The sequence below is a fragment of the Staphylococcus epidermidis genome (genome assembly GCF_006742205.1).
Classification (GTDB): domain Bacteria; phylum Bacillota; class Bacilli; order Staphylococcales; family Staphylococcaceae; genus Staphylococcus; species Staphylococcus epidermidis.
Genome location: NZ_AP019721.1, coordinates 1,730,147 through 1,787,817 on the forward strand (window position 1 = coordinate 1,730,147; position 57,671 = coordinate 1,787,817).

Consider the following 57,671-nt stretch of genomic DNA (forward strand, 5'->3'; position numbering starts at 1 on the left):
ACCAACGCTTGATTCTGAAATTAAATATAAAAAACGATCGGTTTTAGATGAAACATTTGTGATAAATATGACACCATTTTTCAAAAACGCCGAACCTATGGAAAATGCTAGCACAATAAAACTTTCTAATAAAGATTATTCCATCAATGTACCCATGGACTTATTACCTTATTTGTTCTTTCAATTTTCTAGTAATGGCAAACGTTTATATAGTGATAATGCTGTTGATAGTTTCATATATATTCCTGAAGAAGGATACTCTCATCAATTTAAGTATGTCACACATATAGAGGTGATTTAATATGAGAAAGGTTCAATGTATTATTTGCGATACTAAAGTTTTTATTGATGAACATACAGTCGAGGCTAAACGCTTAAAAAATAATCCTATACGCACTTTCATGTGCGATGATTGTAAAAGTAGACTCGATACACCTAAACAAAGCAAACGAGATTAAAATGATATATTGGAAATTTCAAACTATCTCACATAAATAAAGAGTGTGGGACTTAAAGTTCCAAGATAAATAAAAAAGACAATTTCTATTGAAATTATATAGAAATTGTCTTTTTTATTATTTTTTTGATTATTTTCAGCTCGTTGAGCTGTTACTTTTCTTATATTAAGTGCCATTAGCACAAATCCTAGTTCTCTTTTGACTTTATTTATCCCTCGAACGGACATTCGAGTAAAACCCAAAATAGCCTTCATAAATCCAAAAACAGGCTCCACATCAATTTTTCTTGACTGTAGATGCTTTTTGTTTTTGGTTCTGAAAACTTTTTAATAATTTGGACTTTAAAATATTCCCAATTATAATTTTTCATTATTTTTTTATTTGCTTTTGAATCGATTAATTGTTATATAAGAAGGCTTTTGATTTTATGATAGACACATCATTCGAATATTATCATTAAGTATTTTTTCTATCTACGTCCTGAAAACACAGATTGGGTATAGGCATATAAAACTACTTTTAACATTATTTTTGGATGGTATGATATTGCATCACGATGATGTCTGAATTCAGTCTCTAGAATTGTTTCTACAATATCATTTACATGTCGTGAAATATCATTTGTGGGGATAAGAACTGAAGTTTCCATTGGTAGAGTAAGTTGAGTCATGTTATAATCTTTATACATAAGGCACCTCGTTAATTTAGTTTAGTGATGTTTATTAAATTATACGAAAGGGCCTTATTTTTTTAAAGTATTTTAATGTAAAATTACATATGAATACAAAGTATTTTGGCGAGACTCTTGAGGGAACAGGACAAGCTGAAGACTACAGGCTGAAGCTGTCCTCTAAGAAAGCGAGCCAACAATACGAAGTATTGTAAATAAAGAAGCCAGTAAATGAATTTATGAAAACTCATTTACTGGCTATTTTGCTAGGAATTATGTCTCAGGCTCTTTCCTACGATTAGTCAAGTACTTATAATTAAAATAAGCATTACTTAACTAAACCGTTCATTTTAATTTTTTTGAATAAGGTGTTAAACTATATTTGATTGTACGTTTGGCTAATGTGGTGACATTTGATAATCGTACAATTTATGATTCATTACAAGATAATGAATTGTTTTTAATAATCGATTTATACAAGCAATGATGGCAGTCTTATGAGGTTTCTCATTAGGCTGCTTTCTTAGTTTGTAGTAATAATCGACGACATGATTGTCATAATGATGCTGCCCTCTTATTATATTCATAATCACCCAAAATAAAAGTTTTCTCGCTTTTTTATTACCACGCTTGTTGATGGTATCTCTACAGTGTGTATGACCTGATTGATATCGTTTGATATCAATGCCAACAAAAGCATTGAGTTGTTTATTTGATTTAAATCGCTTAATATCACCAATCTCCCCAATAATCATAGCTGTGCTTAGCTTACCAATACCAGGTATCGAATGAATATTTTCAAAATAATCGAGTTGTTGTGCTAATTGAATCATGGCATCATCTAATTGTTTGAGATGATGAATAGATTGTTTTAATTGTTGAATAAGTAAGCGTAATTTTTCGACTAGAAAGGAATGTCTATCGACATTAGGATAGCTTTCTTGAGCAATCACCCTTAATTGAAGTGCATATTTTGTAGCTTTATCCATTGACATTCCCTTATCTGTAGAATTGAATATATGTGTAATCAGTACCTCCTTGTCGATATCAAGAACCATGTCTGAATGAGTAAAGATTTCTGCGATGTTGAGTGCAATGATTGAATATCGACTACTAAACAATCTTTCTAAACCAGGGAATGTTTGATGGAGTAATTCAAGGATCTGAAATTTAAGTCGATTTTGTTCATTCTCGATTTCTAGATGAAAACGGACGCGTTCTCTTAATTCAAAGAATATTAACTCATGTATAGGTAAGCTGTCTGTTTGTTTAAGCGTCGGTCCTAAACAAGCAAGCTTATGAGCATCTGCCTGATCAGTTTTCCATGATCTTAGAGCGCTCGTTTTAAATTTGGCTTCTAACGGATTCATTTGAATATAGTTAATTTGATTTACACAACAAAATCGTTCCATACCTCTTGAATAGATACCTGTAGATTCAAAAATGAGTTGTGGGTGGTCTAAGTCATTCAAATACTTGAGTAAATAATTGTAACCATTTTTATTATTCTGGATGAAAAACTCTTTTTGGAATTTTCCATTTTTATAATGTGCAACTACACTACTTCTTTTACTAATATCAACACCTAAGTAATCGATAAAAAAACCTCCTTTGAATAATTGAGAAGCTAAAAACTTTACTTAACCTTTCTCATTTCATTTTCCTATACACGGTTTCAAGAACCCAACATACTACAAACGAATTTCAAAAGGCGAGAGTAAAGCTGACTTGTTTTTTATACGGATTTAAAATCCAAGAGTCTGGACAGTCTACTTCTCTCTATAACTATAAAAAATAGCTATGAAAAAATCTATCGTCATAGATTTCTTCATAGCTAATCTTAGTATGTTTGTAATATATTTAAATTATTGTTCGTCTTGCATTAATTGTTTAACTCTTTTTGCTTCTTTTTCACGGGCAGATTTATTAAGTATTTTCTTTCTTAAGCGAATACTTTCAGGAGTTACTTCCACCAATTCATCATCATTGATAAATTGTAACGCTTCTTCTAATGTTAAAATTCTAGGACGATTCATCGTTTGTGTTTGATCTTTAGTAGCTGAACGTACGTTTGTTTGATGCTTTGCTTTAGTAATATTTACTGTTAAATCGTTCTCACGGTTATGTTCACCAACAATCATACCTTCATATACTTCAGTACCTGGTTCCATAAAGTTAACACCACGATCTTCTAAGTTAATAATCGCATAAGATGTTGCTTGACCTTGGTCCATAGAAATCAATGCACCGTTACGTCTACCACCGATTTGAGCTTTAACGCGAGGTCTAAATTCTTCAAATGTATGGTTAATAATTCCATAACCTCGTGTCATAGACATAAATTCAGTAGTATAACCAATCATACCGCGTGCAGGTACCATAAAGATTAAACGCGTCAAACCATTGTCGGTCGTCATCATATCTAACATTTCACCTTTTCGTGCACCTAATGACTCAATCACTGCCCCGGCATTTTCAGAAGGCACTTCACATTGTACACGCTCAAATGGTTCACTTAACACACCATCGATTTCTCTTAAAATAACTTGAGGTTTAGAAACCTGTAATTCAAAGCCTTCACGTCTCATGTTTTCAATAAGAATAGACAAGTGTAGTTCACCACGACCAGCAACAACCCATGAATCTGGTTGATCAGTAGGTGTAACTTTTAAAGAAACATCTGTTTCAAGTTGTTGATCTAATCTTTCTTGAATTTGTCGAGCTGTTACATAATCACCTTCACGTCCAGCAAACGGAGAGTTATTTACTTTAAAAGTCATTTCTAGGGTTGGTTCATCAATACGTAACACCGGTAATGGGTCACGATGATCATGTGGTGTAACTGTTTCACCAACGTTAATATCTTCCATACCTGAAACAGCTATTAAGTCTCCTGCTTGTGCTTCTTCAATTTCTTCACGTTTAAGACCAAAGTAACCAAATATTTTCGTCACACGAAAGTTCTTAACTGTACCATCTAATTTAATTAGTGATACATTATCACCTACACGCATTTTACCTCTGAACACACGTCCAACGCCTATACGACCTACATAATCATTATAATCTAGTAAAGCAATTTGGAATTGTAATGGTTCATCTGAATTATCTACTGGTGCCGGTACATAGTCAATAATCGTCTCGTATAGGGATTGCATATTTTCGTCTTGCTTTTCAGAGTCTAAACTTGCTGTTCCATTCACAGCTGAAGCATAAACAACTGGGAAGTCTAATTGCTCATCATTCGCTTCCAATTCAATGAATAAGTCTAATACTTCATCTACAACTCCCTCAGGTCTAGCAGCTGGTTTATCAATTTTATTCACAACTACAACCGGTTTTAAGTTTTGTTCTAAAGCTTTTTTAAGAACAAAACGAGTTTGAGGCATTGTACCTTCATATGCGTCAACCACTAGTACGACACCGTCAACCATTTTCATGATACGTTCAACTTCACCACCAAAATCGGCGTGGCCAGGTGTGTCTAATATATTGATACGCGTTCCTTTATAATCTATCGCTGTATTCTTAGCAAGAATCGTAATACCACGTTCTCTTTCTAAATCATTAGAGTCCATTGCACGCTCGTCGACATGTTCGTTTTCACGAAATATACCTGATTGTTTAAGCAACTGGTCTACTAATGTTGTTTTACCATGGTCGACATGCGCAATAATCGCTATATTACGAACATCTTCTCTTAAATTAGTCATTTTATAAATTCCTTTCTTGTGTATACTCCCACTTTTAATTGCAACTGTTTTATTATATCATATATTATTGAAAAGATAAGTAAAAGGTGGGGTATGGGATGCAACAAAAAAAATCTAAAGGTATTTTCTGGATCTTCTCAATATTGGCTGTCATTTTTTTAACTTTATTTAGTTTCGCATTAGGTGCTACTAATGTTCCAATGATGATTTTAACATTTATACTTCTCATTGCAACATTTGGTGTTGGGTTCAGTGTGAAAAGGAAATATCGTAAAAACAATTGGCTTTAAAAATTTATTTATCATTGTATTGATTTTATTAGAAGCACACAAAGACAGTTATTAAACGTAATTGTATTACTGATAAGAACTTGTACTTTTAAATCAAATATTATAAAAGTCTTGGACACTATCTAATTTTGATTCACTAGATTTTAAATCTAACACTTTTCATAACAGTGAGTTATTTATGATGAACATAATAAGTCGAAGTAGCTTAGACAGAATTTAACATGAATTCGTCGTTCCACTCGGGTAAAGATTCTTTACCTACATAATTCGTAAAATGAACTGAGTGAAATTCTCTCTGATGTGACTTTTAATTCATTATGAAATAACCCTCATATCAGTACATTTTCAATTCAGTAATTGACCATATACACATTATGAAAGCCTAGGACAACAGCTGTGCCTAGGCTTTCATATTTTTTTATAAAGAGATAACTAACTCAAAAATACTTATATCAAACTTTTAGTGATTCTAAACTCCTTATAAGACGTTCTTCAAATTAAGGTTTGAAGAACAAAGAAATTTGAAATCTTTAACTCTATTGATTCCATCTTTCTATCTCTTTCCAAACCTTTTTTCATGAAGTGTAATAAGCGTATCTCTTTGCTGATTTAAATGATGATTTAATATTTCACGATGAAGGCTAGGATTTGCTATTAATATTGAATTCGGTTGATTGAAGTCTAATTTATCGCCTAATAAGTTGGTTCCTATCCCACCTACTTCGTTCAAAATCAACAATCCACCTGCAAAATCCCACGGTTGTAGTCTAGGTGTTAGGTAAGCCGCCAATTGACCCTTCGCTACACTTATAATTTCTAATGCTGCACTACCATATGCTCGTGCACTTCTTGCCTCATTCACTATTGAACTAAAAATATCACTGAGTATTGGTTTCGTCAGCCAATTGGGATTAATACCTATAATACTTCTTTTAAGTTCAGTATTTTGAATCATTTCAAGTTTATGTGTATTTTCAAATGCACCCTGTCCAACCTTTGCATGATATAAAACATCTTTCATGACATCATAAACAAAACCTGCATAAGGCTTCCCATCATGATAAATACCAATAGAGATGGCAAAATTTTCTTTTTGGTGAACAAAATTAAGTGTTCCATCAATTGGATCAATAACCCAAATAACCCCCTTTAAATACTCGAGATTATGACCATGTCCCTCTTCGCCAATAACCTGATGATCTGGATAATTATGAAGAATCGTTTCATATAGATAATTCTCTGTCGCCTTATCCACATTTGTAACTAAATCATTTGGGTTCGATTTAGTTTTAATGTCTAACTCTTCTTGCATCATCAACCTTACTTTATTTCCTGCTTCTAGTATCAACCCTTTTGCAAAATCATATAAAGCCATCGTATCATCTCCTATTACTACATATTATACATGAAGAACTATGTAAATTTATATGAATTCACACTATTTTACCTTTAAAAAGACTTCGTAAAACAAGAGAATAACCATCCTTATTTTAGATAAACTTTAAAAGTTTATGCTACAATATCCATAATCATATTAAAAGGAGGCATATTATGACCCAATATACTTTTTCACCTAAAGATTTTAAAGCTTTTGAAGTCGAAGGTTTAGACCAAAGAATGGAAGCACTTAATGACTATGTCAGACCTCAACTTCATCAATTAGGATCTTATTTTGAAGAATATTTCACTACACAAACAGGTGAAACTTTTTATGCTCACGTAGCTAAACACGCACGTAGAAGTGTCAATCCACCTATCGATACGTGGGTAGCTTTTGCTCCTAATAAACGTGGTTATAAAATGTTACCACACTTTCAAATCGGATTGTTTAGAAATCAGCTTTTCATTATGTTCGGTATCATGCACGAAGGTAGAAATAAAGAAGAAAAAGTGAAAATATTTGATAAACATTTTGATAAACTGACATCTTTACCAAGTGATTATAGTGTTTCTCTAGATCATATGAAAACTGAAAAGCACTATATCAAGGATATGAGTAATGAAGAGTTGCATGCTGCTATCGATAGAGTTAAAAATGTTAAAAAAGGTGAATTTTTTGTTGCCAGAACATTATCACCAACCGATAAAAGATTAAAATCTGATAAGTCTTTTCTAAAATTTGTTGAGGAAACTTTTGATGAATTTTTAAAATTTTATCAATAAATATAAAATGCTTGAGTGATTTGAATTATGAAAAGTCATTCAAGCATTTTTGTCGTCTTAATATTTTTAGGTTGACCTAATATTTTATTTAGGTTAATATATTCTCATATATTAATGGGGGTGATTTTATTGAATTCCAATAATAACAATCATGAACAACAACGAAGTTTAGATGAAATCAATAACACCATAAACTTCAATCATAATGATAGTGCAAGTCAAAAATTTCTGGCTTTTTTAGGACCGGGATTGCTTGTTGCAGTTGGTTACATGGATCCTGGAAATTGGATTACATCCATGCAAGGAGGAGCACAATATGGCTATACCTTGTTATTCATAATCTTAATCTCTAGCTTATCTGCTATGCTGTTACAAAGTATGACTGTGAGATTAGGAATAGCAACTGGTATGGATTTAGCACAAATGACACGTCATTTTTTAAATAAGCCTGTAGCAATTATGTTCTGGATTATTGCAGAATTAGCAATTATCGCTACTGATATTGCAGAAGTTATAGGTAGCGCTATCGCATTAGATTTAATCTTCGGCATACCATTAATTGTAGGCGCATTAATCACTGTATTTGATGTATTTTTATTATTATTCATCATGAAATTTGGCTTTAGAAAGATTGAAGCTATCGTGGGAACGTTAATCTTTACCGTATTGGCCATTTTTGTATTTGAAGTTTATATTTCTTCTCCACAAATAACAGATATGCTTAATGGTTTTGTGCCTCATAAAGAAATTATTACAAACCAAGGGATACTTTATATTGCACTAGGTATCATAGGTGCTACTATTATGCCACATAACTTATATTTACATTCTTCTATTGTACAATCTCGAAAATATGATAGACACAGTATTCATGAAAAAGCACAAGCGATTAAGTATGCTACTATCGACTCTAATATACAGCTATCCATCGCTTTTGTAGTCAATTGCTTATTACTTACACTTGGTGCAGCGCTATTTTTTGGAACTAAAACTGAAGATTTGGGTGGTTTTTATGATCTTTATTTGGCTCTAAAAACAGAACCTGCTTTAGGTGCAACGCTTGGCGGTATTATGAGTACTTTATTTGCTGTTGCCCTTTTAGCTTCTGGTCAAAATTCAACTATAACGGGAACGTTAGCAGGCCAAATTGTGATGGAAGGATTTCTTAAATTATCCATTCCAAATTGGTTACGTCGTCTTATCACTCGGTCTTTAGCAGTGATACCTGTTATCATTTGTCTTATAGTATTTAAAGGAAATACTGAAAAAATTGAACAATTACTTGTCTTTTCTCAAGTGTTCTTGAGTATTGCTTTGCCATTTTCGTTAATACCGCTTCAATTAGCTACAAGTAATCAAAATCTTATGGGTCCTTTTAAGAATAAAACATGGATTAACATCATTTCTTGGTTACTCATAATTGTCTTAAGTGGACTTAACGTATATCTTATCATTCAAACATTCCAAGAATTATGATTAAATGAATAACAAAGAAAATGTATCCTCTATTTTGAAATGACGAATTAAAAAGTCATTTTCTATCACTATTTATTCATATAGTTAACTTCAAGTTGTATAGTCCCTTTCTTACTTTATAAAAAATACGCCTTATCAATTATTTTTACTGATAGGGCGTATTTTTATGGACTGCATTCAACATTTAATAGTCAAACATCAATCTAAACCTATTAATATATATATGGATCGTCCTTTTTTTGTTTGTTGATTTCTTGTTCAGGATCCCAAGCATCTTTCTGTTGTTGGTTTTGTTGATGATTCCAATCACTTTGGCTCTTTGAATGGTTTTGACGAAGTTGAGCCGTAGCATTTTCATTTACATCTGTTTTATCTTTTTTTGCAAAAAGTCTAATCGCAGCAATCATCCATAAAACCATTGCGATTAAATTAGTCGTAAATAAACCTACGATAGCCGCTGCTATGAGTAAACTAGCAGCAAGGTTTTTTCTACCTTCAATTACCATTGTACCAACAAAACCTAATAGCGTTGAAAAACCTAAAATGACTAATGACGCAATAAGAGAAACTAAAAACATTTCAGATGACATATCTTGATTATTACCTGAAAACTGCTTCATTAATTCATTATATTGTTGTTGATTTGATGTGTTATTAATAACAAATATCGATAGAATACCAAAAATTAAAAATAATAGGCTCAAGATATTTGCAATCCACGCTAATCTTTTTTCTACTTTTCTATTCAATTAATATGTGCCTCCTAACTCTTAAAACTATGGTTAATTTAATCATACTAAAAATTTATCTTTATCGCGAATAAGTGTATTTCATATATTGATTAAGAAGTAATAAGTTGCTATGATGTCAAGTTGATTTATCCAAAATCCAACTCACTTTCTTTGAAATAGCGATATAGTAATACCCTGTTTATTATGTATTACATTTAATCTAAAATTAAAAATCTTGATATCATCCTATATAAAATCTAGTTACAGATAATGAATTTTTTAAAAATGCCTAGGACAGCAATAAATATCCTAGGCATAATTATTAATTTTCTTTTTTTGAATCTTCCTGTTGATTTAAGTTATTATCTGTATCTTCTTGTTCATTATTAATCATTTGTCGACGTTCTTCATAATTCATACGTCGTTGGTTAACAGCACTTGGCTGGTTTTTTCTTCGTTCTTTCATACGTTTATTATATGCTTTTCTCTTTTCTTTTTTCTTAGCACGTATTTCTGCTTTTTCTCTTTTTCTTTGCGCTTTTAGTTCTTTAGGATCAATTTGTGGTTCAACAACTCCTACGTCATCAAATTGATTACCTTCCATATGTTCCTGTTGCGCATCTTCAAAATCCGTATTTTTAGATTTTTTATTGTACTTAGCTTGTCTTGACATGACTGTTGGTTCATCTTCAGTTTGTTGAGATGCATATTCACTTTCAACTGCTCTTTTTGGAAATTGAGAATATTTATCTTCATTATCTACATATTCGTCTGAATAAAGTTGATCGGAAGATGTATCTTCATCGGGTTGATTATCAGTTATACCATTATAGGAATCTTGTTGCTGAGCATTTCTATTGAATTGACGTCTTGTATTTCTATCTTCCTTTTTAGTATGCATAGGTTCATACACATCATCATTATATCCATGTTCATTTCTTGACTCTGGTTCATAAAAACCTCTCTCATCATAGTATGGTTGATCATATTCATTATAATAAGATGGCACTGTTTCTATTCTATCTCTTCTAGCAAACATCATCATTGCAATGATAAAGAATAAGATAGGAATGATTAGAGTTACAATCAACAATACAAGCGGAATTGTGACTATAGCAGCTATTAAAAAAAGTAAACCAGACAAAATTCTTATATTCATAGAAATTAACGCTAAAAACGAGATGAGCAAACAAACAATAAAATAAACAATAATTGCCCAAACTCCATTTTGTAACCAAATCACAAATTGAGTTGTACTTAAATCATTATTGGCTAAAATTTGTTGTACGAGTTCATTATTATTAAGTGTGTTTTCTAAATTGGCAATTGACGTATCATTACTAAAAGATACGAGCGCAATAAACATTGAAACAATAGTTAATATGAGTAAGAATACCCAACTAAACCAACCTAATATTTTTTCAGTTAGCCGATTTGCTGGACGCTTAATTTGTGTATATTGCTCTCCTAACATTCGTTACAACTCCTTAACTTACTTATCACATTATTATATTAAAAAATTCTAAAAATAACTACCATTTGCTATTTTAAAGACATTTTAAAATTTAAAAAGCTTTCATTATATTCACTGAGAGACGTTTGACCTAAATCTTTATAGACTTCTAACCGTTGCTGTTCTTGATTTGATGGATAAAATCTATAATCATTTCTTACCTTTTTAGGCAACTTACTTCGAGCTGCTTTATTAGGTGTTGCATATCCTACCCATTCCGTATTCTGGGCACTATTTTGCGCGTCTAGTAAGAAATTCATAAACTTATACGCACCTTCTTTATTTTGTGCAGTTTTAGGTATCACCATATTATCAAACCATAGGTTAGAGCCTTCTTTAGGTATCACGTAATTATAACGAGTATTTTCCTGTACAAGTGGTGCAGCAACGCCACTCCAAACTACTGCAACATGTCCTTCGTTTTGTTGAAGCATCATAGTAATTTCGTCGCCTACTATCCCTCTAACTTGAGGTGCTAAATTATGCAAATCTTTTTCTGCTTGATGAATATGGGTCGGATTTTTGTCATTAAGACTATACCCTAATTTATTTAATCCCATTCCAATTATCTCGCGTGCACCGTCTACTAATAAAATATCATTTTTGAATTGAGAATGATACAAATCGTCCCAACTATCGAACGTTTCATTAGGATATTTCTCTTTATCATATAAAATTCCTACGGTACCAAAGAAATATGGAATTGAATATCGATTGTTTGGGTCATATGACAAGTTCATATAATCATTGTCTAAATTTCTGATATTTGGAATTTTGTCATGATTTAAAGTCTCAAGCAGTTTAGCTTTTTTTAATTTTTGAACAGTATATTCACTTGGAAAAGCTACATCATAGTGTGTGCCTCCATTTCGAATTTTCGCTTCCATTGCTTCATTTGAATCAAAGGTTTCATATACGACTTGTATACCTGTTTCTTTTTTAAACTTCTTAATTAAGCTAGGATCAATATATTCTCCCCAATTGTAAACATATAACTTCTCATTTGAGTGGGTATTATCTTTTGATTTAAACCAATGACTAATCATTAAACATAAAATACCAATAACTATAGCAGAAATGATAAGTTGAAAAAATCGCTTCATTCATTAACACCTCGCTTCATCTTTTTCTGACGATTAACGATATGTTGAATAAAGTAATATCCAAATACTCCAAACATAATAGCAATAAATATTATTGTAGAAATGGCATTAATCTCCATACTTATACCTTTTCGAGCCATAGCATAAACTTCTACAGACAATACACTAAATCCGTTTCCAGTAACAAAGAAGCTTACCGTAAAATCATCTAGAGAATATGTTAATGCCATAAAGAATCCTCCTATAATCGAGGGCATAATATTAGGTATAATAATGCTAGTTAATAATTGTGATTCATTAGCACCTAAATCTCTTGCTGCATTTAACATGTTATCATTCATTTCATATAATTGGGGTAAGACGATGATAACAACAATTGGAATACAGAACGCTATATGAGATGCTAGCACTGTTGAAAATCCTAAACCTAAACCTGTGAAATGTCCTATTGCAGTGAACATAATTAAAAAAGAAGCACCAATGACTACGTCTGAAGATACCATTAATACATTATTCATCGTTAATAGCGTAACCTTAAACCGTTTGTTGCGTAAGTAATATAAAGCGATCGCACCAAATGTACCTATAACTGTAGCAATCGATGCAGATAAAAGTGCCACTGCAACTGTATTAAAAATCACCGACATCAACCGATCATTATGAAAAAGGGAGTGGTAATGTTCTAAAGTAAAATGTTCGAAGTGACTCATATTACCCGCAGAATTAAAAGAATAAATCATTAAAAAGAAAATGGGAATATAAAGCACACTTATTAATAGAGCTATATATAATTTTCCGTACCATTTCACACTAATCACCCCTTCCCATTAGATGATTTTGATTTTGTAATAATGAGTAAAAAGGCCATAAAAATAATGAGAAAAAGTGCTATAGTGGAACCTAATCCATAATTTTGTATAGTTAAGAACTGTTCTTCAATTGCTGTACCTACATTGATTACTTTGTTCCCGGCAATCAACCTAGTAATCATAAACAGTGAAAGAGCTGGTATAAATGTTACTTGCACACCTGTTTTAATACCTTCTCTTGTTAAAGGAACGATTACTTTACGAAACGTAGTAAATGTACTCGCGCCCAAATCATTAGAGGCTTGCAAAATATTGTTAGGAATTGCTTTCATGCTGTTAAATATAGGCAAAATCATAAATGGGATATAAATATAACTCGCCACCAATAAAAATGCACCACTTGTAAACAACAAATTTAATTTAGGTATTTGAAATATATGTAGAGCTTGGTTAATAACTCCATCATGCCCCAACAAACCAATAAATGCATAGGTCTTAAGAAGTAAATTAATCCAAGTAGGGATAATTAACAACATAAGCAGTATATTTTGAAATCTTGAATAAGAAATAAAGTACGCAGCTGGGTAACTTATTATTAAGGTAATCATAGTAATTAAAGCGGCATACCATATTGAATCAATAAACATTTTTAAATATCTTGTTGAAAATACCTGCTCATAATTTGTGAAACTAAAGTGACCATGAATATCTATAAAAGAAAAGTAAACAAGTAAAATGGCTGGAATGATAATAAATATAACCATCCATAATAAGTAAGGAACCAGTAACCATTTATTGATATTATGCATGATGATAGTCCTCATAACTTTCAATTCGCTTATCAAATTCTTCTTCAGTTTCACCTGGTACCATGATGTGTATTGCTTCTGGTTCAAAATACAGACCTACTTCACTACCTACATTAGCTTTTTTTGTTGATTGTATTACCCATTCATACCCTTTTCTATCTTTACAACAAATTTCATAATGTACACCTCTAAATAGCATAGAATCAACTTTGGCTTTAAATAGCCCATCATTTTGTGAAACAAGTGAAATGTCTTCGGGTCTAATTACAACTTCAACTTTTTTATTTTCTTTTATTCCCATATCTACACAATCAAAATTTTGACCATAAATATTAACGACAAAATCTTCAACCATTGTACCGTGAACTATGTTGGACTCTCCTATAAAATCAGCAACAAATCGGTTAACTGGTTCATCGTATATATCTATTGGTGTGCCAAATTGTTGAATTTTGCCATCTTTCATAACAAAAATATAATCACTTAATGCTAAGGCCTCTTCTTGATCATGAGTTACAAATATAAAGGTTATACCTAAACGGGATTGAAGTTCTCTCAATAAATATTGCATTTCAGTTCGTAATTTTAAATCTAATGCGGATAAAGACTCATCTAATAATAATATTTCAGGCTCATTAACAATTGCCCGTGCTATGGCTACACGTTGTTTTTGTCCACCACTCATACCTTGTATTTGCCTATGTTCATAACCACTTAATTTCACCAACTGAAGTGCTTCAGTAACCTTACGCTTAATTTCTGACTTACTTAATTTTTTTAATTTTAAACCATATGCAATATTGTCGAATACATTTAAATGTGGAAACAATGCATAGTCTTGGAATACAGTATTTACCTTACGCTTATTCGGTGGCATTTTACCAATAGGTTTATCTTTATATATAATATCTCCACTATCGGGATATTCAAATCCTGCTATGAGTTTTAAAATTGTTGTTTTTCCACAACCTGAGGGACCTAATAGTGTATAAAAATAGCCTGGTTCAATATCAATATTAATTTCATTTAGTATTTGTACATCTTCAAAGCCCTTACTGACATCTTTAAAAGAAAGCAATGGATTCATACAGTTTCCTCCTATAAATATGAAGCTGTGGCAACGATTAAAACCTTCACTTCTTTATCTGTTTCGTTATATAAGCGATGTTTATCTTTCGCTTTAAAATAAAGTACATCTTCTTTACAAGCTTTATATACTTGATTTCCTAATTGAAGTGATACTTCACCATTTAAACAATAGATAAAAGTATCTGATTCAGATGGTTTAAAGTTTTTATATGAGGCATTTGGTCGTAAAGTTAGGATTAATGGTTCCATGTCAAATTCATTAGAATTCGCTACAAGCCAGTTCAAGATATAACCTTTATCATACTCATCATAAATGGTCTGTTCCTTCTTCTTATAAAGTACCTTCTCATCTGACGGTTCTTTAAAAAAGTCACTTGCAGAAGTACCAAGTACTTCTATTAAATTTAAAAATGTTTCCATACTAGGTGAAGCATGATTACTTTCAATTTGTGATATATATCCTTTTGATAAATCAGTTCGCTCTGCTAATTCCTCTTGTGTCAAATTTTTTATTCTTCTTAAATTACGTAATTTGTATCCAATATCCATCTTTCTAACCACCTAAAAAAGCTATATCATGTTTACTTATATCAAACATTTTGTTTAATGCTTAATAAAAATAACAGAATATAGCTACGTAATCAATAGTTTTATATTAACTTATTATTGTGGATTTAATAGAAAAAGTTAGTCGAAATCTTTACTAAATAAAGTTTGATTTGGATTTTTTTTAATTTCTTGAACTACTTTGTAACTATTATAACCACTTTTATTTTCAAATTCTTTAAAAATCTGTTTTTCATCAGCTTTTCCAGGCACAATATGTTTAAAATTTTTATAAGCATTTAAAACTTCGTCACCTTTTACAGATGCCTCATAATAATTTTCGATTTTATTAAAGAAATGAATTACTTTCATCATTTCATCATTAGTCCAATCTAAATCTAATGGATATTGATATTCCATAGTGTCCTCTCCTTCATATACTTTTATTTTTCACATTTAGATATATTAAAAATAACACAGTATACCTTTATTGGCATAAAAAGATGGGATAAAATCCATTTTTGAATTCTATCCCACCATGAATAAATACCCCTAGCAGATTGCTATTATTTAGAGTAGCTAAACGCTAAGGGTATTTTGAAATGATTTAAGATACGTATGTCTTTGCCAGTCCGTGACTATACAAACGAAAAAGTAATATACGTACAAATCATAAATAAATCATATTAATTTATATACATTTATCATTATTAACTAGTAATTACATAGTATGAATTGGATAACCAATTGCTTTTTCAGCAGCTTCCATTGTCATTTCACCTAAAGTTGGGTGTGCATGTACAGTTAATGCGATATCTTCAGCATTCATACCTGACTCAATAGCTAAACCTAATTCAGAGATAATATCAGATGCGCCAGTACCTACAACTTGTGCTCCAATAAGCGTATCATCTTCTTTAAGTGTAATTAACTTAACAAAACCATTTGTATCATCTAATGATAAAGCTCGTCCATTAGCTGCATAAGGGAATTTAGAAGCTTTAATTGATAAACCTTCTTCTTTTGCTTGAGCTTCAGTATAACCAACTTGTGCTAATTCTGGTTCTGTAAAGCAAACTGCTGGCATACCAATATAGTCTACCTCTGCGGCTTGACCATCTATCGCTTCAGCAGCAACTTTACCTTCATAACTAGCTTTGTGAGCTAATGGTAATCCAGGTACAATATCTCCAATCGCAAAGATATTTTCAATAGAAGTACGACTTTGTTTGTCCACTTCTAGTAATCCACGATCAGCAAATTTCAGACCAAGTTCTTCTAATCCTAATTCATCAGTATTAGGGCGACGGCCAACTGTAACTAATACATAATCAGCTTCGATAGTTTGTTCCTCACCTTTTGCCTCATAAGTTACTTTGACACCATTTTCAGTTTCTTCTGCAGATTTTGCCATTGCTTCAGTAACGATTTCGATACCTTTTTCTTTCATACCTTTTTTAACAGGTTGTGTCATTTGCTTTTCAAATCCGCCTAAAATATCTTTTGCACCTTCAAGGATAGTAACTTCAGAGCCAAAGTTTGCAAAAGCAGTACCTAATTCAGAACCGATATATCCGCCACCAACTACAACTAGTTTGTTAGGTACTTCTTGTAGATTTAAAGCTCCTGTTGAATCGATAACACGTTTACCAAATTCAAAATTTGGAATTTCAATTGGTCTTGAACCTGTAGCTATAATCGCATGTTTGAAATTGTAAGTTTGAGCACTCTTTTCGTCCATGACACGTAAACTATTGTTATCAACGAAATAAGCTTCACCTCTAACAATCTCTACTTTGTTACCTTTTAAAAGTCCTTCAACACCGCCAGTTAATTTATTAACTACAGAAGTCTTGAATTCTTGAACTTTTTGATAGTTTAACGAAACGCTTTCAGCAATTACCCCTAAGTTTTCTGAATTTTGCGCTTCAACAAAGCGATGAGAAGCATGTAGTAATGCTTTTGAAGGTATACAACCAACGTTTAAGCATACACCACCTAAATTACCTTTCTCAACGATTGTTACCTTTTGTCCTAATTGAGCCGCGCGAATGGCTGCGACATATCCACCTGGACCTGCTCCTATTACAATAGTATCTGTTTCAATTGGGAAATCTCCAACTACCATGTTTTTACCCCTCCATTAATAATAATTCTGGATTATTTAATAAGCGTTTAATGTGATTCATAGCATTTTGTCCAGTAGCACCATCGATTTGTCTATGGTCAAAGCTTAATGATAAAGCTAACACTGGTGCAGCTACAATTTCTCCATCTTTAACGATAGGTTTTTGAGCGATACGGCCAATTCCTAAGATAGCTACTTCTGGGTGATTGATAACTGGAGTGAACCATTGTCCACCAGCGGAACCGATATTACTAATTGTGCATGTTGCACCTTTCATTTCTTCTGAAGTTAATTTACCATCACGTGCTTTTACAGCTAGTTCATTAATTTCATCAGAAATTTCGAATATTGATTTACGATCGGCATGTTTAACTACTGGTACTAATAATCCTTTATCCGTATCTGCAGCAATACCAATATTCCAGTAATGTTTGTGTACAACCTCTCCAGCTTCTTCATTGAAAGAAGTATTAAGTGCTGGATATTTTTTAAGTGCAGAAACTAATGCTTTAACAACATATGGTAAGAAAGTAAGTTTTGTACCTTGTTCAGCAGCAATTTCTTTAAATTTCTTACGGTGATCCCATAATTCTTGCACATCAATTTCATCCATTAATGTAACATGAGGTGCAGTGTGTTTAGAATTAACCATTGCTTTAGCAATTGCTTTGCGCATTGCAGGTATTTTTTCTGTAGTTTCAGGGAAGTCGCCTTCTGGTAATGCTTGTGTTGCAGAAGCATTAACGACATCACTAGAAGTTGATTCAGATGCTGCGCTAGTGTTTGAACCTTCTTCGGAACTACCACCATTTAAGTATGCATCGATGTCTTCTTTTGTGATTCGTCCATTTTTACCAGAACCATTTACAGCTTTAATATTGACACCATTTTCACGTGCATACTTACGCACTGACGGCATCGCTTTAACAGTTTTACTTTCATCTACTTCTGTCTTTTCTTGTGATTGAGTTGATGAAGCTTCTTCTTGCACTGGTGATTCTTGTTCTTTTTCTTCTTTCTTAGAATCCTCATCATCGCCATGACCTTTAAATTGCATTTCTTCTGCATCAGGTGCATCAATTTTAACGATGACATCTCCTACTACTGCCACTGTTCCTTCATCTACTAACACTTCTTCAACAGTACCACTTACTGGAGAAGGAATTTCTACTACAGATTTATCATTTTGAACTTCTGCTAATACATCATCTTCTTCAATTGTATCGCCGGCTTTAATAAACCATTTAACAATTTCACCTTCGTGGATACCTTCCCCGATATCGGGTAATCTAAATTCAAATGCCACGTTCTTGTCCTCCTAAGATTTACGTATTTAAATTATTGAAAATTTATACAAAAGTTGTAAGGTAAGGAAAACCTTACAACTAAATGTAAACTTTATTTGATTGATATTTTTACGTTTGCTTTTTTAATAATTAGAATTCTAAAGTTGCCTTAGCTTGCTCTATAATATCTTTTTTATTTGGTAACCAAACGTTTTCAGCTTGAGTAAATGGATAAATTGTATCTGATGCGGCTACTCGAGCTATTGGAGCTTCTAATGAAAGAATTGCTCGCTCTGCTAATTCTGCTGCCACTTGTGCACCCACACCAGCTTGACGTTGTGCTTCTTGTACAACTACAGCACGTCCAGTTTTCTCAACTGATGCTACTAAAGTATCTATATCAATTGGTTGTACAGTACGTAAGTCAATAACTTCAACTGAATAACCATCTTTTTCTAACTCTTCAGCAGCTTTTAGTGATTCTTGTACCATTGCCCCGTAAGATATTAGAGTAATATCATTACCTTCTTTTTTAACATTGGCTTTTCCAATGTCAATTTTGTATTCTTCTTCAGGAACCTCTTCACGGAAAGAACGATATAATTTCATATGTTCTAGATATACAACTGGATCATTACTTTGAATAGAAGAAATTAATAATCCTTTAGCATCATAAGGACCTGATGGAATAACTACTTTCAAACCAGGTGATTGAGCTAAGATACCTTCTAAATTATCAGCATGCAACTCTGGAGTGTGGACGCCACCACCAAAAGGTGTACGAATTGTAACAGGCGCTGGTTTAGTTCCACCTGAACGGAAACGAGTACGAGCAATTTGACCAGCTACTTCGTCAAATACTTCATAAACGAATCCTAAGAATTGAATTTCCATAACAGGACGGAAGCCAGTCACTGCTAAGCCTAGTGCAAGCCCACCAATTCCAGACTCTGCTAATGGTGTATCAAATACTCGATCTTCGCCAAATTCTTTTTGTAAACCTTCAGTAACACGGAATACACCACCGTTAACACCAACGTCTTCACCGAAAACTAAAACGTCTTCGTCTCTTTTGAGTTCACTTTTAAGCGCATCGTTAATCGCTTGAACCATTGTCATTTGTGCCATGGCTTACTTCGACTCCTTCTCTTTGTAAATTTCATATTGTTCTGCTAAATTTTGAGGCATTTCTTCATACATGATATCCATTAGAGAAGTAACAGTTTGTTTTTCTGTATTGTCATCCTCTTTAATAGCTGCTTTTATTTCAGATTTTGCACGTTCAACCACTTCATTTTCTTTGTCTTCATTCCAAAGACCTTTAGCTTCTAAATATTTTCTGAAACGTACTAATGGGTCTTTTTTCTCCCATTCAGCATCTTCATCTGAAGTTCTATAACGAGTAGGATCATCACCAGCCATAGTATGTGGTCCATAACGATAAGTTAAAGTTTCGATAACAGTAGGACCTTCTCCTGCTACTGCACGTTCACGTGCTTCTAATGTTGCTTGATAAACAGCTAAAGCATCCATACCATCAACTTGAATTCCAGGGATACCAACTGAAATAGCCTTTTGTGCTAATGTTTCTGCAGCTGTTTGTTTACTACGTGGTGTAGAGATGGCATAGTTATTGTTTTGAATTACAAAAATTGCAGGTGCTTTGTATGCAGATGCAAAGTTAATTCCTTCATAGAAGTCACCTTGTGATGAACCACCATCACCTGTATAAGTAATTGCGACTGCATTTTTGCCACGTTTTTTAAGTCCAAACGCTACACCGGCAGTTTGAATATATTGTGCACCGATAATAATTTGAGGGCTAAGTGCATTAACTCCCTCAGGGAATTGGTTACCTTTGAAGTGTCCTCTTGAGAATAAGAATGCGTCTGTAAGAGGTAAGCCATGCCAAATAATCTGAGGCACATCACGATAACCAGGTAAAATGAAGTCTTCACTTTCTAAAGCATACTGAGATGCTAATTGTGAAGCTTCTTGTCCTGCTGTTGGTGCATAGAAACCTAAACGTCCTTGTCTATTTAACGAAATAGAACGTTGATCAAGAATTCTAGTCCATACCATTCTTTCCATTAATTCCACTAATTGTTCGTCTGTTAAATCAGGTACTAAGTCTTCATTAACGACATTTCCGTCTTCATCCAAAATTTGAACCATTTCAAATTTCGATTGAGTCTCATTTAAAACTTTAACTGCATCGAATTGGGCTTGTAACTTAGGAGCCATTCAATTCACCATACCTTTCCCATGTAAATAGAAATTCATTTTATCCTCCTTAATTGTATCACAAATAAAAATCTCTGTTAAACGATTTCATAAAGTTCTGTTCCACATAAAAATAATACAGTTACATGACCTGTTGTATTAAAAATCACGTAACTGTATTAACCCATTATTTATTTTAATTGGTCTACATCTTGTTTTTCTCTTTTTACTTTCTCAATGGCTTTTGAGTAAGCATTAAATTTATTATTCATTTCTTTATATGCTTTAGAAAGATCTTTCGATTTTCCGTCTACTTCCGATTGTGTTGCATTATCTTCATTCAAATAAGAAAACAGTTCTTTTTCCTTATTAAGTGCTTTTTTGTAAGCCTTTGCATAAGCATCATGTGATTTATATTTTTCTTTAATAGCACTATCAAGTTGTTCAACTTCTTTTTTCTTTGCTTTGTTTTCTACATGTTCAAGATATTGCTTGGCTTGTTTAAATGCTTTTTCAGAATTATCTAGAGCCTTCTCTTCTTTTTCAAATTCTTTTTGTCTTTGTTTTACATTTTCAACTATATCTTCAGCTGCTTTTTTACGTGTGCTTTGATCTTTATCATTTACCTTTTTAAATAATTTTTGCTTTTTCTCTTCTAATTCGTTTATTTTTTTACTTACTTGATTAACGGTTTTCTCTTGGTCCATAGCTTTTTGTACTTGATCATCATATTTTTTAATTTCTTTTTTATCTATAGTACATCCAGCTAATAACACTGCTGACGTTAGGACAATTGCTACAGTCTTTTTAAAATTCATGAACTGTTACCTCCTCAAAGTTGTTCGCTTGTAATATTAAATAATAAATTATAATAAATCAATATAAAGCTATCATTCTATATTCTAGTGCAAACATTTAAAGCAATAAAATCTTTGAGTATCTATTAATGTACTTGTGTCTATCTTATCTGATATATTATTTAATAAGGAAGGTGTATGACATGATAACAATGAAAGATATTATAAGAGATGGTCATCCAACACTTCGTGAAAAAGCGAAAGAATTAAGCTTCCCACTTTCTAACAATGATAAAGAAACATTGCGCGCAATGCGTGAATTTCTAATCAATAGTCAGGATGAAGAAACCGCAAAACGTTATGGTTTACGTTCTGGCGTAGGTTTAGCTGCTCCACAAATTAATGAACCAAAACGTATGATTGCTGTCTACTTACCTGATGATGGAAACGGTAAATCGTATGATTATATGCTCGTAAATCCTAAAATAATGAGTTACAGTGTACAAGAAGCTTATTTACCAACTGGCGAAGGTTGTCTAAGTGTTGATGAAAACATCCCAGGTTTAGTGCATCGTCATCATAGAGTCACTATTAAAGCTCAAGATATTGATGGAAATGATGTTAAATTACGTCTCAAAGGCTATCCTGCAATTGTATTTCAACACGAAATTGATCATCTAAATGGCATTATGTTTTATGATTATATTGATGCCAATGAACCTCTAAAACCACATGAAGAGGCCGTAGAAGTCTAAATCATGAATTATATTAAAACACTTCATTAAGTTGTATTTTATACTTACTTAATGAAGTGTTTTTTTAAAAGTAATTCAAATGTCATTAGGATTAATTTAAAAACAACAAAGTACATGCAAAATAAAACTGCTTTATTTATTCAAAAACATCATGTAAAATATAACTTAACTGAAATCTTAGTAAATTGATACTAATTTCAAATCTTGAACGACATTATTGCCCTAGAGAACATACTGGGCAGTGAGATTAAACAAGTATAAAAATAACGTTTAGATTGAGCTGGTATGTTTCTAACAAATTAAATTTAGAACACAAAAATTATTGAAGAATAATACTCTAATGGATATGTAAAAAATCTTTAATAACCCGAGTATTCACAACTAGGGTCGTAAAAAATAACAATTATAATTTATAGGAGGACAATACAACAATGGCAGTATTTAAAGTATTTTATCAACATAATAAAGATGAAGTCATCGTTCGTGAAAATACTCAAACAATTTATGTTGAGGGACAAACTGAGGAACAAGTGAGACGTTATTTGAAAGACCGAAATTTTAATATTGAATTTATTACTAAATTAGAGGGCGCACACTTAGAATATGAAAAAGAACATTCAACACACTTTAATGTGGAGAACGCCGAATAATGAAACAACTACATTCAAATGAAGTAGGTGTATATGCACTTGGTGGTTTAGGTGAAGTTGGAAAAAATACCTATGCTGTTGAGTACAAAGATGAAATTGTAATCATTGATGCTGGAATCAAATTCCCTGACGATAATCTGTTAGGAATTGATTATGTAATTCCTGATTACACTTACTTAGAACAGAACCAAGATAAAATTGTCGGTCTGTTTATTACTCATGGACACGAAGACCATATAGGTGGTGTGCCCTTCCTATTAAAACAAATTAATGTACCTATTTACGGTGGTCCATTAGCATTAGGTCTCATTCGCAATAAACTAGAAGAACATCATTTGCTTAGAACGACTGAATTACATGAAATAGATGAAAGTAGCGTAATTAAGTCTAAACATTTTGAAATTTCTTTCTATCTAACCACACATAGTATTCCAGAAGCATATGGCGTTATAGTCGATACACCTGAAGGTAAAATTGTTCATACGGGAGACTTCAAATTTGACTTTACTCCTGTAGGTGAGCCTGCTAACATAGCTAAAATGGCTCAATTAGGTCATGAAGGTGTGTTGTGCTTACTATCAGACTCAACAAACGCACTAGTTCCAGATTTTACTTTAAGTGAACGTGAAGTTGGACAGAATGTCGATAAAATTTTCAGAAATTGTAAGGGGCGTATTATCTTTGCAACTTTTGCTTCTAATATTTATCGTGTTCAGCAAGCAGTTGAAGCAGCAATTAAATATAATCGTAAAATCGTTACATTTGGACGTTCAATGGAAAACAATATCAAAATTGGTATGGAACTAGGATATATCAAAGCGCCACCAGAAACGTTTATAGAACCTAATAAAATAAATAGTGTACCTAAACACGAGTTACTCATTCTTTGTACTGGTTCTCAAGGTGAACCTATGGCTGCATTATCAAGAATTGCAAATGGTACACATAAGCAAATAAAAATTATACCGGAAGACACTGTAGTATTTAGTTCTTCGCCTATTCCAGGTAACACTAAGAGTATCAATCGTACAATTAATGCGTTGTACAAAGCTGGTGCAGATGTGATTCATAGTAAAATTTCAAACATTCACACTTCTGGACACGGTTCTCAAGGTGATCAACAATTAATGTTACGTCTGATTCAACCTAAATACTTCCTGCCAATTCACGGTGAATATCGTATGCTTAAAGCTCATGGTGAGACTGGTGTTCAATGCGGTGTTGATGAAGATAATGTATTTATTTTCGATATCGGTGATGTACTTGCTTTAACACATGATTCTGCACGAAAAGCAGGAAGAATTCCTTCCGGCAATGTACTTGTTGATGGCAGTGGTATAGGTGATATTGGCAATGTTGTCATCAGAGATCGTAAATTACTTTCAGAAGAAGGGTTAGTTATTGTTGTTGTGAGCATTGACTTTAATACTAACAAATTACTATCTGGCCCTGATATTATTTCACGCGGTTTTGTTTATATGCGGGAATCTGGTCAATTAATTTATGATGCTCAACGTAAAATTAAAGGCGATGTCATTTCTAAACTTAACAGCAATAAAGATATTCAATGGCATCAAATTAAATCTTCAATTATCGAAACATTACATCCTTATCTTTATGAAAAAACAGCTCGAAAACCTATGATTTTACCTGTGATAATGAAAGTAAATGAAGATAAATAAACACTTAAATATATTTAATCAAGTTACAATGAATTTATACTACTTTAAATGTTTCCATTACTCTAATAGTATTATATATTTTTAGTAGTAATTAATTATTTTGAATTATTTATTTAATACGATTTGAGATTATATCTTTTATCTTTGAATTTCTTACAAAAAGGAGTTTAGAGCTAAAAGTTCTTAAACTAGTAAAAAGAGACAATTTCTATATTATTTCATATAGAAATTGTCTCTTTTATAATTTTCAAACTATAATAAGCTTGTTGATATACTATCTTACTTATATAAGTTCCTTTAATACAAATCATATTCCTTCTATAACTAGCCAATTGTTTTTGGTTTAGGTTCAGAAAGTTTCTTAAAGTAATATTTCTATATTCCAATCAAAAAATACAGATTATGTGTAGACATATAGAACTACTTTTAACAATATTTTACGATGATATAATAGATTGCATCACAATGATATTCAATTTCATTAAATTCAGTATCTATAATTGTTTCAATTTTATCATTCACATATCTAGACATATCATTTATGAAGATGAGTATTGAAGTTTCTATTAGTATAGTAAATTAAGTCATATTATAACCTTTATTCACAAGGCATGTCTTTCAATACTAAGTATTGTATAAATAGAGAAAAGCAGTAAGGTAATTTTCAATTAGAAAATATCTTACTGCTTTTTTAGGAATTAATGTCCCAGTTTTCTTTTTATAATTTTGAAATATTTTTATTCACTTATCAAGTTTTAGGAATAACATTTACATAGAAGTTCAAATAATTAAGTGTACTTTGTTATGTCTAAGCTTAAAATAATACAATTTTATTAATCTATTTAAATACTAAAAAAGATTCAACATTATAAACTAGTTTTCAATTACAATGTTTTAAAAATAAAAAGAAACAAATTTCACTTTTTAACAATTCGCTTATAATGTACACATACATCAATTTGAAATTGGATATGCAAACATTTACTTGCTTATATTTTTTTCAAAGCGACCTAAGTCATTATCATGACCAATCATAATTAAAATGTCTCCTATTTCAATATTGATGTTAGGGTCTGGAGAGACTATAAATTCTTTAGCTCTTTTAATTGCTATAATGTTAATACCATATTGAGCTCGAATATCTAATTCAATAATTGTTTGTCCTGCCATTTTTTCTGTAGATTTTAATTCAACGATTGAATGCTCATCAGCAAGTTCCAAGTAGTCAAGGACACTAGCACTAGCAACATTATGAGCAATACGTCTTCCCATATCTCTTTCAGGGTGCACAACAGTATCGGCACCTATTTTATTTAAAATCTTAGCATGATAATCATTTTGGGCTTTAGCAGTAACCTTTTTAACACCTAATTCTTTAAGAATTAACGTCGTTAGTGTACTAGATTGTATATTCTCACCAATAGCGACAATAACATGATCGAAATTACGTATTCCTAAACTCTTCATTACTGCCTCATCAGTTGTATCAGCAACAACTGCATGTGTTGCTATATCACTATATTCGTTAACACGATTTTCGTCTCTATCAATAGCCATAACATCCATGTCTAATGCGTTAAGTTCTCTAACAATACTACCACCAAAACGCCCTAGTCCAATTACGACATACTCTTTATCCATATTCGTCCTCCACTATATAAAAGAGGAATGATTACTAACATTCCTCAGAGTCTTATTATTTCTTTCCTTCCACATATGCTTTGTCGAAAACAAATAATCTTAATAATAATATTAACGATGGAATTAATAAAAGTAAACCTAAAACAAAAACAATAACTAATGATAATCCCATTTCCGGATTGACATGGGAGTCTGTAATTTTAATAAACGGATAAAGTAAATATGGAAGTTTACTCATTCCGTAGCCAAAGAATGCAAATAACATTTGCAATATAACCATGATAAAAGCTAGACCGTGTTTCTTTTTAAATATAGTCAGTAATCCAGCTATTATAAAAAATATAAAGCTGATTGCAAACATCCTCCAATAATTAAAAATAGCAGTTCTAAAGTGATCAGAATTTTGAATTCTAAGAGATAAGAAAACAAATAATGAAATCACAATCATAGGTGGCCCCCAAAAAATATGCCATTGTCGTGTCATATCATAAGCAGGTTGATCATTTGCTTTATGAGCATAATATGTTAAAAAACCTGATGAAATATAAAGAACTGAAACAATGGCTAAGAATACTACAGACCATGCAAATGGACTTAATAATAATTGTATCCAGTCTAAATCAATATGTGTGCCATGCTCATAGATATAACCACCTTCTGAAATTGTTAGAGCAGTTGCTAGAGAAGCTGGAATTAACAGCCCTGTTAAACCATATAATACAATCCAGGGCAGTTTAGTATCTTGACCATAATTTTCAAAAGCATAAAAACTACTTCGTATAGAAATAAGAATTAAAGCTATTGATCCGGGTACTAATAAAACTGTTCCTAAGTATTTAGCAGAATCAGGAAAAAAACCTATAAATCCTACAAAAAAGAAAACGAAAAAGACATTTGTAACTTCCCAAACTGGATTGAGGTATCTATGGATTAAATGATTAACCTTTTTCTCATTACCTGTCATTTTAGAATGCAATGCGAAAAATCCTGCACCAAAATCAATGGAGGCGATAATAATATAACAAAATAAAAATACCCATAATACTGTTATACCGATATAAGCGTAAATCATTTTGTTTCACCTCTCTCTTTAATCACTTTTTCTACATCTTTATAAGCAGGTTGATTTTTAAACATTCTAATTAGTACATAAGCCGAAGTAACTAGTAATAAAAGATATAGTAAACCGAATAGCGTCGTTACTAATGTGATTCCCCCCGCCTGGGTAGCAGCTTCTGATACGCGCATATATCCTCGTATAATCCACGGTTGACGACCCATTTCAGTTAAGAACCAACCAAATTCTATCGCTAACATTGATGCAGGACCAGTTAACAAGATAGCGTATAACATCATATTACTAGTTACATATTTACGTAACTTTTTAACAATTAAAAATAACATATATAGTCCTGAAATGATAAAACAGAATATTCCCATTGATACCATCAAATCGAAAAAGTAATGCACTATCATAGGAGGTAATTCATTTTTAGGAAATTCATTTAAACCTTTAACTTTTGTATTAAAGCTATTATCTGCTAAAAAACTAAGTAATCCGGGAATCTCTAGTGCTCCTGAAACTTCATGTGTTTTTTCATTTAATACACCGAAAAGAACTAAATTCGCATGAGATTGCGTATCATAATGCCATTCATATGCTGCAAGCTTATCTGGTTGAACTTTGTGTAAAAATTTAGCAGATAAATCTCCTGCAATCATCGAAAGAACGGTATTGATGAATCCAACAATCATGCTTAAATTAAGAGCTTTTGTATGGTATGTTCTATCTTCTGTATGATTATGACGTAATAATTTAAACGCTGCGATGGCTGCTAATATAAACGCCATCGTCATACCTGCAGTTGCAACTACATGTAAAGCACGAACCATAAACGATGAATTAAACATTGCTTCTAATGGCTGAACATTTACCATACGACCATTTTTAATTTCAAAACCAGCTGGGGTATTCATAAATGAATTGACTGATGTAATAAAGAATGCTGAGAATGAACCTCCTATAATAACGGGTATAGATATGAAAAAATGTGTCCATTTATTTTTAAATCTTTCCCAAGTGTATAAATAAATACTTAAAAAGATTGCTTCAAAAAAGAATGCAAAAGTTTCCATGAATAGTGGTAATGCGATAACATGACCGCCCATTTTCATAAATGTTGGCCAGACAAGTGAAAGTTGTAAACCAATAATAGTACCTGTAACGACTCCAACAGCAACGGTTATCGTGTAGCCTTTCGACCATCTTTTAGCCAATGTGATATAATTCGCATCATTTTTCTTTATGCCAATAAACTCTGCTATTGCAAACATAAGTGGCATACCAACACCAATTGTTGCAAATATGATATGCACTGCAAGTGTCATACCCGTCAACAATCGAGCTATTTCTACTGAATCCATCTATTAATCACCCTTCATTTTTTTAGTTATTGGAGTGACAAGTGATTAGAATTATAAGTCCTTAGTACTATTGAACTAAATTAAATTGCTTTAAATCACTGTGACGATTTTATGTCTTTTCACACAACGTTCACAAAGTTGAAATGACGTCTCATTTTTTATATAGTGTGGTAAGATAAATCATGAGAGGATGTAATGTATGACTGATACAGTGATTATTTATACACAAGATGACTGTCCACCTTGTGCTTTTATTAAAAATTATTTAGTAAATAAAAATATAAAATTTACAGAAAAAAATATCAAAAACCAAAAATATAAAAATGAAATGATGGATTACGATGCTTTTGCTACACCTTTTATTTTGCTTAAAGGGATGCCAATGTATCAAGTAGATATGGAAAAATTGAATGATGAATTGAATATTACACCTTAATTTCTATTTATTATTTTATGCGTGTCTAATTTCAAATTTTCAGACTAGCTAAACAAAATCCTCGTCTTTTAAAAATTTATTAAATAAATATAATATATTAACAAAAAATAAAAATATTCCAGAACATATTTTGTAGAAAAATAGCAATTCAACAAACGAATATAATTTAAACAATTATAAAAAGACAATTTCTATATTATTTCAATAGAAATTGTCTTTTTCTAGTCTAAGAACTTTATGTCCTAGACTCTTAAATTATTCTTTTTAAAGTCAATTATTTAGCTAATTGGTTAACTAAATCAACGACTTCCTCTTGCGTTGAGCATTCAACAGCTCTATTAGCGAGTTCAGCCATTTCATTTTTACTTAAACCATTGATTTGTCTTCTAGCTTTTAGGATAGAAGTCGCACTCATTGAGAACTCATCTAAACCTAAACCTAATAATAAAGGCACAGCTGTTTGATCTCCAGCCATTTCACCACACATACCAGTCCATTTACCTTCTTTATGAGAAGCTTCAATAACTTGTTTAACTAATCGTAAAATTGAAGGATTATATGGTTGATATAAGTATGAAACTCGTTCAGACATACGGTCAGCAGCTAATGTGTATTGAATTAAGTCATTCGTTCCTATACTAAAGAAATCTACTTCTTTAGCAAATACATCAGCAAGTGCCGCGGTAGCTGGAATTTCAACCATAATACCTAATTCAATATCATCTGAAACTTCGTAACCTTCGCGAAGAAGATTTTCTTTCTCTTCAAGAAGCATTGATTTAGCGTCACGGAATTCTTTAATTGTTGCTACCATTGGGAACATAATATTCAATTTCCCATAGACTGAAGCACGTAGTAATGCACGTAATTGTGGTCTAAAGATTTCCGGCTGTGCTAAACATAAACGTATCGCACGATAACCTAAGAATGGATTCATTTCTTTAGGCAAATCTAAGTATGGAAGCTCCTTATCTCCGCCAATATCTAAAGTACGTACAACTACACGTTTACCGTCCATAGTTTCAAGTACCTTTTTATAAGCCTCGAATTGTTCTTCCTCAGTAGGCATTTGATCTCTACCCATGTACAAGAATTCTGTACGGTATAAACCTATCCCTTGTGCACCGTTATCAATAACTCCTGATAAGTCATCTGGAGTACCAATATTAGCAGCTAGTTCAGCATGAACACCGTCAACTGTTACTGTATCAGCATCGCGCAATTTTTGAAGTTCTTTCTTATCTTCAAAGAAACGCTCACGTTTATTTTGATAAGCAATTAACTCATCTTCTGTAGGATCTATGATAACATCTCCGGACATACCATCTACAATAATCATATCACCTTGTTTAACTTCTTCAGTGATAGATTTAGTACCGACAACAGCTGCAATCTCTAATGAACGACTCATAATTGCAGAGTGGCTTGTTCTACCACCGATATTAGTTACAAAACCTTGAACAAATTCTTTATTTAACTGTGCTGTATCTGAAGGTGTGAGGTCATTACCTACAATGACAGCACTTTCATTGATTAAACTAGGATTAGGTAAATCTACACCTAGAATATGAGCCAATACACGTTTAGAAACATCTCTGATATCAGCTGCACGTTCTTTCATGTATTCATTATCCATTGACTCAAAAATAGAAATAAATTGTGTCGTTACTTCATCCAAACCAGTTGCAGCATTGACTTTGTCATTTCTAATTTTGTCTTGAATGGGTTGTATTAATTCTGGATCATCTAAAACAAGTAAATGTGCATCAAAAATCGCTGCTTTATCAGCACCTAATTGAGCTTCGGCATTATTTCTTATTTTAGTTAATTCGATTTTTGAAGCTTCGATAGCGTCATTAAACTTTTCAACTTCACTTTCTATGTCAGTAACTTTTTCGTTACTGTCATAGGATAAGTCTGGCTCTACAATTAAGTAAGCTTTTGCGATTGCCACACCATCTGATGCAGCAATCCCTTTAATTAATTTAGACATAATTATTCAGCTAAACCTTCTTTTGATAAGACATCAGTGATAGATTGAATTGCGTCAGTTTCATCGCTACCGTCAGCATAAATAGTTATTTCAGCATCTTTACCTACACCTAAGCTCATTACACCCATGATTGATTTTAAATTAACTTTCTTCCCGTTATATTCTAATTGAATATCTGAATCAAATTTTGATGCAGTTTGTACTAGCATTGTAGCAGGGCGAGCATGAATCCCTGTTTCGTCTGTGATTACATATGATTTTTGTTCCATATTAAACTCTCCTTTGTACAGTTAGAATCTTCAATATTATTACAATCTAACAAAATATTTACAACTTAACTTTACCAAAACCTATAGCTAAATTCAATTCGTTTAAAATCGTTTTCAACATATAAATTTTGCACCTCGAGACGATTATAACACTTCTATAAGTTATTGATAACTTTTTCACATTTATTAATATGATCTTTACCTAATTTGCTCATAAAATAATAGCTAATGGATGCAGATACAGCTTGCCCAACAAACGGGAACCATTTTGTTTGTTTGGCAGCTGCTCGTTTAGCTACATCTTTAATCACAACTTTAAGCAACGCCTCAGATACCTTACGTCCAATAAATTGACTTCCTTGAATTGCCGCTGCAGACATAATTCTTTCTTTCACTTGATCACTCAATGAATTAACTTGATCGTGATCTAAACCATAAATTTTATTTACATCCTCTATAATATCTCTCATTAATTTAAGATCTACTCCAAAATCAAGTCCTGGAATAGGGACAATACTAGCACCGGAGGAAAGTAGCGATTTCTTTTTAACTAGAGTTTCAGCTCTTTCTCTGCGTTGTCTAAGTTCTTCCTGTGTAGTTGGCAAATCACCTTTCTCTTTAATTTCCTCTATGTTCAATAATGAGTTCCCTACTTTATTTGTAATATTATTAGTTAGTTTACTTCTAATTCCCATATAATGACATCCTTTCAAATAAAACTTCAACAGTGATTTATACCCATATTTATAGAAAATTAATGTTTTATTGTTACAAATACTGCTTTTAAATATTTTGAAGGTTTGTAGTGAGGATGAGTTTTAAAATCTTTAGGTAACCCCATTACTTCATTTATTTCATATACAATATTATTTTGGGCTAATGTTTTCTTTATTACGTTTTTAAATGCCTTAAGAGAAAATGCACTTGAATTCGTACATAATAGTAATGTACCTCCTGGCGATAAAATGTTAAGGGCTCCTTCAATTAATAAATTATAATCTTTTTGAACAGAGAATGTTTTTTTCTTATTTCTCGCAAAGCTAGGTGGATCAATAACAATTGTATCGTATTGATGTCCATGTCGTCCTGCATAATTATAAAAATCAAACGTATCCATAACATAAATATATTGAGATTTAGGATTAATACCATTTAAACCAAAATTTTCTTCAGTTAGCCCTCTAGAGCGATTTGCTAAGTCTACACTTGTTGTTGAGTTTGCATTTTCAGCTGCTATTACTGAAAACGCTCCAGTGTAACTGAATAAGTTAAGTACGTGTCGTCTTTCTGAAAACTGATCTCTTAATTTTTTTCTAACTTCTTTTTGATCTAAAAATATACCAGTCATAAGACCATCGTTTAGGTCTACATTATAAAAGGTAAAATTTTCTTCTACAACGATAGGAAATTCAGGAGCATTACCTTCTACAAAGCCACCAGTGTAGGAAGTACCTTTAAAACGCATTTTCTCAAAAATTGAAGTGTATTCATATACCTCTTTGATTGCTTCTAAGATAGGAAATCTAAATTTATATATTCCTTTCGAATACCATTGAATTAAAAGATGTCCGTTATAATTATCAATTGTCAGGCCACCTACACCGTCACCTTCAGCATTAAATAATCTAAATGCATTTGTACCTTCTATGTTGAAATAGTATTGTCGCTCTTCTAATGCAGCTTCAAATAAACGTTTAAAAAACAAAGTGTTAATCTCTTCATTTTGATTATAACTCAATACCCATCCTAATCCTTTATGTTGTCTTCCAATATATCCAGTAGCTATATATTGTTGTTGCTCTGTCACCAGTGTTATCAAATCACCTTCTTTAAGATGATCATGTTCAAATAAATCTTCTTCATCTATTAATGGATAGTGGTTTAAATACTTTGTTTCTTTGCCTTTATTTAGCGTAGCAAGTTTCATAAATGAATACCTCTCTTAATTTTTATCACTGTTAGTTATGATAATTTTGTTTCGTAAATCAGTTAACACCATATAATTTCAACATCATTTTAACAAATAACTTTAGTGAATCACACAGAAAAAGAGTGGGACGAAATTCATTCTGAATTCACTATCCCACCCATGAAATGTATTGCTCACATAGAAACCTTTCTGTGATATTTCTTACTGGTCATTGAATATAAAGTTAGATAAATACAATTATTGATTTGAAAAGTTAAGTATTTTCACCAATGATTAGTTGTTATAAATCAAATTTAACCTATTTATTTTTCTCTCAACTGTAAAGAATAAGCAACAATCATTGCAATAAGCATTAATAATAAGATTGGCGTAATGAAAATTGATAATAATAATCCATGTACCATAATATTGATAAATTCTGTAAGAAATTTAAAGAATAAAATACTGCCCATAAAGAGTTGTAAATAATAATATTTATCCCTTAAATAATAAGTTAATGTAGTTGCAATATAAATAATAATAATGAAAAGTAGCAATAATAATGTTACCCACTCAACTACATATTGCGTTTGTGATAACTCCCATTCACCAGTTAAGAATAATGCGTTTCTATTATTAAATTCTAGAAAAGCAAAAAACAGAATAATTACACCACAAAACAATTGAACATACATAGGTTTAACCCATTTAGGTTTTTTCATCCAATTTGGAATATCGTCCTCTTGTATATCTACTATGCTGTTAATTTTTTGCTTAAATTTGTCCCTTTTGGCTCTAATTTTATCTAAATCAACACTTCTTCTAGTCTTACGTGCATACTCGGTTGTCTTATTTTGTAGTTGTTTTAAGTGAACTTTAGTTTGATTAGATACATTGCCTTTATTAGTTCTTGAAAGTTCAGGTTCCTCTTCGCCTAATTCTTCTTTAGTGAGTGGTAATGAACGTCTTAGGAATAAGAAATTCCATATAGCCATCTGACCTAATAACCACATAATAATGAAGAATGTATTTACACTTAAAATATCAATTGATTCAATTTCATTTGCGTCAATACGTCCATATAGCGAAATTTGGGTAATAAGATAACTCATTCCATAAGTTACAATAATCCACATATAATGGTTCTTTCGATTGTCTTGGTTCAACTCATCTTTATAAACTATGTAACCAATATGAACTGTAAAAGGAATAATAAAGACGATAGCAAAAAAGCCATACACTTGTGTCATTAGCAATAATGTAATGATAAAGTACATAATGCCAATAACTAAAAAGAAAATTGAAATGTCATAATCGTATTTAATAGTTCTAAATAAAGTGTGACCTAACAGCATCACTAGAATACCAAATACGATGATTACTATGGCACTTGTAATTGGAAAGCCACCAATAAATTTACTCATCACTTTTATAATCTCGGCAAAAAAGGCATTTAGGAATTCCCATACGTTATGCACATGCGTATCAACCTTTTTGTCACCTTTAAATTGTTTGATTAAAGGTAAGTTAATAAAAATAATGAGACCTGTAAAAAGTGAAACGATACCGATGATATAACTAAATATAATTTCGGTGTGTTTCCTAAGAAAAGACATACTGTTCACCTCAAAATTATTATATATGAAGATCGTTTAATTGTCTTTAAAATATCATGAAATACATCTATAGTCCTACAAACGTTTATTAATAGAATAACGGGGTAAAACATTTGTGTAAACAGAAATCCTATTAAAGAGGTGAATTTTTATGACAAATAAAGAATTCGAAAAAAAATCAGCAGAAAAAGCCAAAGAAGTAGAAGAAAAACTTAAAGAACAAAACGAAGAAAAAACAGATGATATCGAACAAACAAAGAAAGATATTCAAGATACACTAGATTAATTTCACTAATGATATAAGTGTTTATGCTAGATAATAAGATGATCTATTAGCATTTAAATCGTTGAATCATTGAGTTCATAAGTAATATAAAAAGACAATTTCTATTAAAATTTTTGATAGAAATTGTCTTTTTTCTGTACTAATAAAGGCGTTCATCTATGATTATCATTATAATAATTTCTTTTAATACAAATCTACGTTATTATTTAACCTTTTTTATTTCACAGTTGACATTTATGTAAAATTCAGCAGAATATTTATTTATCCAAAAGAAATTACACAACAATTTTACGACTACTTTTTCGAAAGATTTGCGTCATAGCTCTTAAATCATTATTAATATCAATGATAGAAAAAACTGTCGCCAAAATTCTAATCTTGGACGACAGTTATATTTATCATTTAATTACACTATAGTAATTTATGTTTACGTAACAATTCTTCAATGAAAGTACCACGTATTTTCTTCAGCACTGTATTTAATACTGATCTTTTAATAAAGTTTTTATTAACAAGTTCATGTAAAGATTTACGATCATTTAATTCATAAAATGCATCCATCAGTACGCGTGCATCAAATTCAGAGGCATAAACTTCAGGTACACCTCTATCAACATCCAATAATTGATAAACAGCTTCCATAGCTGTTCTAACTGAATATTCTGTAGTGAATACAGTATCCCGTGCTGTTTCTGCAAAGTTTCCAATAAATGCTAAATTTTTAGAGCCATTCGGTACTACTAACGGTCGATCTTTGTATGCTCTAGGCATGAAATATGCAGTTACATATGGCATATAAACAGGAATCGTGTTACATTCTGATTGAGCTAATTCAACAATTTCCTCTTGTGGAACACCCATATGATATAACCATTCTTGACAGATTTCACTACCAGTACATTCCGTGATTGGTTTTTTAATGAAGTCTCCTTTTTCGTCAGAGTATAATGCGTAAATCCATACACTAACTTGATTTTTAGGTTGTTTCTTAAATTGTTGCTGACGGTTCACTGTAAAACTAAGTTGCCAACTCGAATTAGCGACAGAAATGATACCGCCTGTGACTGTCCGACCTGATAAAACATCTCTTTTACATAATTGTTCGATATATGAGATTATTTTTTTATTATCTGTTGTTGCCGTTGCTGATACGAACCAACTTTTAGCTGGAATGTGATCACAGAATTTCTCAGGTCTTCCGAATTCAGGACTTTGATTAGCTAAGTTTTTCCATAATGTCCAACTACCACCTAAAGAATGTGTTATAGGAGCAGGGTGGTCATTATCACCATAGGTTGAACTTTCGGTAATACTTCCATTAGTAACAAATACCAAGTCATTAACTGTCAACGGGATAGATTCTTCTTTATCATCTCTAGTTAAAATGATTTCTCTAGCAATTTTAGTAGATGGTGTTGCATCAACTAAAATATTATTCACTTGTACTCCAAATTCAAAGTTCACGCTATGTGATTTTAGATATTCTATCATCGGTAATACTAAAGATTCATATTGATTATACTTAGTAAATTTTAATGCACTAAAATCTGCTAAACCACCAATATGATGCACAAAACGCATAAGATATCTACGCATCTCCATCGCTGAATGCCATGGCTCGAATGCAAACATTGTTTTCCAATAAAGCCAAAAATTAGAATTTAAAAAGTCTCTTGAAAAGACATCAGTGATTTTAACATCGTCTAAATCTTCTTCTTTCATCAAACATAAATTTAAAATTTCTTTAATTGCTTTTTTTGTTAATGTAAAATCACCATCAGTATCAATACGCTTACCTCCACTTTCAATCGCTCTACATTTAGAATAATTAGGGTCTTCTTTATTTAACCAATAAAACTCGTCTAACACAGAAGCATTAGTTTGCTCAAGTGATGGTATACTTCTGAATAAATCCCATAAGCATTCAAAATGATTTTCCATTTCTCTGCCACCACGTACTACATAGCCATGATGCTCCATATTGATGCCATCTAAACTTCCTCCTGAGATATCTAACTCTTCTAAAATATGGATATTCTCGCCTTTCATTTGTCCATCTCTAATTAAAAAACATGCTGCAGCTAAAGAAGCTAATCCAGCCCCTATCAAATAGGCTGATTTATTATCAACATTTTCAGGTTTTTTAGGCCGAGCAAACGCTTCATAATTACTATTTGTATAATACATAGAAACATCACTCCAATTAGATAAAGTTTGAAAATCTATATGATATCGCTTTCAATTGTATTTTACTCCTCTTTGTGTAATAAAACAAACAATTGGTTATTTTTTAATTTAGTTTACTTAAAACTATACTAATCATTTTTATTTAGCTATTTTTAATATCAAATTAAAGACTGGTTAGAAAAATTTAAATCATTAATTCTATAAATTTTACTTCGATACACATTTATTGCAATTCATCTCTAAAATAGTAAATATATTTCTCATTTAAATAACAATACTCGAAAGAACCTTGACAATATATGATAAAAATCATACATTTAAGTTAATTAAATAATTGAACGCACTAGGGGTGTATTCTTTACTGAGATGAGGCCAACCTCAAACCCTTCGAACCTGATCTAGCTAGTTACTAGCGTAGGAAAGTGTTGTTATACATCTAATCTAACGGATTATGATTAGATGTAACTTCTGACGCACAACTTTCCTAGAGAAGGTTGTGCGTTTTTTAGGAGGATGTTTTTTATGTCAAAAGGTTTGAAACTATCTGAAATTCTTGTGACAGTTTTAATTTCAGTAGTATTTGCCATCATTTATAACTTATGGTGGTTTGTTTACAATATTGTACAAGTTGCGGGTATTCACTTAGAACAACTTACATATGGTGTATGGTTTATGGCAGCAGTCGTTTGTTACTTAATCATTCCTAAGCCAGGTATAGCATTATTAGCAGAAATCGCAGCTGGAGCTGGTGAAACGATTGTTATGGGAAAATTTGATATACCTACTATCATATATGCGATATTACAGGGATTGGCTTGTGAAATTATATTTGCTATTTTTAAATACAAATCACGTTCTGCTGCTGTAGCAATGCTTGCTGGGTTAGCAACTGCTTTAATCTCTTTCCCAGTGGATTACTTCTATGGTTACTTAAACGAAGTTGCTGGATGGAACTTACTACTATTTATAGTTTTCCGTTCAATTAGCGGAATTGTATTAGCTGGTTTAGTTTCATACTGGATTGTCAAAGCATTAGATAAAACCGGTGTAACTAAATTCTTTAGACCAGCATCACAACAAGATTACGATAACCTATAAGGGGATTTTTTAATTGTTACGTGTTAAAAATTTACGTTTAAAGTATCCGAATGGTGATAGGAAAATATTCGATAACTTAAATCTTGAGATTAAAAATAAAGAAAAAGTGCTTTTACTCGGTCCTTCCGGATCAGGTAAAAGCACATTACTTAATGTATTAAGTGGAATAGTACCTAATTTAATTGAACTTCCGATGAAATATGATGAATTGAATATTGATCATGATAGTGGCGTTATATTTCAAGATCCAGATAATCAATTTTGTATGCCAAAAGTATATGAAGAACTTGCATTTGTTTTAGAAAATAGAAATATTCCTAGAAGTGAGATGGATCAAGAAATCGAAAACGCACTAAAGTCTGTAGACCTTAATGTTACTCATAAAACATATGTCAACAATCTAAGTGGCGGCATGAAACAGAAGTTAGCTATTGTTGAAACAATACTACAAAAATCAAAGACACTTTTTTTAGATGAGCCTACTGCAATGCTCGACGTGAAAGCAACTGAAGATTTATGGAAGAAATTAATCAATCTTTGGAAAGATCAAACAGTTTTAATTGTTGAGCATAAGGTTGAACATATTTGGCAACATGTTGACCGCGTGTTGTTATTAAATTATGATGGTGAAATTGTTGCTGACGACACCCCAGAACAAATCTTAGATCATTATGAAGCGTTATTAACTGAATATGGAGTTTGGCACCCTAGAGCATGGCACAGTGCACCACGCCCCATCCCATTACCTAATCAAACAAAGAACCTCTTATTTCATTTTGACGACGGGCAAATTATTAGAGGTAAAAAGACACTTTTTTCATCCAAGGAGCTTAAACTGTATTCAGGTGAATGGTTAACAATCACTGGTAAAAATGGTGCTGGTAAAACCTCTTTACTAGAAGCTATGTTACAACTGATTAAATATGAAGGTGACATGTTTTATCGCGATCAATTATTATCTAAAATTAAACAAGCGGCAAAGCATATGTATTTGGTATATCAGAACCCTGAATTACAATTTATTACTAATTCTGTTTATGATGAAGTGTATATTCATTATAATCACTTAGATCCTAAGCATGCGAATGATGAAACCATGGATCTGTTAAAATTATTACATTTAGATCAAGTTAAGGATCATCATCCTTTTGAAATATCAACAGGTCAAAAGCGTCGTTTAAGTGTTGCAACAGCATTAAGTTCAAAGGCAGAGATTATTTTACTAGATGAACCAACATTCGGTCTAGATAGTCATAATACATTTCAACTTATTAAGTTATTTCAAGAACGCGTTAATCAAGGTCAAACAATTATCATGGTGACACATGATCCAGAAATTATTAAACGATATCCAACAAGACGATTACGCGTGGAAGATGGGTGTCTTAAAGAAATGGAAGGTGAACACATTGTTTGAAAGATGGAAAAAACGCCACACCTTCGTTGATGATGTAAATATTATTACTAAGTTACTTTTAGGTATCGCATTATTCTTTTTCATTATATTTATCCATAACTTCGACTTTATGATTTATATCGTCATATTAATGTTTATGTTCTTACTTTTATTTAACGGTACAGAATTTAAAATAACGGCAATATTTATATTAGTTACAACCCTCTTTGCCTTGATGTCATCATTATTTATGATTTTATATGGTGATGGAGAACATATGCTTGTAAAATTTGGTATTTTGCAAATAAGTACAGAAAGTATTGTACGAGGTCTTCATCTATCTATGAGAACAATTACCGTTTCAATGTTTGGTATACTAATCGCATTGACTTCACAAATTGTAATGATTTTTTATAGTTTAATGCAACATTTAAAGGTAAAGCCAAAGTTTGCTTATGCTTTTATGGCAGCGATTAGAATGGTTCCACTTATAATAAGTTCTCTTATTCAATTAAGACGTTCCCTAAAAATGCGTTATCAAATGATAGATGCATCTAACTATAAAGGAATCAAGCGTCTTAATCATTTAGTCATACCTTTATTAAGTCAAAATATTCGACGTGCACATCAACTTTCAGTTGCAATGGAGTCTAAAGGTTTTAAAGATGGTCCGAGAACATACTACTATCGGGTAACATTTTCATATAAAGATATCGTATTTATTGCTTGTATATTAATTATCATTACTTTGTCATTTGTCTTATCATCATACCTTCCAATTACTGGTATTCATGATGTCCGTTTTGGACAATTAGACTAATAATCATACACCAAATATTTAATTAAAAGTAAATATTCATTTTATTCCAATGTAAATAGAAATCATAAAAAATGTCCTTCGTTGATCTTATCCAATCAACGAAGGACTTTATTTCAAATTGAACAACCAATTTTACTTAGTGATGGCTTTATTCCCAATATCATTACGATAAAAAAGATTATCACTTTTTATTTGTCGTGCATGTTCATATGCATTTGCTTGTGCTTTTTCAACTGTTGGACCTTCCCCTATAGCTAGGATAACTCTTCCACCAGAATTCACAAAACATTGACCTTCTTTCTTTAATCCACTCACATAATAATGAGAATCTAGATTAAAACCACTTATTTCATGCCCTTTTTCATATGAACCAGGGTATCCTTTAGATGCTAGCATTACTCCTACAACAGCTTCATCTTTCCAGTTAAAATGAATGGGTTGGCAATTTTCCAAATCGATAATGAGTTGCATTAAGTCACTTTCTAAACGTGTTAATAATACTTGTGCTTCAGGATCACCAAAACGTGCATTAAATTCAATAACTTTAGGTCCATCTTTTGTTAAAATTGCACCAATATATAGTAATCCGAAGAAGTCATGACCTTCTTGTGCCATAGCTTTAGCAATAGGTTGAGCAATCTCCTTATTGGTTTGTTCAAGAACAGATGCATCAATGTGGGGTACAGGGCAATATGCGCCCATCCCACCAGTATTTGGTCCTTGATCATTATCAAATGCTCGCTTATGATCTTGAGCAATACAGTCGAAAGGAACCGCATAATCTCCATTTACAAAAGTCATTAAAGAAAACTCTTCTCCTTCTAAATAACTTTCGAAAACGACTTTCCCTTTTTCTTCTTGATAAATTTTTTTGACCCCATCTAATGCGTCTTCTCTCGTAAAAGCAATAATAACCCCTTTACCTGCTGCTAAACCGTCTTTCTTTATTACGATTGGTAAATCACAAGTTTCAACATATTGCAACGCCTCGTTACGTGAACTTACTTCTTTATATTCTGCTGTAGGAATACGATATTTGTCCATTAATTGCTTGGCAAATAATTTTGAACCTTCAATTTGAGCGGCATCTTGTCCTGGACCAAACACTTTAATATTTGCATTTCTTAATAAATCAGCTAACCCATCTATTAAAGGTTGTTCAGGCCCAATGATTACCCAATCAATTGCGTTATGCTGAGCAAAATGTAAAATAGCTTGATGATCTGATTCAGCAATTTCACTGTGCACTTCAGCAATATTGACCATTGCATCATTTCCTGGAATCGCGTAAACCTTATCTACAATTGGAGATTGATTGATTTTAGAAGCTAATGCATGTTCACGTCCACCAGCTCCAACTATTAAAACTTTCAATAGATTACCCCTTTCTTTTCAAAAATTAATGTTTAAAATGACGCATACCTGTCATAACCATTGTAATGCCATATTTATTAGCCATATCAATGGAATCTTGATCTTTAATTGAACCACCTGGTTGAATAATTGCCTTAATACCATGTTCGGCAGCATATTCAACTGTATCTCCCATTGGGAAGAAACCATCTGAAACAAGCGCAACATTATCGTTAATTTCTATTGCTCTTTCGATTGCAATTTTAGCGGAACCTACACGATTCATTTGTCCTGCACCTATACCAACTGTTTGTTTGTTATTACTCAAAATCACTGCATTACTCTTAACGGCACTTACAACTTTCCAACCTAGAAGCATAGCTTCCCACTGTGCTTCTGTAGGTTGAGTGTCGGTAGCAACAGTCATGTCGTTTCGAGTCACATCTTTATTATCTTTATCCTGTACTAAGTAACCACCTGAAACGGAAACAAATTCTTGTTCAGCGTTATCAATTGTCATATCTATTTGTAATAAACGAATATTTTTCTTTTGTGTCAATATTTTTAAAGCTTCCTCAGTAAATTGAGGTGCGATAACTACTTCTAAAAAGATAGAATGTAATGCTTCAGCTAATTTAACATCTACCGTTCTATTCAATGCTATAATTCCGCCAAATATTGATTGATTATCCGCTTCATATGCATGTTGAAATGCTTCATCAATCGACTGTCCAATTCCTACTCCACACGGGTTCATATGTTTTACTGCTACAGCAGTTGGCTCGTTGAATTTTTTTACTAAACTGAGCGCTGCATCTGCGTCTTTAATATTATTAAAACTCAATTGTTTACCATGTAATTGTTTTGCACCAGCAATCGTATGTTTGCTATCAGATGTTCTAACAAAATATGCAGATTGTTGAGGATTTTCGCCATATCTTAGTGTTTCTTTATTGTCTTTGAAATAGTTAACAATAGCATGATCATATTCATTTGTATGTTGGAAAACTTTAACCATTAGCGATTTTCTATATGCTTCGTCCAATTGATGATTTTTAATTCTCTCAATTACCTCGTTGTAATCGGAAGGATGTACGATAGTTGTAACATGTTTAAAGTTTTTAGCAGCTGCTCTTAACATTGTAGGTCCACCAATATCAATATTTTCTACTGCATCAGTTTCTGTTACATCAGGTTGAGCAACAGTCTGTTGGAAAGGATATAGGTTGACTACTACCATATCAATTAAATCAATATGTTGTTCTCGTAATTGCTCTAAATGATGTTCTTTATCTCGATCAGCTAAAATACCACCATGGACTGCTGGATGTAGTGTTTTAACACGACCATCCATAATCTCTGGAAATTGTGTTAATTCTGACACGGACTTAATATTGATATTCGCATCTTCTAATACACGTTTTGTACCACCCGTAGAATACAGTTCATAGTCTAAATTAGTTAATGCTTTTGCAAACTCTACAATTCCACTTTTATTAGAAACGCTTAATATTGCTTTTTTCATTCTATAAGATACTCCTCTATTTAATGATTTTAGCTATAACTCTTGGATAAAGTTCATATTCTAAATGTTTTACTCTATCTTCTAATTGTTCTTTAGTATCGTCCGGTTTTATATCACATTGCTGTTGTTCAATAATTTCTCCCGTATCCATCCCACTATCTACATAATGGACAGTTGATCCAGTTACAGTATCTCCACTTTCTAACGCTTGTCCTATGGCATCTAAACCTTTGAATTTAGGCAATAATGAGGGATGTATATTTAATATCCTTCCTTCATAAGCTTGTAATAAGTCTTGGCCAACTAGTCTCATATAACCAGCTAATACAATCCACTGAACTTCCTCACTGGATAATAATTTAAGTAGATGCTGTTCATATAAAGATTTGGATGAAAAGTCTTTTGGCTTGTTAATATGAATTGGAATATTTAAATTTTTAGCTCTATCAATACAGGGTACCCCTTCATTATCTGTATACAGTGCCGTTACATTGATACCAGATAATTGCCCTGTTTGGATATGTTTTACAATATTTTCAAAGTTACTACCTGATCCTGAGGCAAAAATCGCTATATTGGTCACTATTCTACCTCCAATAAATGAATAGGTGTATCATCATCTTTTATAATCTCACCAATTTCATATGCAGTTGTATCCATTGCACGTAACGTTGTTAATGTTGTTTGAACATCTTTTTTGTCAACAATAATTGTATATCCAATACCCATATTAAATATGTTATACATTTCATTCGTTGAAATGTTGCCCTGTTTTTGAAGCCAATTAAAGACTTCCAACGTTGGGAATGATTGTGTATCTATTTTTGCTGATAAACCTTTAGGAAGGGCACGCGGAATATTTTCATAGAAACCTCCACCAGTAATATGGCTCATCGCTTTGATATCAATATGTTTCTTTAATTCAAGAATAGGCTTTACATACAATTTTGTTGGTGCAAGGAAGGTTTCTAAAAAGGTTTGACCATTAAATTGATCATGTAATTGAACTCCTGATTCTTTTATCATTTTTCTAACTAGACTATAGCCATTTGAATGAATACCACTTGAAGCTAAACCAATAATTGCTTGTCCTTCTTCAACATTTGAACCATCAATATAGTCCTCTTTCTCTACCGCTCCTACTGCAAAACCAGCAATATCATATTCACCTTCATGATACATTTCTCCCATTTCAGCAGTTTCACCGCCTATAAGTGCCGTATTGGTTTGTTCGCAACCGTCACTTATACCTTTAACGATTTGCTCTATAGTACTTGGCACTACTTTATTCGTGGCAATATAGTCTAAAAAGTATAAAGGTTCAGCACCTGTTGTTAAAATATCATTTACACACATTGCGACAGCATCAATACCAATTGTGTCATGCTTTCCATAGTCAATTGCTAATTTTAACTTTGTACCCACACCGTCAGTACCTGATACCAGAACTGGCGCTTTCATTTTTAATTGAGACAAATCAAATGTTGCACCAAATCCACCTAAACCACCTAATACTTCTTTGCGCAATGTACGTTCAACATGACTTGTTATTCTTTCGACTGCTTCATATCCTGCTTGAATATTTACACCAGATTCCTCATATGCTTTAGACATGTAAATTTCCCTCACTATCAAAATAATGTTTATTATTAGCTATATATGATTTTTGACGTTCACTTAAATGCTTTTTATAATTTTTCTCATAATCGTAAAGTCCTGCTGGATAATCACCTGTAAAACTTTCTACACACAAGCCATGATATGGCGCATCATAATCAAGTCCTATAGACTCGATTAAGCCATCAACGCTTAAATAAGCAAGAGAATCTGCACCAATATGATTTTTAATTTCCTCAGGAGACTTACTTGCTGAGATGAGTTCAGCTGTTGTAGATACGTCAATACCATAAAAACTAGGGAACATAAATTCGGGAGAAGCAATTCTTACGTGAATGCGGTTAGCTCCTGAATCCTTAAGCATTTTAACTATGCGTTTAATCGTTGTACCTCGAACAATCGAATCATCTACAAGTACGATATCTTTACCATCAACAATATCCTTAACAGCCGACAGTTTCACACGTACACCTTGCTCTCTTAATTCCTGAGTAGGTTGTATAAAAGTTCGAGCAACATATTGATTTTTAACTAGTCCCATTTCATATGGTAGGCCTATTTCTTCAGCATAACCACTTGCTGCAGATAATGATGAATTAGGTACGCCTATTACCATATCTGCTTTTGCTGGGTTTTCCTGTGCTAACCGTTTACCTGATGCCTTTCGTACCGCATGAACATTTTTTCCTGCAATCGTTGAATCAGGTCTCGCAAAATAAATATATTCCATAGCTGAAATTGCAGTTGTTGTTTGTCGTGTGTAAGTCTTAACTTCTATACCTTCATCCGTAATAACAACATACTCACCTGCATGAATATCTTGTATAAATTCAGCACCTAAAACATCAATCGCACATGTTTCACTTGCTAAAATATAAGCACCGTTCTCCATTTTTCCAACTACTAATGGTCGAATAGCATTAGGATCTACTACACCATACAACGCATCTTTTGTTAGGATGGCAAAAGTAAATCCACCCTTAATGAGTCGTAAACTCTCTTTCAATGCCTCTTCAAATGTCGGCGCCTTACTACGACGAATTAAGTGCATAATGACTTCAGTATCCGAAGAAGAATGGAAAATCGCACCTTGTTCTTCTAAATTTTGACGTAATGATTTAGCGTTAATTAAATTACCGTTATGACATATACCTACGCTCATATCATAAAAGTGATATAAAAATGGTTGAATATTTTCAATGCCTTTATTACCAGAGGTTGCGTAACGAACATGTCCTATCGCATGTGGATAACCTTTTATATTTGACATATGTTCGTCTTTAATTGCTTCAGTTAATAGGCCTAATCCTCGTTCACCTTTTAGCGTTTCGTGATTTGAAACTACAATACCTGCACCTTCTTGACCTCTGTGTTGTAAACTATGTAGACCCATATATGTTAACTGTGCTGCTTCAGGATGATTCCAAATACCGAAAACGCCACATTCTTCATTTAATCCTGAGTAGTTAGACATTGAACTATAGCCCCTTCCCATTTTTGTTTGATATCTGAAACGTTTTCTTTTATTTTTACGTCTGAATTAGATATATCAAATAACTGCTGATGAGTTAAATGCCCAATTTCTTGAGCTTGATCTATATCCAAAGTTTGCCCTTCTTTAACAACAACAATATATCGTCCTTGAGTTTCACTAAATAATTGTGCATTGGTAACATCCAATTGAGCTTGCATACCTAAATCATAATGGGCACTAATTTTAGCTAAAGTAACTAATAAGCCGCCCTTACCAACTGTTTGTACATGAGATGCAATGCCATTACGAATAGCCTGTTTGATTAATTTTCCTTTTGAAACTTCATCACTTAAATCAATAGATTCAAACTCATGATTAACTGATCCATACAACAATTTTTCCAATTGACTACCACCAAAGTCATCACGCGTTTCACCAACTAAATAAATCTTATCTCCTGCTTTAGGTTTAAACTCTTTTAGATAGCTCACGTCTTCAATAAGACCAACCATACCTACGACAGGTGTAGGGAAGATAGAGGTTCCACGTGTCTCGTTATATAATGAAACATTTCCTGAAACTACAGGAGTTTGAAGCACTTTACAAGCTTCTGACATACCTTTTGTTGAATCTATTAATTGTTGATAGATTTCTTTCTTCTCTGGAGAACCATAGTTTAGACAATCAGTCATAGCCAATGGTGTCGCCCCTACTGCAATTAAATTTCGATAGGCTTCAGCAACAACCATTTTTCCACCTTCATAAGGTTGGTTGAAAACATAACGTGCTTCACCATCTATAGTTGAAGCAATAGCTTTTTGTGTTCCTTCTACGCGCACAACTGAAGCTTGTAAACCTGGCTTAATAATTGTATTTGCTCCTACTTGTTGATCGTATTGTTCATATAAATGATGTTTAGATGCTATTGTTGGGTGTTGTAATAACTTGATAAATGTATCATGTACATCTATATTGCTGTAATCGTTTTTTGATGTATTATATTCCTTTTCTTCTCCTTCTAAAATATACACTGGTGCCTCATCAGCAAGAGGTTGCACAGGAATGTCTGCATACACTTCATCATCGTATGTAAGCACGAATCTATCAGTGTCTGTTACTTCACCGATTACTGCACTATCTAGTTCGTGTTTATTGAATAAATCTAAAAACTTTTGTTCTGTACCTTTTTCTACAACTAACAGCATTCTTTCTTGCGTTTCTGAAAGCATCATTTCATATGGGGAAATTCCAGGTTCTCTTGTTGGAACTTGATCAAGTCTTAAATGTAAACCACTACCACCTTTAGCTGCCATTTCAGATGAAGATGAAGTTAAACCAGCTGCTCCCATATCTTGTATACCTACTAGTTCATCAAAAGTAATTGCTTCTAATGTTGCTTCCATTAGCTTTTTGCCTACAAATGGATCTCCAATTTGTACTGAAGGTCTTTTACTTTCACTTTCCTCAGTAAGTTCTTCAGATGCAAATGTTGCACCATGAATACCGTCACGCCCAGTTTTTAAACCTACATATATAACGGAATTACCAACACCCTTAGCTGTTCCTTTTTGGACCATATCATGATCAATGATTCCTACACACATAGCATTGACTAATGGATTGCCATCATAGCGTTCATCAAATTCAATCTCACCAGCCGTAGTAGGAATACCAATACAGTTGCCATATCCACCAATACCACTTACAACACCTTTAAGTAATCGTTGATTTTGTTTTACAGTTAACTCACCAAAACGAAGACTATTTAGTAAATTAATTGGACGGGCACCAATTGAAACAATATCTCTAATAATACCTCCGACTCCAGTTGCCGCACCTTGATATGGTTCAATTGCAGATGGATGATTGTGAGACTCAACTTTAAATACTACGGCTTGATTATCGCCTATATCTACAACACCTGCACCTTCTCCTGGTCCCATTAATACGTGCTCTCCTGTCGTAGGAAATTGTTTTAAAAATGGTTTAGAATGTTTATATGAGCAATGTTCGCTCCACATCACTGAGAAAATTCCTACTTCTGTGAAGTTGGGTTCTCTACCAAGAATTTCAACCACTTTGTCATATTCTTTATCACTTAATCCCATATCTTGATAAAGTTTTTCAAGTTTAATCTCTTCATTACTTGGTTCGATAAATTTAGACATTTTGTTCCCTCCAACTTTTCACCATTGATTCAAACAATTTCACACCACTATTTGTTCCTAATAATGTTTCAAGTGCGCGTTCAGGGTGTGGCATCATCCCACAAACGTTTCCCTCTTTATTAACTATTCCTGCAATATCCTCATAAGAGCCATTAGGGTTATTCGTATATTTAAGGATAATTTGATTGTTATCGTTGAGTTCACGATATATTTCATCAGTACAATAATAATGACCTTCACCGTGTGCTACAGGATAAACAACATTCTCATTTTTCACATATAAATGCGTAAAAGGTGTTTGATTATTAGTAATTTTTAAAGTTTCGTTTCTACTTATAAATAAATGTGAATCATTATGAAGTAATGCGCCTGGTAACAATCCAATCTCAGTTAAAATTTGAAACCCATTACATACTCCTAAAACAGGCTTACCTTCTTTCGCAAATCGCTTAACTTCTTTAATAATCGGAGCAACACTTGCCATAGCTCCCGATCTCAAATAATCGCCAAATGAAAAACCACCAGGTATTAAAACACCATCAAAACCATCTAAAGTCGTTTCACGATAATCGACATACGCTGCATCAACACCTGATTTAATAGCTGCGTTATACATGTCTCTATCGCAGTTTGAACCAGGGAACACAAGAACTGCAAATTTCATATTATGCTTTCTCCTTTTCATCGATAACTTTATAGCTATATTCTTCAATGACTGTATTAGCAAATAACTTTTCACTTAGTGTCGTAATAATATTATCAACAGCCTCGTCAGTTGGTTCATTAACTGTCATATATAAAACTTTACCTACTCGAATGTCATTCACTTGTTCATAACCGAGATCGTGAACTGCTCGGTTTAAAGCTTGTCCTTGTGTATCTAAAACTTGTGGTTGTAAAGTGATATGTAGTTCAATCGTTTTCATTATTTAAGATCCTCCAATTTATTTAAAAATGTTTGATAAGTTTCAATCAACGAGCCAGTGTTGTTTCTATATACATCTTTATCAAAGTTAGTATCCGTATTTTTATCCCATATTCTACAAGTGTCAGGAGAGATTTCATCTGCAAGTAAAATTTTTCCACCATTGGTTTTACCAAATTCAACCTTAAAATCTACAAGTCTCAAACTCATTTCATTCATCAATTGAATCAGTACTTGATTAATATCTTTTGCCATTTGTTTAAGTTGTTTTATTTCTTCATCGTTCGCTATGCCGAGTAATTTTACATGGTCATCAGTAATAAGCGGATCATTAAGTTCATCTTTTTTGTAGAAGAATTCTACTAGAGGTTCTTCAAATGTATGCCCCTTTTTAAAACCAAGACGTTTTGTGATCGAACCAGTGGCAATGTTTCTAACAACAACTTCTAAAGGTATAATATCAACTTGTTGGACGAGTTGTTCTGTTTGTGAAAGTTGTTTAATAAAGTGATTGTCAATATGATTATGAGTTAAATAATCAAATATAATAGAAGTAATTTGATTATTTAACTTACCCTTGCCAATCATAGTATCTTTTTTTGCACCGTTTCCTGCTGTTACCTCATCTTTATATTCAACTCGTAATTGTCCATCAATATTTGTCGTGAATACTCTTTTAGCTTTACCTTCATATAACAATGACACTTACTTGTCTCTCCCTTCAAATTTCATTAACATATATTGTTCTGTTTGATTGACATCATCCGTCAGTAAAGTCATGTGTCCCATTTTTCTATCAGGTTTTCTTTCTTTCTTACCGTAAATGTGAATATGCCAATCTGGATGTCTGCTAAATTCATTTTCAAGTAAATCCAAATCGCGACCTAATAAATTCATCATTACTGTTGGCTTTAATAATTCAATAGCTTGCGGAAGTTTTTGACCAGTTATGGCTAAAATATGTGTATCAAACTGTGAATAATCACAAGCTTCTATAGAATAGTGTCCAGAATTATGTGGTCTTGGTGCAATTTCATTTACATATAAGTTATTTTCTTTATCAATAAAGAATTCTACTGTAAAGGTTCCCACAAAATGAATTGCGCGAGTGATTTTCTCAACTTCCTTACGTGCTTCATTTTCTTTATCAGATCTTGCTGGAACGACTGTTTTAAATAATATTTGATTTTGATGTTCATTTTCTTGAAGAGGAAAGTATGTTGTTTGTTGTTCATTTCCAATTGTTACTGTAAGAGATACTTCCTTTTGAATATCAAGATATTGTTCAGCAACACATTCTTGCTTCTCAACTAGCTGGTATGCTTCGTCTAATTCCGAATCATTTCTTACCAAAATTTGTCCTTTACCATCATATCCACCAAAACGTGTTTTCACTATGAACGGAAAGCCTAATTTTTCTATGGCTTTTAATAAGTCTTGATTTGTTTGAATTTGTACAAAAGGAACAATTTGAGTATTTGCTTCTAGTAATGTTTGCTTCTCGGTTAGCCTATCTTGTAATAGTTCAATAGCTTGGTACCCTTGGGGAATATGATATAACTTAGTGAGTTTTTTTAATTGTTCAGACGAAATATTTTCAAACTCATAAGTAACAACATCAGAATTTTCACCTAACTGATTTAAAGCTTGCTCATCATCATAATTTGCATGAATAAACTGATGTGCGACATAACGACAAGGACAGTCTTCATTAGGATCTAGGACAATCACCTTATAACCCATTTTTTGTGCAGACTGAGCCATCATTTTTCCTAACTGCCCTCCGCCAATGATTCCTATTGTCGCGCCAAATTTAAGTTTACTGAAGTTCATTTTGCATTTCCTCCACTTTTGCGACTAAATATTTTTCATAATTTTCCAAATTATTTTGAACTGATTCATTTGTTATTCCTAACATTCTTGCCGCTAATATCCCAGCATTTTTAGCACCTGATTTTCCAATTGCTGTGGTTGCAACTGGGATACCACCAGGCATTTGGACGATAGATAGTAATGAATCTAATCCTTTTAGACTTTTAGATTCAATTGGCACACCAATCACAGGTAATGTTGTCATGGAAGCTACCATTCCAGGTAAGTGTGCTGCTCCCCCTGCACCGGCAATGATAATATCAAAACCATTTTGGCGTGCTTGACTAGCGAAATTGAACATCATTTGAGGCGTACGATGAGCTGAAACGACTTTCTTTTCGTACGGTATTTCAAATTCTTCAAGCATCGAACAACTTTCTTTCATAATTTTCCAATCTGAGGAACTGCCCATAATGACTGCTACTTTCACTTTGTACACCCTTTCGAAACTTTTGGATTGTTATTAGGAATAGTTGTATATTACACATATAGCATAACAATCCATTTGGTATTTTTCAATCAAAAATCGAACTTTAACATCAATTTAAATATTAATTTACGTCTTTTGACTATCATTTGCTTTTTGATTAATGTTAAAGTTAAGATATTAATTAATAATTAGGAGTGGTTTAAGGTGGTTGCTAAAATTTTAGATGGTAAACAAATAGCAAAAGAATATAGACAAAGACTTAAAAATCAAGTCAATGACTTAAAAGAATATGGTTTTACTCCAAAATTATCAGTCATATTAGTTGGTAATGATGGTGCAAGCCAAAGTTATGTAAAATCAAAGAAAAAAGCAGCAGAAAAAATTGGAATGATATCAGAAATTATTCACTTAGACGAATCCACATCAGAAGAAGTAGTTTTAAGCGAACTTAATCGATTAAACAATGACGATACTGTTAGTGGTATTTTAGTTCAAGTACCATTACCTAAACAGGTAAGCGAACAAAAAGTACTTGAAGCTATCAATCCGGAAAAAGATGTAGATGGTTTCCATCCAATTAATATTGGAAAATTGTATATTGATGAGCAAACCTTTGTACCATGTACACCCCTGGGTATTATGGAAATTTTAAAACACGCAGATATTAATTTAGAAGGAAAAAATGCAGTTGTTATTGGTCGTAGTCATATTGTTGGCCAACCTGTTTCAAAGTTATTGTTGCAAGCTAACGCAACTGTTACGATTTTACATTCACGTACAAAAAATATGAATGCACACTTAAAACAAGCAGATGTGATTGTTAGCGCAGTAGGACAACCTGGTTTAGTTACTAAAGAAAATGTCAAAAAAGGCGCAGTAATTATAGATGTTGGTAATACACCTGATGAAAATGGAAAATTAAAAGGAGATGTAGCATATGATGAAATAAAAGAAATAGCTAGTGCAATTACTCCAGTACCAGGTGGTGTTGGTCCTTTAACTATTACAATGGTACTTAATAATACACTTCTTGCAGAGAAATTAAGACGTGGCTTAACAAAATAATATCAGTGAAAAAGCCCGTGACATGAATATGTAGTCATGGACTTTTTCTGTCTTACTTTCAACACATGAATGAGTTGAACATAAGTTTATGAGTTGATTTTATTATATTTTTTTTATTAATCATTTAAATATAACAACGAATTTTCGTCTAATTCACAATACTTATTAATTGAACACTTAACTTTGAATTCAGTTTCAGTAAATGTTTTCAAACAATTCACAATTTACATAATCTTTATCAAAGTTTCATAAAAAAGGATTTAATTTTTATGTTGATTGAGTTATATTAAGACCATAGTATGATGTCGACAAAATAAAAATAGGGTATATTAAACTTAAATTATAGATGATTCAATAGACGGAGGTTAAGTTATGAACAAATTACTACAGTCATTATCAGCACTTGGAGTTTCAGCTACATTAGTGACACCCAATTTAAATGCAGAAGCCACTACTAATACTGAACCTCAATTAAAAGGTGTTAACGATATCGTTATTGAAAAAGGACAAGAATATAATTTACTTAAAGGCATAAGTGCTTACGATAAAGAAGACGGCGATCTTACTCATAAAATCAAAATTGATGGTCAAGTTGATACATCCAAAGCAGGTAAGTATAAAGTAAAATATCAAGTTACCGATTCTGATGGTGCTGAAAAAACTTCTATAAGAAATATTGAAGTAAAATGAACCTCTCCTCTTAATCACACATAATCTTTGTTTAATTTCTACCTATTATATATTTTAATGAGCTATAAATTACGAGAACGCTTATACAAAAATTAATTGTATAAGCGTTTATTTTTTTGTGATTAAAAATTATTTTATATGACTATGCATCACTTAAAAGAACATTCAATCAATAAACTAAAACAATATATCCTACTATTAACCTACCTAAAATCAGACACATCTTATAGACATATTATTCAACTTAATTCTTTCTATATAAGATCATATTTTTCTATAAGTAATATTCTTTTTTTGTATCTAATTGATAAGATTTATCAATAATGTGTTGTATTACATGTAATTTTGCTAAATTTGTCTATTTTCACAAAATGTACACATAATTTTAACAAATCTTACAAACCCCGTCATATCTAGGACTAACAGACCTCAATTATATAAATAAGTAATTTTTTTTGAACATACTCTTGTAAATATTGTGTAATAAACTAAAATTATTGGTAAGCCCTACATTTGTAGTATTAGGAGGTCAAAAAAAGTGTCAAAATTTAAGTCTTTGCTTCTATTATTTGGCACACTAATTTTACTTAGTGGTTGTTCAAATATAGAAGTTTTTAATGCAAAAGGGCCAGTAGCAAGCAGTCAGAAGTTCTTGATTATCTATTCAATAATTTTCATGCTTGTTATTGTTGCTGTAGTGCTTTCCATGTTCGCTATTTTTATTTTTAAATATAGCTACAAAAAGAATAGCGAATCTGGTAAGATGCACCACAATTCTCTAATTGAAACAATTTGGTTTGTGGTACCTATTTTAATCGTAATTGCTTTAGCTATTCCTACAGTTAAAACTTTATACGATTATGAAAAACCACCAGAAAAAGACAAAGATCCACTTGTCGTTTACGCAGTAAGTGCTGGCTATAAATGGTTCTTTGCCTACCCTGATCAACATATTGAAACTGTTAACACATTAACAATTCCTAAAGATCGACCAGTTGTATTCAAGCTTCAATCTATGGATACAATGACAAGTTTCTGGATTCCACAATTAGGTGGTCAGAAATATGCCATGACTGGTATGACTATGAATTGGACTTTAACAGCTGATCAATTAGGTACTTTCAGAGGTCGTAACTCAAACTTCAATGGTGAGGGATTCTCTCGTCAAACATTTAAAGTTCACTCTGTAAGTCAAAATGATTTTGATAAGTGGGTAAAAGAGGCTAAAGGTAAGAAAACTTTAAGTCAAGATACTTTTGACAAGCAACTCTTACCAAGCACATCTAACAAAGAATTAACATTTAGTGGAACTCATATGGCGTTTGTTGACCCTGCGGCTGATCCAGAGTATATCTTCTACGCTTACAAACGTTACAACTTTGAACAAAAAGATCCTAACTTCACAGCTGAAGAGGATTTATACAAAGATGTAAAAGATAAACCAATCAAACCTGCTCGTAAGGTTCATATAACAAACCCTAACTATGAACGTCACGGTATGAAACCTATGATTCTCGGCAACAATGAAAAATACGATAATGAGTTCAAAAAAGAAGAGGATCATAACTCTAAAGAAATGGAAAAAATTTCTAAGGGAGCAAAAGACGAAAATGCGTCTAAACTTCACAAAAAAGAACACGATGATCATGGAGGTGGACATTAATGAATTTTCCATGGGATCAACTACTAGTTAAAGGAAATTGGATGATTATCTCAGCACAAATTGCTGCGCCATTCTTAGTCATCGGCCTTATAGCAGTTATATCTTATTTCAAATTATGGAAATATCTATATAAAGAATGGTTCACATCCGTAGACCATAAAAAAATCGGTATCATGTATTTAATTTCTGCCGTATTAATGTTCGTTCGTGGTGGTATCGATGCGTTAATGTTACGTACTCAATTAACAATTCCAGATAACAAATTCTTGGAAGCAAACCACTATAATGAAGTATTTACTACGCACGGCGTAATTATGATTATATTTATGGCTATGCCATTTATCTTTGGTTTATGGAATGTTGTTATTCCATTACAACTTGGTGCACGCGATGTTGCCTTCCCTGTAATGAATAACGTTAGTTTCTGGCTATTCTTCGCTGGTATGATTTTATTCAACCTATCATTTATTGTAGGTGGATCACCAGCTGCTGGTTGGACTAACTACGCACCACTTGCTGGTGAATTCAGTCCAGGTCCAGGTGTTAACTATTATTTAATTGCAATTCAAATATCTGGTATCGGATCGTTAATGACTGGTATCAACTTCTTTGTTACGATTCTAAGATGTAAAACTCCAACAATGAAGTTTATGCAAATGCCAATGTTCAGTGTAACAACATTCATTACAACATTAATCGTTATATTAGCATTCCCAGTGTTCACTGTAGCACTTGCTTTAATGACTGCTGATAGAATTTTTGGAACTCAGTTCTTCACTGTAGCAAATGGCGGTATGCCAATGCTTTGGGCAAACTTCTTCTGGGTATGGGGGCACCCTGAAGTTTATATCGTTATTTTGCCAGCATTCGGTATGTACTCAGAAATCATCCCTACTTTTGCCCGTAAACGTTTATTCGGTCATCAAAGTATGATTTGGGCAACTGCAGGTATCGCATTCTTAAGTTTCTTAGTTTGGGTTCACCATTTCTTCACTATGGGTAATGGTGCGTTAATTAACTCATTCTTCTCTATCTCAACAATGTTAATCGGTGTTCCAACCGGAGTTAAACTATTTAACTGGTTGCTCACATTATACAAAGGTAGAATTACATTTGAGTCACCTATGCTATTCTCATTAGCATTCATCCCTAACTTCTTATTAGGAGGGGTTACTGGTGTAATGCTTGCAATGGCATCAGCTGACTATCAATATCACAACACTTATTTCTTAGTAGCTCACTTCCACTATACATTGGTTACTGGTGTAGTATTTGCCTGCTTAGCTGGTTTAATCTTCTGGTATCCAAAAATGATGGGCTACAAGTTAAATGAAACATTAAACAAATGGTGCTTCTGGTTCTTCATGATCGGATTTAACGTTTGTTTCTTACCACAATTCATTCTAGGTTTAGATGGTATGCCACGTCGTCTATACACTTACATGCCTTCTGATGGTTGGTGGTTACTAAACTTCATCTCAACTATCGGTGCAGTATTGATGGCAATTGGATTCTTATTCCTAGTTGCAAGTATCGTTTATAGTCATATCAAAGCTCCACGTGAAGCTACTGGAGATAACTGGGATGGACTTGGTCGTACTTTAGAATGGTCTACAGCATCAGCTATTCCACCTAAATACAACTTTGCTATCACTCCTGATTGGAATGACTACGATACATTCGTTGATATGAAAGAACATGGTCGTCATTATTTAGACAACCATAACTACAAAGATATTCATATGCCAAACAATACTCCAGTAGGATTCTGGATGGGTATATTTATGACTATTGGTGGTTTCTTCTTAATCTTCGAATCTATTGTTCCAGCACTTATCTGTTTAGCAGGTATCTTCATTACTATGATTTGGAGAAGTTTCCAAATTGATCATGGTTACCACATCCCTGCTTCAGAAGTTGCAG

The 57,671-nt window shown here is 32.5% G+C and carries 54 protein-coding genes, 1 pseudogene and 1 riboswitch (2 of these 56 running past the window's edge); of the genes and pseudogenes, 17 read left to right on the plus strand and 38 right to left on the minus strand.

The features are described from left to right. Both FNL83_RS08385 and FNL83_RS08390 read left to right on the plus strand, forming a co-directional pair. Positions 1 to 301 carry the 3' portion of a hypothetical protein gene (locus FNL83_RS08385; RefSeq protein ID WP_002456607.1) on the plus strand. It extends 182 nt beyond the left edge of the window, so 301 of the gene's 483 nt are visible here — the last part of the coding sequence; its start codon lies off the left edge, out of view; the stop codon is at positions 299 to 301. Between the two features lies 1 nt (position 302). Beyond that, entirely contained in the window at positions 303 to 458 is a 156-nt protein-coding gene (locus tag FNL83_RS08390) for a DUF2197 domain-containing protein (protein ID WP_002439348.1), read from the plus strand. Between the two features lie 18 nt (positions 459 to 476). On the opposite strand, the pseudogene FNL83_RS12385 reads toward FNL83_RS08390, so the two are convergent. From FNL83_RS12385 to typA, 4 genes and pseudogenes are all read right to left on the minus strand, one after another. Continuing rightward, positions 477 to 852 (minus strand): annotated as a pseudogene (locus tag FNL83_RS12385) (transposase); the annotation flags it as partial. A 75-nt stretch (positions 853 to 927) separates the two neighbouring features. After that, positions 928 to 1,128, minus strand: a complete 201-nt coding sequence (locus tag FNL83_RS12390) for a transposase (RefSeq protein ID WP_032604652.1) — start codon at positions 1,126 to 1,128, stop codon at positions 928 to 930. 398 nt (positions 1,129 to 1,526) lie between these two features. Beyond that, positions 1,527 to 2,726 carry an IS110-like element ISSep2 family transposase gene (locus tag FNL83_RS08400; protein ID WP_071813262.1) on the minus strand — a complete coding sequence of 400 codons (1,200 nt, stop codon included), beginning with the start codon at positions 2,724 to 2,726 and terminating at the stop codon, positions 1,527 to 1,529. Positions 2,727 to 2,993: 267 nt separating this feature from the next. Beyond that, positions 2,994 to 4,841 (minus strand): translational GTPase TypA, encoded by a 1,848-nt coding sequence (gene typA, locus FNL83_RS08405; protein WP_001831737.1) that lies wholly within the window; start codon positions 4,839 to 4,841, stop codon positions 2,994 to 2,996. A gap of 98 nt (positions 4,842 to 4,939) precedes the next feature. Between typA and FNL83_RS08410 the strand changes: the two genes are divergently transcribed. Then, positions 4,940 to 5,131, plus strand: a complete 192-nt coding sequence (locus FNL83_RS08410; protein ID WP_002467597.1) for a DUF5325 family protein — start codon at positions 4,940 to 4,942, stop codon at positions 5,129 to 5,131. A gap of 553 nt (positions 5,132 to 5,684) precedes the next feature. On the opposite strand, the gene FNL83_RS08415 is transcribed toward FNL83_RS08410, so the two are convergent. Continuing rightward, positions 5,685 to 6,506, minus strand: coding sequence for an inositol monophosphatase family protein (locus tag FNL83_RS08415; RefSeq protein ID WP_002467582.1), 822 nt, complete (start codon positions 6,504 to 6,506; stop codon positions 5,685 to 5,687). A 176-nt stretch (positions 6,507 to 6,682) separates the two neighbouring features. Between FNL83_RS08415 and FNL83_RS08420 the strand changes: the two genes are divergently transcribed. Next, positions 6,683 to 7,294 (plus strand): YktB family protein, encoded by a 612-nt coding sequence (locus tag FNL83_RS08420; RefSeq protein ID WP_001831689.1) that lies wholly within the window; start codon positions 6,683 to 6,685, stop codon positions 7,292 to 7,294. A gap of 114 nt (positions 7,295 to 7,408) precedes the next feature. Beyond that, a complete protein-coding gene (locus FNL83_RS08425; protein WP_002456610.1) occupies positions 7,409 to 8,770 on the plus strand; it encodes an Nramp family divalent metal transporter in 1,362 nt (453 codons plus the stop codon). Between the two features lie 212 nt (positions 8,771 to 8,982). Here the strand turns inward: FNL83_RS08425 and FNL83_RS08430 are convergent, their stop codons facing one another. The 13 genes from FNL83_RS08430 to FNL83_RS08490 all read right to left on the minus strand — a co-directional run bounded on the left by FNL83_RS08430 (position 8,983) and on the right by FNL83_RS08490 (position 21,825). Beyond that, positions 8,983 to 9,519, minus strand: coding sequence for a DUF4064 domain-containing protein (locus FNL83_RS08430; protein WP_002489229.1), 537 nt, complete (start codon positions 9,517 to 9,519; stop codon positions 8,983 to 8,985). Between the two features lie 304 nt (positions 9,520 to 9,823). Then, complete coding sequence (gene auxB / locus FNL83_RS08435; RefSeq protein WP_001831714.1) at positions 9,824 to 10,975, minus strand: lipoteichoic acid stability factor AuxB; 1,152 nt, start codon at positions 10,973 to 10,975, stop codon at positions 9,824 to 9,826. A gap of 68 nt (positions 10,976 to 11,043) precedes the next feature. Next, positions 11,044 to 12,117: an ABC transporter substrate-binding protein gene (locus FNL83_RS08440; protein WP_002486058.1), complete on the minus strand. Its 1,074-nt coding sequence runs from the start codon at positions 12,115 to 12,117 to the stop codon at positions 11,044 to 11,046. Further along, entirely contained in the window at positions 12,114 to 12,926 is an 813-nt protein-coding gene (locus FNL83_RS08445) for an ABC transporter permease (RefSeq protein WP_001831717.1), read from the minus strand. The genes FNL83_RS08440 and FNL83_RS08445 overlap by 4 nt, the downstream gene beginning before the upstream one ends. Positions 12,927 to 12,931: 5 nt before the next feature. Beyond that, positions 12,932 to 13,735 carry an ABC transporter permease gene (locus FNL83_RS08450; protein ID WP_002486049.1) on the minus strand — a complete coding sequence of 268 codons (804 nt, stop codon included), beginning with the start codon at positions 13,733 to 13,735 and terminating at the stop codon, positions 12,932 to 12,934. Continuing rightward, on the minus strand, positions 13,728 to 14,822 hold the full coding sequence (locus FNL83_RS08455) for an ABC transporter ATP-binding protein (protein WP_002456615.1): 1,095 nt from the start codon (positions 14,820 to 14,822) through the stop codon (positions 13,728 to 13,730). Before FNL83_RS08455 ends, FNL83_RS08450 begins: the two co-directional genes overlap by 8 nt. An 11-nt stretch (positions 14,823 to 14,833) precedes the next feature. Then, positions 14,834 to 15,373 carry a helix-turn-helix domain-containing protein gene (locus tag FNL83_RS08460; protein ID WP_002439334.1) on the minus strand — a complete coding sequence of 180 codons (540 nt, stop codon included), beginning with the start codon at positions 15,371 to 15,373 and terminating at the stop codon, positions 14,834 to 14,836. 138 nt (positions 15,374 to 15,511) lie between these two features. Then, positions 15,512 to 15,790: a UPF0223 family protein gene (locus FNL83_RS08465; RefSeq protein ID WP_001833064.1), complete on the minus strand. Its 279-nt coding sequence runs from the start codon at positions 15,788 to 15,790 to the stop codon at positions 15,512 to 15,514. A 301-nt stretch (positions 15,791 to 16,091) separates the two neighbouring features. Next, positions 16,092 to 17,498 carry a dihydrolipoyl dehydrogenase gene (gene lpdA, locus FNL83_RS08470; RefSeq protein ID WP_001831650.1) on the minus strand — a complete coding sequence of 469 codons (1,407 nt, stop codon included), beginning with the start codon at positions 17,496 to 17,498 and terminating at the stop codon, positions 16,092 to 16,094. A 4-nt stretch (positions 17,499 to 17,502) separates the two neighbouring features. Next, complete coding sequence (locus FNL83_RS08475) at positions 17,503 to 18,804, minus strand: dihydrolipoamide acetyltransferase family protein (protein ID WP_001831683.1); 1,302 nt, start codon at positions 18,802 to 18,804, stop codon at positions 17,503 to 17,505. A gap of 130 nt (positions 18,805 to 18,934) precedes the next feature. Further along, positions 18,935 to 19,912, minus strand: a complete 978-nt coding sequence (locus tag FNL83_RS08480) for an alpha-ketoacid dehydrogenase subunit beta (protein WP_001831654.1) — start codon at positions 19,910 to 19,912, stop codon at positions 18,935 to 18,937. Between the two features lie 3 nt (positions 19,913 to 19,915). Then, complete coding sequence (pdhA, locus tag FNL83_RS08485; RefSeq protein WP_142191179.1) at positions 19,916 to 21,028, minus strand: pyruvate dehydrogenase (acetyl-transferring) E1 component subunit alpha; 1,113 nt, start codon at positions 21,026 to 21,028, stop codon at positions 19,916 to 19,918. A gap of 170 nt (positions 21,029 to 21,198) precedes the next feature. Continuing rightward, positions 21,199 to 21,825 carry a YkyA family protein gene (locus FNL83_RS08490; RefSeq protein WP_002486059.1) on the minus strand — a complete coding sequence of 209 codons (627 nt, stop codon included), beginning with the start codon at positions 21,823 to 21,825 and terminating at the stop codon, positions 21,199 to 21,201. Between the two features lie 182 nt (positions 21,826 to 22,007). Here FNL83_RS08490 and def point away from each other — a divergent pair, with 182 nt between their 5' ends. From def to rnjA, 3 genes are all read left to right on the plus strand, one after another. Then, positions 22,008 to 22,559, plus strand: coding sequence for a peptide deformylase (gene def / locus FNL83_RS08495; RefSeq protein WP_001831696.1), 552 nt, complete (start codon positions 22,008 to 22,010; stop codon positions 22,557 to 22,559). A 431-nt stretch (positions 22,560 to 22,990) separates the two neighbouring features. Further along, positions 22,991 to 23,209 (plus strand): DNA-dependent RNA polymerase subunit epsilon, encoded by a 219-nt coding sequence (locus FNL83_RS08500; protein WP_001831646.1) that lies wholly within the window; start codon positions 22,991 to 22,993, stop codon positions 23,207 to 23,209. Further along, on the plus strand, positions 23,209 to 24,891 hold the full coding sequence (gene rnjA / locus FNL83_RS08505) for a ribonuclease J1 (RefSeq protein ID WP_001831649.1): 1,683 nt from the start codon (positions 23,209 to 23,211) through the stop codon (positions 24,889 to 24,891). The genes FNL83_RS08500 and rnjA overlap by 1 nt, the downstream gene beginning before the upstream one ends. Before the next feature lie 981 nt (positions 24,892 to 25,872). On the opposite strand, the gene FNL83_RS08510 is transcribed toward rnjA, so the two are convergent. From FNL83_RS08510 to FNL83_RS08520, 3 genes are read right to left on the minus strand one after another with little or no spacing between them, the layout of a single operon-like run. After that, entirely contained in the window at positions 25,873 to 26,532 is a 660-nt protein-coding gene (locus FNL83_RS08510) for a potassium channel family protein (RefSeq protein WP_001831652.1), read from the minus strand. Between the two features lie 55 nt (positions 26,533 to 26,587). Next, positions 26,588 to 27,604, minus strand: a complete 1,017-nt coding sequence (locus FNL83_RS08515; protein WP_002467583.1) for a cytochrome d ubiquinol oxidase subunit II — start codon at positions 27,602 to 27,604, stop codon at positions 26,588 to 26,590. After that, the gene (locus tag FNL83_RS08520) at positions 27,601 to 28,956 is read right to left on the minus strand and encodes a cytochrome ubiquinol oxidase subunit I (RefSeq protein ID WP_001833075.1); all 1,356 of its coding nucleotides are present in this window, start codon (positions 28,954 to 28,956) and stop codon (positions 27,601 to 27,603) included. Before FNL83_RS08520 ends, FNL83_RS08515 begins: the two co-directional genes overlap by 4 nt. 199 nt (positions 28,957 to 29,155) lie before the next feature. Here FNL83_RS08520 and FNL83_RS08525 point away from each other — a divergent pair, with 199 nt between their 5' ends. Continuing rightward, positions 29,156 to 29,392, plus strand: a complete 237-nt coding sequence (locus tag FNL83_RS08525; RefSeq protein WP_001831684.1) for a glutaredoxin family protein — start codon at positions 29,156 to 29,158, stop codon at positions 29,390 to 29,392. A 274-nt stretch (positions 29,393 to 29,666) separates the two neighbouring features. Here FNL83_RS08525 and ptsP read toward each other — a convergent pair whose 3' ends face one another. The 5 genes from ptsP to auxA all read right to left on the minus strand — a co-directional run bounded on the left by ptsP (position 29,667) and on the right by auxA (position 35,179). Further along, entirely contained in the window at positions 29,667 to 31,385 is a 1,719-nt protein-coding gene (gene ptsP, locus FNL83_RS08530) for a phosphoenolpyruvate--protein phosphotransferase (RefSeq protein ID WP_001831740.1), read from the minus strand. Positions 31,386 to 31,387: 2 nt separating this feature from the next. Next, positions 31,388 to 31,654: a phosphocarrier protein HPr gene (locus FNL83_RS08535; protein ID WP_001831726.1), complete on the minus strand. Its 267-nt coding sequence runs from the start codon at positions 31,652 to 31,654 to the stop codon at positions 31,388 to 31,390. 155 nt (positions 31,655 to 31,809) lie between these two features. Then, positions 31,810 to 32,349 (minus strand): hypothetical protein, encoded by a 540-nt coding sequence (locus tag FNL83_RS08540; protein ID WP_001831644.1) that lies wholly within the window; start codon positions 32,347 to 32,349, stop codon positions 31,810 to 31,812. Positions 32,350 to 32,408: 59 nt separating this feature from the next. Beyond that, the gene (locus FNL83_RS08545; protein WP_001831690.1) at positions 32,409 to 33,581 is read right to left on the minus strand and encodes a class I SAM-dependent rRNA methyltransferase; all 1,173 of its coding nucleotides are present in this window, start codon (positions 33,579 to 33,581) and stop codon (positions 32,409 to 32,411) included. A gap of 305 nt (positions 33,582 to 33,886) precedes the next feature. Beyond that, positions 33,887 to 35,179, minus strand: a complete 1,293-nt coding sequence (gene auxA, locus FNL83_RS08550) for a lipoteichoic acid stability factor AuxA (RefSeq protein ID WP_001831698.1) — start codon at positions 35,177 to 35,179, stop codon at positions 33,887 to 33,889. Between the two features lie 151 nt (positions 35,180 to 35,330). Between auxA and graF the strand changes: the two genes are divergently transcribed. Then, complete coding sequence (gene graF, locus FNL83_RS12145) at positions 35,331 to 35,465, plus strand: glycopeptide resistance-associated protein GraF (RefSeq protein ID WP_001831711.1); 135 nt, start codon at positions 35,331 to 35,333, stop codon at positions 35,463 to 35,465. A gap of 411 nt (positions 35,466 to 35,876) precedes the next feature. Here the strand turns inward: graF and FNL83_RS08560 are convergent, their stop codons facing one another. After that, the gene (locus FNL83_RS08560; RefSeq protein ID WP_001831657.1) at positions 35,877 to 37,652 is read right to left on the minus strand and encodes an oleate hydratase; all 1,776 of its coding nucleotides are present in this window, start codon (positions 37,650 to 37,652) and stop codon (positions 35,877 to 35,879) included. A 335-nt stretch (positions 37,653 to 37,987) separates the two neighbouring features. Continuing rightward, positions 37,988 to 38,090, plus strand: a riboswitch (TPP riboswitch). An 84-nt stretch (positions 38,091 to 38,174) separates the two neighbouring features. On the opposite strand from FNL83_RS08560, the gene FNL83_RS08565 reads away from it, so the two are divergent. Genes FNL83_RS08565 through FNL83_RS08575 form a run of 3 tightly spaced genes read left to right on the plus strand, consistent with a single transcriptional unit; the run spans position 38,175 to position 40,966 of the window. Continuing rightward, entirely contained in the window at positions 38,175 to 38,750 is a 576-nt protein-coding gene (locus tag FNL83_RS08565; RefSeq protein WP_001831663.1) for an ECF transporter S component, read from the plus strand. 13 nt (positions 38,751 to 38,763) lie between these two features. Then, positions 38,764 to 40,167: an ABC transporter ATP-binding protein gene (locus tag FNL83_RS08570; RefSeq protein WP_002485331.1), complete on the plus strand. Its 1,404-nt coding sequence runs from the start codon at positions 38,764 to 38,766 to the stop codon at positions 40,165 to 40,167. Further along, positions 40,160 to 40,966, plus strand: a complete 807-nt coding sequence (locus FNL83_RS08575) for an energy-coupling factor transporter transmembrane component T family protein (RefSeq protein ID WP_002489230.1) — start codon at positions 40,160 to 40,162, stop codon at positions 40,964 to 40,966. Before FNL83_RS08570 ends, FNL83_RS08575 begins: the two co-directional genes overlap by 8 nt. A gap of 132 nt (positions 40,967 to 41,098) precedes the next feature. On the opposite strand, the gene purD is transcribed toward FNL83_RS08575, so the two are convergent. From purD to purE, 11 genes are read right to left on the minus strand one after another with little or no spacing between them, the layout of a single operon-like run. Beyond that, positions 41,099 to 42,340: a phosphoribosylamine--glycine ligase gene (gene purD, locus FNL83_RS08580; RefSeq protein WP_002485333.1), complete on the minus strand. Its 1,242-nt coding sequence runs from the start codon at positions 42,338 to 42,340 to the stop codon at positions 41,099 to 41,101. Positions 42,341 to 42,365: 25 nt separating this feature from the next. After that, positions 42,366 to 43,844, minus strand: a complete 1,479-nt coding sequence (gene purH, locus FNL83_RS08585; RefSeq protein ID WP_002485342.1) for a bifunctional phosphoribosylaminoimidazolecarboxamide formyltransferase/IMP cyclohydrolase — start codon at positions 43,842 to 43,844, stop codon at positions 42,366 to 42,368. Positions 43,845 to 43,860: 16 nt separating this feature from the next. Then, on the minus strand, positions 43,861 to 44,427 hold the full coding sequence (purN, locus tag FNL83_RS08590) for a phosphoribosylglycinamide formyltransferase (RefSeq protein WP_001831672.1): 567 nt from the start codon (positions 44,425 to 44,427) through the stop codon (positions 43,861 to 43,863). Further along, the gene (purM, locus tag FNL83_RS08595; protein WP_001831685.1) at positions 44,427 to 45,458 is read right to left on the minus strand and encodes a phosphoribosylformylglycinamidine cyclo-ligase; all 1,032 of its coding nucleotides are present in this window, start codon (positions 45,456 to 45,458) and stop codon (positions 44,427 to 44,429) included. The genes purN and purM overlap by 1 nt, the downstream gene beginning before the upstream one ends. Further along, entirely contained in the window at positions 45,451 to 46,935 is a 1,485-nt protein-coding gene (purF, locus tag FNL83_RS08600; RefSeq protein ID WP_002485328.1) for an amidophosphoribosyltransferase, read from the minus strand. The genes purM and purF overlap by 8 nt, the downstream gene beginning before the upstream one ends. Further along, entirely contained in the window at positions 46,914 to 49,103 is a 2,190-nt protein-coding gene (gene purL / locus FNL83_RS08605) for a phosphoribosylformylglycinamidine synthase subunit PurL (protein ID WP_002467589.1), read from the minus strand. Before purL ends, purF begins: the two co-directional genes overlap by 22 nt. Continuing rightward, positions 49,096 to 49,767 (minus strand): phosphoribosylformylglycinamidine synthase I, encoded by a 672-nt coding sequence (gene purQ, locus FNL83_RS08610; protein ID WP_001831727.1) that lies wholly within the window; start codon positions 49,765 to 49,767, stop codon positions 49,096 to 49,098. The genes purL and purQ overlap by 8 nt, the downstream gene beginning before the upstream one ends. Position 49,768: 1 nt before the next feature. Next, positions 49,769 to 50,029 (minus strand): phosphoribosylformylglycinamidine synthase subunit PurS, encoded by a 261-nt coding sequence (gene purS / locus FNL83_RS08615; RefSeq protein WP_001831728.1) that lies wholly within the window; start codon positions 50,027 to 50,029, stop codon positions 49,769 to 49,771. Next, entirely contained in the window at positions 50,029 to 50,733 is a 705-nt protein-coding gene (gene purC / locus FNL83_RS08620; RefSeq protein ID WP_001831723.1) for a phosphoribosylaminoimidazolesuccinocarboxamide synthase, read from the minus strand. Before purC ends, purS begins: the two co-directional genes overlap by 1 nt. Beyond that, entirely contained in the window at positions 50,734 to 51,861 is a 1,128-nt protein-coding gene (purK, locus tag FNL83_RS08625) for a 5-(carboxyamino)imidazole ribonucleotide synthase (protein WP_002486052.1), read from the minus strand. It abuts the gene before it with no gap. Continuing rightward, a complete protein-coding gene (gene purE, locus FNL83_RS08630) occupies positions 51,848 to 52,330 on the minus strand; it encodes a 5-(carboxyamino)imidazole ribonucleotide mutase (RefSeq protein WP_002486053.1) in 483 nt (160 codons plus the stop codon). The genes purK and purE overlap by 14 nt, the downstream gene beginning before the upstream one ends. 204 nt (positions 52,331 to 52,534) lie before the next feature. On the opposite strand from purE, the gene folD reads away from it, so the two are divergent. From folD to qoxB, 4 genes are all read left to right on the plus strand, one after another. Further along, positions 52,535 to 53,395 (plus strand): bifunctional methylenetetrahydrofolate dehydrogenase/methenyltetrahydrofolate cyclohydrolase FolD, encoded by an 861-nt coding sequence (gene folD / locus FNL83_RS08635; protein WP_002486054.1) that lies wholly within the window; start codon positions 52,535 to 52,537, stop codon positions 53,393 to 53,395. Positions 53,396 to 53,767: 372 nt separating this feature from the next. Further along, positions 53,768 to 54,085 (plus strand): DUF5011 domain-containing protein, encoded by a 318-nt coding sequence (locus tag FNL83_RS08640; RefSeq protein ID WP_001831741.1) that lies wholly within the window; start codon positions 53,768 to 53,770, stop codon positions 54,083 to 54,085. 538 nt (positions 54,086 to 54,623) lie between these two features. Then, positions 54,624 to 55,748: a cytochrome aa3 quinol oxidase subunit II gene (gene qoxA / locus FNL83_RS08645; RefSeq protein ID WP_001831736.1), complete on the plus strand. Its 1,125-nt coding sequence runs from the start codon at positions 54,624 to 54,626 to the stop codon at positions 55,746 to 55,748. Beyond that, positions 55,748 to 57,671, plus strand: the 5' portion of a protein-coding gene (gene qoxB, locus FNL83_RS08650; RefSeq protein ID WP_001831713.1) for a cytochrome aa3 quinol oxidase subunit I. Its footprint extends 65 nt past the window's final position; the window shows 1,924 of its 1,989 coding nt (coding positions 1–1,924); its start codon is at positions 55,748 to 55,750; its stop codon lies off the right edge, out of view. Before qoxA ends, qoxB begins: the two co-directional genes overlap by 1 nt.

Bases quoted from the DNA above. Each gene is read 5' to 3' on its own strand.
- FNL83_RS08390 (WP_002439348.1), top strand. From the start codon at position 303: ATGAGAAAGGTTCAATGTATTATTTGCGATACTAAAGTTTTTATTGAT.
- FNL83_RS12390 (WP_032604652.1), bottom strand. From the start codon at position 1,128: ATGACTCAACTTACTCTACCAATGGAAACTTCAGTTCTTATCCCCACA.
- typA (WP_001831737.1), bottom strand. From the start codon at position 4,841: ATGACTAATTTAAGAGAAGATGTTCGTAATATAGCGATTATTGCGCAT.
- FNL83_RS08410 (WP_002467597.1), top strand. From the start codon at position 4,940: ATGCAACAAAAAAAATCTAAAGGTATTTTCTGGATCTTCTCAATATTG.
- FNL83_RS08415 (WP_002467582.1), bottom strand. From the start codon at position 6,506: ATGGCTTTATATGATTTTGCAAAAGGGTTGATACTAGAAGCAGGAAAT.
- FNL83_RS08420 (WP_001831689.1), top strand. From the start codon at position 6,683: ATGACCCAATATACTTTTTCACCTAAAGATTTTAAAGCTTTTGAAGTC.
- FNL83_RS08425 (WP_002456610.1), top strand. From the start codon at position 7,409: ATGGGGGTGATTTTATTGAATTCCAATAATAACAATCATGAACAACAA.
- auxB (WP_001831714.1), bottom strand. From the start codon at position 10,975: ATGTTAGGAGAGCAATATACACAAATTAAGCGTCCAGCAAATCGGCTA.
- FNL83_RS08440 (WP_002486058.1), bottom strand. From the start codon at position 12,117: ATGAAGCGATTTTTTCAACTTATCATTTCTGCTATAGTTATTGGTATT.
- FNL83_RS08450 (WP_002486049.1), bottom strand. From the start codon at position 13,735: ATGCATAATATCAATAAATGGTTACTGGTTCCTTACTTATTATGGATG.
- FNL83_RS08455 (WP_002456615.1), bottom strand. From the start codon at position 14,822: ATGAATCCATTGCTTTCTTTTAAAGATGTCAGTAAGGGCTTTGAAGAT.
- FNL83_RS08460 (WP_002439334.1), bottom strand. From the start codon at position 15,373: ATGGATATTGGATACAAATTACGTAATTTAAGAAGAATAAAAAATTTG.
- FNL83_RS08465 (WP_001833064.1), bottom strand. From the start codon at position 15,790: ATGGAATATCAATATCCATTAGATTTAGATTGGACTAATGATGAAATG.
- lpdA (WP_001831650.1), bottom strand. From the start codon at position 17,498: ATGGTAGTTGGAGATTTCCCAATTGAAACAGATACTATTGTAATAGGA.
- FNL83_RS08480 (WP_001831654.1), bottom strand. From the start codon at position 19,912: ATGGCACAAATGACAATGGTTCAAGCGATTAACGATGCGCTTAAAAGT.
- pdhA (WP_142191179.1), bottom strand. From the start codon at position 21,028: ATGGCTCCTAAGTTACAAGCCCAATTCGATGCAGTTAAAGTTTTAAAT.
- FNL83_RS08490 (WP_002486059.1), bottom strand. From the start codon at position 21,825: ATGAATTTTAAAAAGACTGTAGCAATTGTCCTAACGTCAGCAGTGTTA.
- def (WP_001831696.1), top strand. From the start codon at position 22,008: ATGATAACAATGAAAGATATTATAAGAGATGGTCATCCAACACTTCGT.
- FNL83_RS08500 (WP_001831646.1), top strand. From the start codon at position 22,991: ATGGCAGTATTTAAAGTATTTTATCAACATAATAAAGATGAAGTCATC.
- rnjA (WP_001831649.1), top strand. From the start codon at position 23,209: ATGAAACAACTACATTCAAATGAAGTAGGTGTATATGCACTTGGTGGT.
- FNL83_RS08510 (WP_001831652.1), bottom strand. From the start codon at position 26,532: ATGGATAAAGAGTATGTCGTAATTGGACTAGGGCGTTTTGGTGGTAGT.
- FNL83_RS08515 (WP_002467583.1), bottom strand. From the start codon at position 27,604: ATGATTTACGCTTATATCGGTATAACAGTATTATGGGTATTTTTATTT.
- FNL83_RS08520 (WP_001833075.1), bottom strand. From the start codon at position 28,956: ATGGATTCAGTAGAAATAGCTCGATTGTTGACGGGTATGACACTTGCA.
- FNL83_RS08525 (WP_001831684.1), top strand. From the start codon at position 29,156: ATGACTGATACAGTGATTATTTATACACAAGATGACTGTCCACCTTGT.
- ptsP (WP_001831740.1), bottom strand. From the start codon at position 31,385: ATGTCTAAATTAATTAAAGGGATTGCTGCATCAGATGGTGTGGCAATC.
- FNL83_RS08535 (WP_001831726.1), bottom strand. From the start codon at position 31,654: ATGGAACAAAAATCATATGTAATCACAGACGAAACAGGGATTCATGCT.
- FNL83_RS08540 (WP_001831644.1), bottom strand. From the start codon at position 32,349: ATGGGAATTAGAAGTAAACTAACTAATAATATTACAAATAAAGTAGGG.
- FNL83_RS08545 (WP_001831690.1), bottom strand. From the start codon at position 33,581: ATGAAACTTGCTACGCTAAATAAAGGCAAAGAAACAAAGTATTTAAAC.
- auxA (WP_001831698.1), bottom strand. From the start codon at position 35,179: ATGTCTTTTCTTAGGAAACACACCGAAATTATATTTAGTTATATCATC.
- graF (WP_001831711.1), top strand. From the start codon at position 35,331: ATGACAAATAAAGAATTCGAAAAAAAATCAGCAGAAAAAGCCAAAGAA.
- FNL83_RS08560 (WP_001831657.1), bottom strand. From the start codon at position 37,652: ATGTATTATACAAATAGTAATTATGAAGCGTTTGCTCGGCCTAAAAAA.
- FNL83_RS08565 (WP_001831663.1), top strand. From the start codon at position 38,175: ATGTCAAAAGGTTTGAAACTATCTGAAATTCTTGTGACAGTTTTAATT.
- purH (WP_002485342.1), bottom strand. From the start codon at position 43,844: ATGAAAAAAGCAATATTAAGCGTTTCTAATAAAAGTGGAATTGTAGAG.
- purM (WP_001831685.1), bottom strand. From the start codon at position 45,458: ATGTCTAAAGCATATGAGGAATCTGGTGTAAATATTCAAGCAGGATAT.
- purF (WP_002485328.1), bottom strand. From the start codon at position 46,935: ATGTCTAACTACTCAGGATTAAATGAAGAATGTGGCGTTTTCGGTATT.
- purL (WP_002467589.1), bottom strand. From the start codon at position 49,103: ATGTCTAAATTTATCGAACCAAGTAATGAAGAGATTAAACTTGAAAAA.
- purQ (WP_001831727.1), bottom strand. From the start codon at position 49,767: ATGAAATTTGCAGTTCTTGTGTTCCCTGGTTCAAACTGCGATAGAGAC.
- purS (WP_001831728.1), bottom strand. From the start codon at position 50,029: ATGAAAACGATTGAACTACATATCACTTTACAACCACAAGTTTTAGAT.
- purK (WP_002486052.1), bottom strand. From the start codon at position 51,861: ATGAACTTCAGTAAACTTAAATTTGGCGCGACAATAGGAATCATTGGC.
- FNL83_RS08640 (WP_001831741.1), top strand. From the start codon at position 53,768: ATGAACAAATTACTACAGTCATTATCAGCACTTGGAGTTTCAGCTACA.